Below are 52,431 nucleotides of genomic sequence, written 5' to 3' on the forward strand. Positions count from 1 at the left end.
GAGAGCTGCGCTCCGGCCGCGCCGAGCTCGCGCTCTTCCGTGGTGTTCGTGTTGCTCATGGACTCAGATCCCCACAGTGAAGCCGTTTGACCAGACCTGCATCTCCTGCATGAGGGAGTCCCAGACGCCCGTCAGCAGGAGGATTCCGGTCGCGATCATCATGCCGCCGCCGATGCGCATGACCCATGCGTAGTGCCGCTTGACCCAGCCGAACGCGCCGAGGGCCTTGCGGAAGGCGATCGCTGCCAGGACGAACGGGACACCGAGTCCCAGACAGTACGCGACGGTCAGTATCGCCCCGCGTCCGGCGGTGGCCTGCTGGGCGGAGAGCGACAGGACGGAGGCGAGCGTCGGGCCGATGCAGGGCGTCCAGCCGATTCCGAACAGGGCGCCCAGCAGCGGCGCACCGGCAAGACCGGCCACCGGACGCTTGTGGAAGCGGAACTCGCGCTGCGTCACGCCCGGCAGGAGCCCCATGAAGAAGATCCCCATAAGGATCATCAGGGCGCCGAGGATCTTGTTGAGCACCCCGGCGTGCACCTGGAGCTCCTGGCCGAAGTAGCCGAAGAGGGCGCCGGTGGAGGCGAAGACGACGGTGAAGCCGAGGACGAAGAGCGAGGCTCCCGCCACCACCCTGCCGCGCCGGGCCTCCGCCAGGTCCGTACCGCTGACCCCGGTGACGTAACTCAGATAGCCGGGCACGAGCGGCAGGACGCAGGGCGAGAAGAAGGAGACGAGACCGCCGAGCAGGGCGATGGGAATGGCCACCAGCAGGGCGCCGCTGAAGACGGTCTCGTTGTACGCGGCGAGAGTGATCACCGGATCACTTCTCCGCGATCAGCGGGTCGATCATCTTGCGCAGGTCCTCCGCGCTGAGCGCCTGCAGGGTGCGGGCGGCGATCTTCCCGTCCCGGTCGATGACCACGGTCGACGGGATGGCCACCGGGTTCAGTGTGCCCTTGGGAAAGCGGAGGATGAGCTTTCCTGTCGGGTCGAAGAAGCTCGGGTAGGTGACGCCGAAGTCCTTCTCGAAGTTCACCGCGGCGGCCTTCTGGGCGTCCCGGGTGTTTATGCCGATGAACTGGACGCCCTGGTCCGCGGTCTCCTCCGACACCTTCGCGAAGTGCTTGGCCTCGGCGCGGCACGGGCCGCACCACGAACCCCAGACGTTCAGTACGACGACCTTGCCCTTGTAGTCGGCGACGTCGAGGCTCTTGTCGTCCAGGGTGGTGCCGTCGAGCTTCGGTGCGGCGGTGCGCTCACCCTTGGCCACGGTCGAGATTCCGCCGCTGCCGGTCACGAAGTTCGTATTGCCGCCGCCACCGGCCTTGTTGCCGTCTCCACTGCACGCGGACAGGGTCAGCGTCGCAGCCGCCGTGGCGGCGGCGAGCAGGATGAAGCGGCGTCGGGGTGCGCGGCCAGGGCTCATGTGAAAAGTTTCGCATGAGGGTTTCGGGGATCTTGCGCACCCCCCTCGGTGCCCGTAAAGCCCCTTGTCAAGGCTGTTTAAAGAAGGCATTCCAGCCGCCCGCGGGTGACTGACCGACGTCAAGCGTACGGAGCTTCGCGAGCACCGCCGGATCCTGAACGTCGAGCCAGTCGACGAACTGCCGGAACGAGACCAGCCGTACGTCCGGCTTACCGGCAATGCGCTTGATCACTTCTTCGACGGCATCCATATAGATTCCGCCGTTCCACTCCTCGAAGTGATTGCCTATGTAAAACGGCGCACGATTCGTCTCGTACGCACGCTGGAAACCGTTCGTATAGGCACCGGCCGCCTGCTTGCGCCAGCCCGGATAGCGGGACGGCATGCCCTTGGTCGAATTCAGCGACTGATTGGCGAGGATGTTGTAGTCCATGGAGAGGACTTCGAAGGAGTGCCCGGGGAACGGCATGCCCTGCAGGGGAAGATCCCATACTCCGTGGCGCTTCTCCGGCCACATCTGTCGGCCGCCGGGCGAGCTGGCGTCGTAACGCCATCCCAGCTTCTTCGCCGTCGGCAGGAGATTGTCCTGACCTAGCAGACAGGGAGTGCGTCCGCCGATCAGTTCCTTTCGGTAGTCGAACGGCAGCGGATCAAGGTTTTCCCAGCCGGTGTTGGTCCGCCACTCGGTGACGAAGGAGACCGCCTGGTTGATCTCGCTGTGCCATTGCGCGGGCGACCAGTTGGCGACCGAACCGGAACCGCCGCAGAAATGGCCGTTGAAGTGGGTGCCGATCTCATGGCCGTCGAGCCATGCCTCACGGACGTACTTCAGCGTGTCCTTCACGTGGTCGTCGGTGAGATAGCCGATGTCGGAGGCACCGCGCGGGTTGTTCGGCGGACGGTACAGCGACTTCTTCGACTCGGGCAGCAGATACAGCCCGGAGAGGAAGAAGGTCATCGCGGCGTCGTGTTCCCTGGCCAGTTCGAGAAAGCGCGGGAAGAGCCCGTTGCCGACCTCGCCCGCCCCGTCCCAGGAAAAGATCACGAACTGCGGCGGTTTCTGCCCGGGTTCGAGAGGGACGGGAGCGGAAGGCTGATTCGGCTGCTTTCCGGTATCCGCGGTCGAACCGTCACCGATCAGCCGGACGTTCTTCTTCGGCGCCCCGGCACCGGGCCCGTTCCCGTCGCCACCCTGACCACCCCTGGAACTCTCCCCGGACCCTGGCCTGTCCTTACCGGAGGAGCCGCAACCGGCAATCCCGATTGCGGCCGCAGCTCCCAGCCCGGCGCCCAGCAGACCCCTTCGCCTGATCTCGCGCATATCGTCCCCATCCCCGTCGTTCAACCCAAGCCCATACAAACCGGCGAAGGCTTAGATGACCGAAGCAACATGGGGGTTCCGTGAACCGGAACAAATATCGCGCCGAGACCAGACTCTTACGGAACCTGCACACCAAAGAGATCAGATCTGCGGACCAAGATCGAGACCGGCGATTGAGGACAAAGCGGCACCCGGACGCACCCGGGCACCGCCTCACCACCCCCACCCACCACTTACGCGCCGAACGCCTTCGACTTCCCCTTCACCGGCTTGGCCCCGGCCAGCAAATGCGCCGGTACAAGATCCCGCGCCGGCTCCGTGTACGCGACCGACACGATCTTGTCGCCCTGGTACGTGAAGCTGGTCAGCGAAGCCAGCGTGCACTGCCGCCGCCGCGGGTCGTGCCACAGCCGGCGCCGCTCCACGAAGCTCCGCACGATCCAGATCGGCAGCTGGTGGCTGACGCACACCGCCTCGTGCCCCCGCGCCGCATCACGCGCCGCGTCCAGGGCACCCATCATCCGTACGACCTGCTCGATGTACGGCTCCCCCCAGGACGGGGTGAACGGGTTGGTCAGGTGCTTCCAGTTCTCCGGCCTGCGCAGCGCCCCGTCACCGACCCCGAAGGTCTTGCCCTCGAAGACGTTGGCCGCCTCGATCAGGCGCTCGTCGGTGGCCAGGTCCAGGCTGTGCGAGGCGGCGACCGGCACGGCCGTCTCCTGGGCCCGCTCCAGCGGGGAGGCGACGACATGCGTGATGTCGCGCTTCTCCAGGTGCTCGGCGACCCGGTCGGCCATCTGCCGGCCCAGCTCGGAGAGGTGGTAGCCGGGGCGTCGCCCGTAGAGCACGCCGTCCGGGTTGTGCACCTCGCCGTGGCGCATGAGGTGCACCACGGTCATGTCGTCACGGCTCGCGTTCTCGCTCATGCGGTCGCCTCCGCCGCGGCCCGCGCCGCGGCCGGCAGGGCCGCCGCGATGCGCTCGACGGCCGCCGTGTCGTGGGCGGTCGAGACGAACCAGGACTCGAAGGCGGACGGCGGCAGGTAGACGCCCTGCTCCAGCATCGAGTGGAAGAAGGCGGTGAAGCGGAAGGCTTCCTGCTTCTTCGCGTCCTCGTAGTTACGGACCGGCTGGTCGGTGAAGAACACCGAGAACATGTTGCTCGCCGCGGACACCGTGTGCGCGACGCCCTCCTTGGTGAACGCCTCGCCCACCAGCCCACGCAGCTCCGCGGAGACCGCGTCGATCTTCGTGTACGCCGCGTCGTCCAGCAGCCGCAGCTGCGCGAGCCCGGCGGCGGTCGCGACCGGGTTCCCGGACAGCGTGCCCGCCTGGTAGACGGGACCGACCGGGGCGAGGTGCGCCATGACGTCGGCGCGCCCGCCGAAGGCCGCGGCCGGGAAGCCGCCACCCATGACCTTGCCGAAGGTCATCAGGTCGGGGCGGACGCCGTCGATGCCGTACCAGCCGGCCTTCGATGTCCGGAAGCCGGTCATGACCTCGTCGGAGATGTACAGCGCGCCGTTCGCCGCGCAGATCTCCTTGAGCCCGGCGTTGAAACCGTCCAGCGGCGGCACGACGCCCATGTTGCCCGGCGACGCCTCGGTGATCACACAGGCAATCTCCCCCGGCTGCGCGGCGAATGCGGCCCGCACGGCCTCCAGGTCGTTGTACGGCAGCACGATCGTGTCGCCGGCCTGGGCGCCCGTGACCCCGGGGGTGTCGGGCAGACCGAGGGTGGCGACACCGGAGCCGGCGGCGGCCAGCAGCGCGTCGACGTGCCCGTGGTAGCACCCGGCGAACTTCACGATCTTCGCGCGGCCGGTGAACCCGCGGGCCAGCCGGATCGCGGACATGGTCGCCTCGGTGCCGGACGACACCAGCCGTACCTGCTCCACCGGCTCGATCCGCGCGACGATCTCCTCGGCGAGCGCGACCTCGCCCTCACCGGGCGTACCGAACGAGGTGCCCTTGGCGACCGCGTCCTGGACGGCCGCGATGACCTCGGGATGGGAATGGCCGAGAATCATCGGCCCCCACGAGCAGACGAGGTCGACATACTCGCGACCGTCGGCATCGGTGAGGTACGGACCGGTACCGGACACCATGAACCTGGGCGTACCGCCCACGGCCCGGAAGGCACGTACGGGAGAGTTCACGCCGCCGGGCGTCACAACGGACGCACGGTCGAACAGCGACTGCGAAACTGGGGCTTCGTATGAATACGCCACTTTGGTCCTGATCTGCGATTCGGGGGTCGGGAGGCCGGGCCGGAAGTCCTGGCCAACGGTGAGCAAGGAGCGCACTCTCCTCGTATCACGAAAGGGCGTCAGCCCCCTCGCGTCTGCGAAACTGGGGCGTCATTAGGGAAAGCTCACACATGCCATGGTGTCAGAGGCACGGACGGTCTTGCGGACAGGTGTTTCACCGCACGCTCGTGGGGGAGGTCACTGACACGATGATCGGGTTGCGCAGCCGGGGCTGTGTCTCCTAAGAAGTAGTCGGGTGGATGAGATATGCATCGCGGTGGCGGAGTGGGCGAAGGGACCGACGACCTGGGGCCCGAGCCTGCCCGACGAGGGCGGCACCGGCGCGAGGCCGAGCGCGTACAGGGCATGCAGGCAGGGAACGCGAGAAGTTCCGGAAGCAGGAGCAGTGGCCGCGTGGGGGTGACCTACAAGTACTTCGGGGCCCCCGACGGGGCCACGGCAGCACGTGTGCCCATTTCGATGCGCCCCGAGGAGCTCGGCGGCGACGAGCTGGGCATGGGCGGCATGTTCACGAAGATCAAGCCGGAGACGGTGGCCGCGATGGTCCTCACCGGCATACAGGGCATACCCCTGCACAAGGTCCCCCCGCTCGAACTGGTCGTTCTGCACCCCGACTACGCAGTGGTCAAGCTCCCCATGACGGTCGTCGACCCCTTGCGCGACGTCGGCGAGGAGTCGGTCGGCGCGGCAGCCTTCATCTGGTCCACGGTCCCGGACCGAGGCGGCCCCCGCGACGCATTCAACGTCTACCAGTTGCTCCACGAGTGGCAGGACTTCTCCTACCGCCTTCACGACGCGGGCCACCAGGCGTACTGCCTGGTCTGGCCGTAGCCGGTCATCGCGACCTCCTCTCCCCCTGTGGCCGGCTCGATGTGGTCGGCTCGACCGACTTGATTCGATGTGTGTCAACATAGATATATGTCGAATGCGAAGGCGTTGCCCCTGCTGGAGTCACCGGTCGCACCCTGCTGCCCGCCCCTTTCGGAGCGCCCGCTGACCGCCGAGGAGTCCGTCCGTACGGCCACGATGTTCAAGGCACTCGGCGACCCGGTACGGCTGCGCCTCTTCTCGCTCGTCGCGTCCCACGAGGGCGGCGAGGCGTGCGTGTGCGACATCTCCGATGTCGGGGTCTCCCAGCCGACCGTCTCCCACCACCTCAAGAAGCTCAAGGACGCGGGCCTGCTCACCTCCGAACGCCGCGGCACCTGGGTCTACTACCGGGTCGAGCCGTCCGTGATCGCCGCCATGGGGCAGTTGCTGGCCCCGCGCGGCTGAAGCCCCCGCAAAAGGGGGGGACCCTCCGCCGCAGAACGTCACTGTCGGACCCTCGCCCTACAGTTCCCGTAGATCACCAGGCACTTCGGGAGGGGACCCCATGACCGGCGCAGTGACCGCTCGGCCCGTCACCACATTCAAGGCTCCCCTGGGCCCGGCAGGGGAGACGGTCGACGCCCCTTCCATACTCCGGTGGCCGACCGGCCGCAGGCTGCTGGTGCAGCGCGGCGACACCGAGGTGGCCGTCGTCGACCTGGACGCCGAAGGCACTCCGCAGACCCGCTTCCCGGCCCCCTGGCCGAGCACCTTCGGCACGTTCACCGTCGCCCCCGACACCGGTCTCGCGGTCTTCGCCGGGCTGCACGCGGTGCGCGCGGTCGAGCCTTCGGGCGTGGTGCGCTGGGAGGTCCGGCACGGCTGCTGGGACGGCAGCTGCCGCATCCTGCACAGCTCGTACGAGGAGTACGCGACGGGAAGCCACGGGCATCTGTACGCGGACAGCGGCTCGGCGATGTTCTCCGCGGACGGCTCGGTCGTCTGGGCGCACATCCGCGGCCCGGTCGCCGCGTCGGGACCGGACCCCGAGGCCGTGGACGAATGGCTGGTCATCGACGCCGCCGACGGCACGGTGCTGGGCCGGGCCGACGCCGACACCGTGGCGGCGGGATCGGACCACATACCGCACCCCGATCCGGCCCTGATGGGACTCAGCGTCGGCGAGGGCCAGGACGGGGCACCGCTCCTCTGGGGCCGGTGGGACGGCCGGGAGCTCTCCGTGGAGCACTTCTGCGAGAGCGAGCGCATCCTGACCTCGGTGAGCCCCTCGGGCAAGCACTTCCTGACGGTGGGCCACGACCAGGACTCGATCGCCCTGCACGAGACCGCCGACGCCACCGTCGTCGCGGAGCTGGACGCCGAGGACACCCTGCCGCGCCATCCGGGCGCCGAGGAGGACGACCCCTACGCGGACCAGGTGATGTGGGACTACGTGTGCGGCCACATCGACGAGGAGTGGGCCGTCGCCGGCACGACGGAGCACGACGAGGAGTACGGCGCCGCCCGCCACTGGCTGCTGCGCACGACGGAGATGGACCCCGCACGGCTCCTCGCGTATCCCACGCCCATAGCCGGTGTGCCCTGGGGACTGGGGGACGGAACCTGGTACACGACGTCGCCGGACGGGGGCGCGTTGCATCTCTGGGCGTTGCACACTCCGCGGCCCTGAGTCCGGCGTACGCCCCCATTCGGCTCTATCCGGCCAGTCATTGGCCGAAGACCCATCTTCAGCTGACCTGCCGAACGTGCCGATGCAAGGGGCATCGACACCGAGGGAGGCCCACCGTGGACGACGTCCTGCTGGCTCTGTCCATCCCCGTGCTGGTCTTCGCGAGCGGCATCTACGCGGCGTGCGACAGCTGGTGGCGGCGCAGTCATCCGGCGCCGCCGTCCCCGTACACCCATCAGGCGGCCCGACTGGCCGAACGCGCGATGCTGACCCGGGCCGAGGACATCGTCGACGGGGTGTACGAGGTCCTCGGCCCCCTCTACGACACCCCCGGGGTACGGATTCCAGCCCCAGTGGCCACAGCCGTCACACCTGGGGCGAACGCCAGCCAGGGTCACGACCGGTCACAGCCAGCGCCTGCTCGAAGGCACTAGCCCCGGCCGGTACGGGGAACGGCTCGCCGAACACCTTGCCCTCCCGGGCCTTCGGGGCCAGCGCGGCAAGACCGGGACCCACCTCGTCCACCACGGCCTCGTCCGGCTCGAAGTCCTGACCGGTCGCCCGCGCCAGATCCCAGGCGTGCACGGTCAGATCGCCCAGCGCCATGAGGCCGACGGTCCTGGCCGGCATCCCCATCCTGCCCGTCACACCGTCCTCGACGCCGGGTGCGTCCCATGCCTTCACCAGGCGCGCCGTCTCCTCCGCGAACCTGCCGCGCCAGTCGCCCGTCACGACATCCGGGGTCACACCGAAGTCCGTCGGCTCCCTGGCCGCCAGCGCCTGGAAGTTGACGATCACTTGAAAGAGATGGTTGACCAGGCCCCGGACGTCGTACTCGCTGCACGGCGTGGGATCTCCGAGCCGCTCGTCGTCGATGCCCGCCACCACGGGAAGGGCCTGGGCGCGGGCGGCTGCCAGCAATTCACTGATCTTCTGCATGCCTCAGACCGTGCACCCGGCGGCCGTCGGTGTCTTGAATAAACGCGCCACGGACCTGGAGCGCTCATAGGATCGTTCGCATGGCCGGACCTCGACACGACACCCGGGGCATCGTCGACGCCCCCGACCTGTTCACGCACGTACGCTTCCGCCGCCGCGAGCCGGCCCCCGCCCTGCGGCCGTACCTGGAGCACTACTGGCTGATCGACTGGGACCTGCCCCAGCCGTACGTGTCGCATGTGGTGCCGCACCCCTCGGTGAACCTCGTCTTCCAGCGGTTCGAGAGCGGCAACGAGAGGGAACAGGCCGGTTTCGCGGAGATCTCCGGCATCGGCCTCGACCTCTTCGCCCAGAAACTGGAAGGGCGGGGGCGCGTCTGCGGCGTACAGTTCCGGCCCGGCGGATTCCGCCCGTTCGCCCCGGACCGGCCGGTCTCGGAGTGGACGGGCCGACGGATTCCCGCAGATCAGGTGCTGTCCGCGCGACCGTCCCCGGCGGCCGTACTGGACCCGGCGGACGAGGACGCCCGGGTCGCCGCACTCGACCGGTACCTGTTGTCGCTGGGGCCCCGTCCCGATCCGCAGGCCGACCGGGCCATGGCCGTGGCCGAACGCGCGCGTAAGGACCGTTCGTTGCGCCGGGTCGGACAGCTGGCCCGCACCGAGGGCCTGTCCGCGCGCTCGCTGCAACGGCTCTTCTCCACGTACGTGGGCGTCGGCCCCAAGTGGGTCATCCTCCGCTACCGCATCCACGAAGCCCTGGAGCGGGCCGAGTCGGACCCGGAGACCGACTGGGCGGCGCTGGCCGCGGACCTCGGCTACAGCGACCAGGCGCATCTGGTCAGGGACTTCACCGCGACGGTGGGCGTACCGCCGACGGCCTTCGCCCCGCGCTGACCGGAGCGGCCGCCCGCTGCCCCGCCCCGTTGTCAGTGCCCGGCTCTACAGTTTTCGGTATGGAAAGCGCCGCGTCATCACCGTCCTCGCCGGACCGGCCCACCGCCCCCGTTCGCATCGTGCCCTGGGCCGAAGGCGACCTGGAACTGCTCCGCCGGGCCAACGCACCCGAGCTGATGGATCACCTCGGCGGACCCGAGAGCGAGGAGCAGCTGACAGCCCGCCACGGCCGGTATGTGGCACTGAGCGCCGACCGGACGGGCAGGGGCCGGATGTTCCGGATCGTCCTGGCCGCCGACGGCGAGGACGTCGGGACGATCGGCTTCTGGGAGCGCACCTGGCAGGGCCAGGAGGTGTACGAGACGGGCTGGGCCGTCCTCGCGGGCTTCCAGGGTCTCGGCATCGCGACAGCGGCGACGGCGGCGGTCGCCGCGCAGGCGCGGGCCGCGCACAAGCACCGCTATCTGCACGCCTATCCGTCCGTGGAGAACGGCGCGTCGAACGCGGTGTGCCGCAAGGCCGGCTTCACATTGCAGGGCACCTGCGAGCTCGAGTACCCGCCGGGCAACCCCCTGCTGACGAACGACTGGCGGCTGGACCTGGGCTCCACGGGCGGGTAGGCCTTGCGCGATCCCCGGATCTAATGGATGAATAAGCTTGAACCATTAGCTGACTCACCGAGGGACGGACCCACCGATGTTGCTGGCACACATCAGCGATCTGCATCTCGACGGAACCGACCGGGCGACGGACCGGGCCACCCGAGTGGTGACCTACCTCAACTCCCTGACCCGGCAGCCGGACGCGGTCCTGGTGACCGGCGACATCGCGGACCACGGCGCCCCCGAGGAGTACGCCGAGGCGGCCAGGCTGCTCGCCGCGCTCACCGCCCCGGCATTCCCCTGCCCCGGCAACCACGACGACCGCGCCACCTACCGCAAGGTCCTGCTGGGCGACGACCACCCCGAAGGGGCGGGCACCGCCACCGGCCCCATCAACCGACTGCACCACGTGACCGGTTACGCGCTCCTGCTCTGCGACTCGACGATCCCCGGCGAGGACGCGGGACGGTTCGACGAGGAGACCCTCGACTGGCTGGCCCGCACCCTGGACGACCTGGGTGACACCCCCGCCCTCCCGGCCTTCCACCACCCGCCGGCCACGGTCCATCACCCGTACCTGGACTCCACGAACCTGACCAACGCGGCACGCTTCGCCGAACTGCTCGGCGAGCGCCCCGTCGACAACGTCCCGGCGATCCTCACCGGGCACGCACACACGTCCATGGCGGCCACCTTCGCCGGGCGGCCCCTGCTCGTGGCACCGGGAGTGATCTCGACTCTGCGACTGCCGTGGGAGAGCGGCGAGGGACTGGTCGACCGCGTCGCACCGCCCGGGGTCGCCTTCCATGTCCTGGACGAGGGCGTCCGGGGTGCGGGCGGACGCATCACCACGCACTACCGCGTCGTGCCGTAACCGCCCGGCGGGGCGCCCCCGCTCCGCGCGAGCGCTCCGGCGCGGCTCCGGCGCGGCTCCGGAAAAGCCTCGCTGCCACGCCCCGCGCAATGGCATCCTGACGTGGTGAACGGACCGGAGATCGACCTCGAAGTAGCACCTGAGCTGCGGCTCTTCGTTACACACGAACGCCGGGTCGGACGCACCAGCGTCACCACCGACGGCTCGTCGACGCTCGGCCATGTCGTGGAGTCTCTCGGAGTCCCGCTCACCGAGGCCGGACAACTGCTCGTCGACGGCCGCCCCGTACCCGTATCGCACATCCCCAGCGCGGGTGAACTGGTCGAGGTCCGCGCCGTGGAACGCCCTCAGCGCGTTCCCGGCGCCCCGTTGCGCTTCCTGCTCGATGTCCACCTCGGCACGCTCGCCCGGCGCCTGCGGCTGCTGGGCGTCGACGCCGCGTACGAGAGCGAGGACATCGGCGACCCGGCGCTGGCCACGCTCTCGGCCACGGAACAGCGGGTGATGCTCTCCCGGGACCGGGGGCTGCTGCGGCGGCGGGAGATCTGGGCGGGGGCGTACATCTACAGCGACCGCCCGGAGGCCCAGCTCCGCGACGTACTGGGCCGGTTCGCGCCGGTCCTCGCGCCGTGGACGCGGTGCACCGCCTGCAACGGGAAGCTGGCGGACGCAGACAAGGGCTCGGTGAGCGCCCAGCTGGAGCACGGCACGCAACGGTCCTACGACGTGTTCGCCCAGTGCACGGAGTGCGACCGGGTGTACTGGCGGGGAGCCCACCACTCACACCTGGAAACCATCGTCGCGGACGCCGTCCGCGAATTCGGATACGGCCGCTCCGCGGTCAGATAGCGCTGGATCGTCGGCGCGAGCCAGGCCACGACCTCCTCGCGAGGCATGGTGGCAGCGGGTTCGATCCGCAGAAGGTACAGCTCACCGAACCATCAGCCCCGACGTCCCACCACCTCAGAAGACGTACGCATCTCCCGTGGCCGGTGCCAGCACCTCGTGCTCGTTGTTCTGCGGGGCCTGGTCGGGCACACCTCCGCTCCACAGGGTGTCGACCCGGACGACCACTTCGGCAGGCCGTGCTCCGAGCCGCAGATCGAGCGCAGCGCGCCGAATCTCCCCGTCCGCCGGCAACGGGCCCGTCCGGCACAGCACCGTGCTGCTGCCACCCCAGAGGCAGCCCTGCGGCAGCCCCTGACGACCCGCCAGAGGCGTGGAGAACCGCAGCCGCACCGTGGCGTCCACCAGATCCCACGGACCGCTGTTCGCACTCTCCAGCCAGATTCCGAGCCGATCACCCCAGAGGGAGACATGCCCGTGATGGGACACATCCGCCTCCGGCACCACGCCCCGGGCCACGGGCCGGGCCGCGGCCGAGGGCCCCGCCCCCCACAGCACGGTCGCCGCCATCGCCGCCGCGGCGGACACCACCAGCAGAGCTCTACGCGTCGCTACCATGCGGTGAACATACCGATCGCCCACAATCATCCCTATTTGATGACCGGTTCGACGCGCCTCACCCCACCCGCACGGCCCACCCGGGCCCCACGTGAAACGCTCCTCCCATGCTCGTCGCGCGCTCCATCGCCCTCTTCGCCGTCGCCGCACTCTTCGAGATCGGCGGAGCCTGGCTCGTCTGGCAAGGGGTCCGGGGCAGCGACGCGCACGGCGGGCGGGGCTGGATCTGGATCGGCGCGGGTGTCATCGCCCTCGGCCTGTACGGATTCGTGGCGACGCTCCAGCCGGACGGCGAGTTCGGTCGCATCCTCGCGGCGTACGGCGGCGTGTTCGTCGCCGGCTCCATCGCCTGGGGCATGGTCGCCGACGGCTACCGCCCGGACCGCTGGGACGTGATCGGCGCCCTGGTCTGCCTGGCAGGCATGGCCCTGATCATGTACGCCCCCCGCAGCCGCTGAACACCCGCCCCACCGGCCTGCCTATCCTGACTCCCGTACCGATCAGCTGTCCGAGGAGATCGCCATGGCCGCCACCCCTATCGCCGTCATCACCGGCGCGAGCAGCGGCATCGGTGCCGCGACCGCCCGGCAGCTCGCCGCCGCCGGCTACCGCGTCGTGCTCACCGCCCGCCGCAAGGACCGCATCGAGGCGCTCGCCGCAGAGATCACCGAGGCGGGCCACGAAGCGACGGCGTACGCCCTCGACGTCACCGACCGCACCGCGGTCGACGAGTTCGCCACGGCCTTCCGCTCCCTCGCCGTCCTCGTCAACAACGCGGGCGGCGCGCTCGGCGCGGACCCCGTCGCCACCGGCGACCCCGCGGACTGGCGCGAGATGTACGAGACGAACGTCATCGGCACCCTCAACGTGACCCAGGCCCTGCTGCCCGCCCTCACCGCGAGCGGCGACGGCACCATCGTGATCCTCTCCTCCACCGCGGCCCTCTCCTCCTACGAGGGCGGCGGCGGTTACGTGGCCGCCAAGCACGGCGAGCACGTCCTCGCCGAAACCCTCCGCCTGGAGATCGTCGGCACCCCCGTCCGCGTCATCGAGGTCGCGCCCGGCATGGTCAAGACCGAGGAGTTCGCGACCACCCGCTTCCGCGGCGACACGGAGAAGGCCGCCAAGGTGTACGCGGGCGTCGACGCCCCCCTCACCGCATCCGACGTGGCCGACACGATCACCTGGGCCGTCACCCGCCCCAGCCACGTCAACATCGACCTCCTGGTCGTCCGCCCCCGCGCCCAGGCCTCCAACTCCAAGATCCACCGCACCCTCTGACCTCACCGCGGCACACAGCAGTCGCAGCGAGGAGCCCCGGACCGCATACGGCCCGGGGCTCACTTACGTCGCCGCGCGGGGTTCACCCCTTTACGCACACGACCTGCTTCAGCTTTGCGACGACCTCGACCAGGTCCCTCTGCTGCTCGATGACCTGCTCGATCGGCTTGTACGCAGCCGGGATCTCGTCCACGACACCGGAGTCCTTACGGCACTCCACGCCCCGCGTCTGGTCCTCCAGGTCCTGCGTCGAGAAGCGCTTCTTCGCCGCGTTCCGGCTCATCCGCCGACCGGCACCGTGCGAGGCCGAGTTGAACGACTTCTCGCTCCCCAGGCCCTTCACGATGTACGAGCCCGTCCCCATGGACCCCGGGATGATCCCGTACTCCCCCGAACCGGCGCGGATCGCCCCCTTACGGGTGACGAGCAGGTCCATTCCCTCGTACCGCTCCTCCGCCACGTAGTTGTGGTGGCAGCTGATCTCCTGCTCGAAGGCGACCTTGGCCTTCTTGAACTCCTTGCGGACGACGTCCTTCAGGAGCCGCATCATGATCGCGCGGTTGTACTTCGCGTACTCCTGCGCCCAGAACAGGTCGTTCCGGTACGCCGCCATCTGCGGGGTCTCGGAGATGAAGACCGCCAGGTCCCGGTCGATCAGGCCCTGGTTGTGCGGCAGGCTCTGCGCGATACCGATGTGGTGGTCGGCCAGCTCCTTACCGATGTTCCGCGAGCCGGAATGCAGCATGAGCCAAACAACATCGGTCGAATCAATGCAAATCTCGACAAAATGATTCCCCCCGCCTAGCGTTCCCATCTGCTTAGTGGCACGTTCCTGACGGAATTTGACCGTATCGGCGATCCCGTCGAACCGCCCCCAGAAGTCGTCCCAGCCCGCCGTCGGGAAGCCGTGCAGCTTTCCCGGCTCGACCATCTCGTCGCGCATCCCCCGGCCCACCGGAATGGCCTGCTCGATCTTCGACCGCAGCCGCGACAGATCACCCGGCAGATCGTTGGCTGTCAGGGACGTCTTCACCGCCGACATTCCGCAGCCGATGTCCACGCCCACCGCCGCCGGACAGACCGCACCGTGCATGGCGATCACCGAACCGACGGTCGCACCCTTGCCGTAATGAACGTCCGGCATGACGGCGAGACCCTTGATCCACGGCAGCGTGGCAACGTTGCGCAGCTGCTGCATCGCCCCGTCCTCGACCGAGGCCGGATCGGCCCACATGCGAATCGGAACCTGCGCCCCCGGTACCTCTACATACGACATAACCCCTCGATTCCCCCGAAAAGACTGAAAGCGCAAAACTGGCGCCAAGATCGGCAAACTAGTCGGTCGACCGGCATTCACAGCTGCGCGTGCGATACACATTGTGTCCACCGGCCGCTATCGAGCGGCAACCTGTTTTCGTACCGAAGGGAGCCTGGGAGCGTGCGACACATGGCGTATGTACCCGGCGTCGCGCTTCTCGCAGCGCTCGTCGTCGGCTGCAGCGCGGGCTCGGGCGGCGATGCCGACGACGCCGACAGCAAGGTGGACAGCCCGACGGTCTCGGCCGCCCCGCCCGGCAAGTACCGGACCCTGCCCGAACCGTGCCGCGCGGTTCCGCGTTCCACCCTCAAGGACCTCCTGCCGGGCACTGCCGAACTGCCCGAGGAGCAGCAGGAGAAGGTGTACGAGGGCACGGCCGCCGTCACCTACGACACCGACCGCAAGGTCGGCTGCCGCTGGAAGTCCGAGTCCCCGGACATGTCCCGGAACCTCGTCATCGACTTCGAGCGCGTCGTGTCGTACGACCCGGCGGTGAGTGACGACGACCGGGCCGGCGAGGTCTATACGAAGAAGGAGATCGCCGCCGACCTGCCGGCCGCCTCCTCCCCCGGCGGGGAGAAGGAGACGGGCCAGGGCTCGACGTCCGCCACCCCGTCGACCGGCAAGAACACCGGGACGAACACCGGGACGAACACCGGTAAGAACGCCGATACGGAAGGCGCCTCCGACACCCCAGGCACAGCCGACCCCACCGACACCGCCGACACGACGGGCACCCCGGGCACCACCGCCGAGGAGCTGGAACCGCGCATCCTCGACAACCTCGGAGATACGGCATTTCTGGACGATGTCCTCACACGGGCAGGTTCCACCGCACAGCACCGCACCGTGAGCGTGGTATTCCGCACATCGAACGTCATCGTGACCGTTCAGTACACCGAGCAGCCGGCCCTCGTCACCAAGGTCCCCGACAGCAAGGAACTGCAGGAAAAGGCCCGGGCGCTGGCCCGGAACCTGGCCGAGACGCTCAGCGAATAGCCACCGCCCGACGTCCGGCGACCCAACCCGGCCGCCCTCGCGAGGTCCGCGACCGAGGCGGCATCCGGCCGCCGTCCGTCGTACCGTGGCCCTCCGGACCACCCCACTGCCCGACCGAAGACCCGCACGAGACCGCCGTGCCATCCGAGTGAAGGAACCATGCACCGATCAGCTCCGCGACTGTCCCGCATACTCGCCTGCGCCGCCGTCCCGGTGATGCTCGTCGTCGCCGGCTGCTCGTCGGACGACGGCAACAAGAACTCGGACGCCTCCGCCTCGGCGAGCGCGAAGCCGACGGCGCCGACTGTCGAGCCGGCGAAGTTCAGCGAGCTTCCCGACCCGTGCAAGGCGATCGCGAAGAAGACGATCTCGTCCCTGGTCCCCAAGGCCAAGGTCAAGGACGGCACACCGGGCAAGTCCAGCGACGTCTCGGCCCGCGCCGGCTGTTCCTGGAACGGCCTGGACGACAACGGCGTCAAGGGCTCGCAGTACCGCTGGCTCGACATCGGCTTCACCCGCTTCGCCTCGGACCAGTCCCTCGGCAGCGGCGCCAAGCGCGCCACGGAGGACTACACGAAGCAGGTCGCCAAGGCCCAGGCCACCGAGGACGCGAAGAAGCTCAGGACCGCGGCCGTAGACGGCATCGGCGAGCAGGCCACTGCCATCACGTACGACCTCACCAAGACGAGTGAGGACTTCGAGTACGCGACGGTCGTCGCACGTACGGGGAACGTCGTCGTCACCCTCACCTACAACGGCGCGGGCTACGCGGGTGCCAAGGCGCCGTCCGCCTCCGACGTCCTGAAGGGTGCCGAGAAGGCGGCGAAGGAAGCGGTCGCCTCGGTCACCACCGCCGACGCGGCCGCCGACAAGGACTCCGACTCCGCCGGCACCAAGGCGCCCGCCACGGGCAAGACCTCGGCCAAGCCGTCCGCCAAGTCATCCACCAAGTCGTCCACCAAGACCAGGTCCTAGGAACCGGGGCACCGGAAACCGTCGGCACATCGTGACGTAGCCCGGCAGAAGCCCCAACCCCCCTGTCCACAGGCGCTTTTACGAAGCCCGGCTCTCCCTCCGGAGCCGGGCTTCCCCCCTCCCCGCGCAACGCGTGCCCTGCGCATGTGCCAGGCTGTGCCCGCGCCGGACGTCCTGAGTCGGGCGGAGGGCAGCAGCCCAGGACAGAAGTCGGGGAGGGGATCGCGCGTGGCCGCGATGCAGCTGACACGCACGCACCGGATACTCATCGGAATCGTCATCGCCGGTGCGGTGCTCATCGCCGCGATCGGATTCGCGGGCTCGTACGCGGCCGTCCGCGAACTGGCCGTGGAAAAGGGCTTCGGGACGTTCTCGTACGTCTTCCCGATCGGCATCGACGCGGGCATCTGCGTCCTGCTCGCGCTCGACCTGCTGCTGACGTGGATGCGTATCCCGTTCCCGCTGCTGCGTCAGACCGCCTGGCTGCTGACCGCCGCGACGATCGCCTTCAACGGCGCCGCGGCCTGGCCCGACCCCCTGGGCACGGGCATGCACGCGGTGATCCCGATCCTGTTCGTCGTCTCCGTCGAGGCCGCCCGCCACGCCGTGGGCCGGATCGCGGACATCACGGCCGACAAGCACATGGAAGGCGTACGCCTCACCCGCTGGCTGCTCTCCCCGATCCCCACGTTCAAACTGTGGCGCCGGATGAAGCTGTGGGAGCTGCGCAGCTACGAGCAGGTCATCAAGCTCGAACAGGACCGGCTGATCTACCAGGCCCGCCTGCAGGCCCGTTACGGCCGCAACTGGCGCCGCAAGGCCCCGATCGAGTCACTGATGCCGCTGCGCCTGGCGAAGTACGGCGTCCCGCTCGCCGAAACCGCCCCGGCCGGACTCGCGGCGGCGGGCATCGAACCGGCCCTGCTGCCTCCGGTCGGCCCCGTCCAGCCGCAGGCCGAACTGCCGTACACCGCACCTCAGGAGCACCAGAAGCCCCAGCAGGGCCAGGAGCACCAGCAGGGGAACGAGCGGGACTTCGAGCAGGGTTACGAGCAACAGCAGCACGGCACGCCCCACCCCCAGCAGTTGCCGGACGAGCAAGAGCAACACGGGCACGAAAGCCCGTGGTTCGCGGCGCCGCCGGTACCGGAGGGCGCGTACGAGGGTGCGTACAACCCGACGTACGTCGAGGGTCTCGAGCCCACCCCGGTCATGATCCCGTCGGGCCCCGGCGGCCGGACCCGCCCGCTCGGTGACGTGGGCACGATCGGCGCCGTCCCTCACCCCCGCAACGCGGAGTACCGGGCCGAGCAGCAGCCCCAGCCCGAGCCGCTCCCGGCCCCCCTCGCCGAACCCGCCTCCGTCCCCGAATCCGACCCGCAGCAGGAAGCGGACCCGGCGGAGTGGGCCGAGGCGGAGGTCGAGTTCAGCACCATCGCGTACGAGGTGTTCACCGCGTACACCCATCAGCACCAGGACTACCCGAGCGCCGAAGTCCTCGACATACACCTCTCGGACGGCCACAACGTCAGGCACCCGCGCAGCGCGGCCCTGCTCCGCCGTCTGCTGCCCGGGTTCAAGCAGCGCTTCGACAACGAGATGGCCGCGGAACACATCGCCTGAAACGCCGATCGCCGGTCGGGCTGAGTAACAGCCCGACCGGCGAACGAACGACTACTGCGCCTACGCGCCGAGCAGCACGCGCACCCGGTCCGCCCCCACCGCGAGCAGCAGCGTGGGCAGCCGCGGCCCGGTGTCGCGGCTGACCAGCAGCCGGTACAGCAGCGCGAAGAACGACCGCTGGGCCACCTTCAGCTCCGGCGTCGGCTTGGCATCCGCCTCCAGGCCGGCCAGCACCTTCGGTACGCCGTAGACGAGCGTGGTCAGCCCGTCGAGCGACCAGTGCGAGTCCAGCCCTTCCAGGAGCAGCCGCAGCGACTCCCGTCCCTGCTCGTCCAGCGAGCCGAGGAGTTCCTTGTCCGGCTCGTCGCGGACGATGGTGCGTGCCTCGGCCGGGACCTGGCTGGTGATCCAGTTCTCGGCGCGGTCGAGACGCGGCCGCGCCTCGGCCAGCGAGGACAGCGGGTTCTCCGGGTCCAGCTCGCTGAGGATGCGCAGCGTCTGGTCCTCGGCACCGGCCGTGATGTCGGCGACCGAAGCAAGGGTGCGGTACGGCAGCGGGCGCGGGGTGCTGGGCAGCTCACCTGCGGCCGTGCCGATGGCCCGTGCGTAGGCCGCCGCGTCGGCCGGCAGTACGGAGCTGTCGGCGACCTTGCGCGCCAGCGAGTCCCACTCGTCGTACAGCCGCTGGATCTCCTGGTCGAAGGCGATCTTGAACGACTGGTTGGGCCTGCGGCGCGCGTACAGCCAGCGCAGCAGCGGCGCTTCCATGATCTTCAGCGCGTCGGCGGGCGTCGGGACGCCGCCCTTGCTGGAGGACATCTTCGCCATGCCGGAGATGCCGACGAACGCGTACATCGGTCCGATCGGCTGGACGCCGTCGAAGATCTCGCGCACGATCTGGCCGCCGACGACGAACGAGGAGCCGGGCGAGGAGTGGTCCACTCCGCTCGGCTCGAAGATCACGCCTTCGAACGCCCAGCGCATCGGCCAGTCGACCTTCCAGACCAGCTTGCCGCGGTTGAACTCGCTCAGCCGGACGGTCTCGGCGAAGCCGCAGGCCGAGCAGGTGTAGTTCAGCTCGGTGCTGTCGTCGTCGTACGAGGTGACGACGGTGAGGTCCTTCTCGCAGTTGCCGCAGTAGGGCTTGTACGGGAAGTAGCCGGCGGTGCTGCCGCTGCCGTCGTCCTCGTCCGCCGCGCCGGAGCCCTCGGCGGCCTCCAGCTCGGCCTCGTCGACCTTCTTCTGCTGCTGCGGCTTCTTGCCGCCCTTGGCCGCCGCGCCCGGGTCCTTCTTCGTCCGGTAGCGGTCGAGGACCGCGTCGATGTCGCCGCGGTGCTTCATGGCGTGCAGGATCTGCTCGCGGTACGTGCCCGCCAGGTACTGCTCGGTCTGGCTGATCGCGTCGTACTCGACCCCGAGCTCGTCCAGCGCCTCGGTCATGGCGGCCTTGAAGTGCTCGGCCCAGTTCGGGTACGCGGAACCGGCCGGGGCGGGCACCGAGGTCAGCGGCTTGCCGATGTGCTCGGCCCAGGTCTCGTCCACACCGGGGACGCCGGCCGGCACCTTGCGGTAGCGGTCGTAGTCGTCCCAGGAGATCAGATGCCGGACGGTGCGGCCGCGGCGGCGGATCTCGTCGGCGACCAGGTGCGGGGTCATGACCTCGCGGAGGTTGCCCAGGTGGATCGGGCCCGACGGGGAAAGGCCGGAGGCGACGACGACCGGTTTGCCAGGCGCACGACGCTCCGATTCGGCGATGACATCGTCCGCGAAGCGGGAGACCCAGTCGGTCTCGGTGCTGGTCTGACTCTCGGCCACGGTCGGCACGTCCTTCTCTCGTATAGATCCCGTCAGGGGGCACGGCCATTGTCCCAGGTACCCCCCACAGCGCGAAAACGGCTTTACACCACGTGGGATACTTGGGCGATCCCTTGTACTCCTACGGAAACGGCAGCCCGTCCCATGCCTGAGTCAGGCTCGGTCAATTCCCTCGCTTCCACGCTCCAGCAGCAGCTGGCGGACGCCCTGACGGCAGCACTGCCGGATGCCGGCACCGCGGACCCGCTGCTGCGCCGAAGCGACCGGGCCGACTTCCAGGCCAACGGCATCCTGGCGCTCGCCAAGAAGCTCAAGGGCAACCCGCGCGAGCTCGCGTCCCAGGTCACGGCCGCCCTTCCGGCGGGCGACCTGATCAAGGACATCGAGGTCTCGGGCCCCGGCTTCCTCAACATCACGCTGACGGACAAGGCGATCATCGAGACGCTGGCCGCCCGCGCCACGGACGGCGAGGGCCGCCTCGGCGTCCCGCTCGCCGGGAATCCGGGCACGACCGTCATCGACTACGCCCAGCCGAACGTGGCGAAGGAGATGCACGTCGGCCACCTGCGGTCGGCGGTCATCGGCGACGCGATGGTGCAGATCCTGGAGTTCACCGGCGAGAACGTGGTCCGGCGCCACCACATCGGCGACTGGGGCACGCAGTTCGGCATGCTCATCCAGTATCTGATCGAGCACCCGCACGAGCTGGACCACCGGGGTGGCGCCGACGACGGCGAAGCGGCCATGTCGTCGCTGAACCGCCTCTACAAGGCATCGCGGGTGCTCTTCGACTCCGACGAGGAGTTCAAGGCCCGCTCCCGGGACCGGGTCGTGGCACTCCAGGCGGGTGACGCGGAGACGCTCGCGATGTGGCAGCGCTTCGTCGACGAGTCGAAGATCTACTTCTACTCCGTCTTCAACAAGCTCGACATGGACATCCGCGACCCCGACGTCGTCGGCGAGTCCGGCTACAACGACATGCTCGAGGACACCTGCCGGATTCTGGAGGAGACGGGCGTCGCCGTCCGCTCCGAGGGTGCGCTGTGCGTGTTCTTCGACGACGTGAAGGGCCCCGACGGCAACAAGGTCCCGCTGATCGTCAAGAAGACGAACGGCGGCTACGGCTACGCGGCGACCGACCTCTCCGCGATCCGGGACCGGGTGCAGAACCTCAAGGCGAACACCCTGGTGTACGTGGTGGACGCCCGGCAGTCCCTGCACTTCAAGATGGTCTTCGAGACGGCCCGTCGCGCGGGCTGGCTCAACGAGGACGTGAAGGCGCACCAGCTGGCCTTCGGCACGGTGCTCGGCAAGGACGGCAAGCCGTTCAAGACGCGTGAGGGCGAGACGGTCCGGCTGGTGGACCTGCTGGACGAGGCGATCGACCGGGCGACGACGGTGGTGCGCGAGAAGGCCGAGAAGGTGGGCCTCGGCGAAGAGGAGATCGTCGAGAACGGGCGGTACGTCGGTATCGGGGCCGTGAAGTACGCGGACCTGTCGACGTCCGCGGTGCGGGACTACAAGTTCGACCTGGACCAGATGGTGTCGCTGCACGGCGACACGTCGGTGTACCTCCAGTACGCGTACGCGCGTATCCGCTCCATCCTGCGCAAGGCCGGTGACGCGAAGCCGGCCGCGCACCCGGAGCTGGAACTGGCCCCGGCCGAGCGGGCGCTGGGTCTGCACCTGGACCAGTTCGGCGAGGTCCTGTCCGAGGTGGCCGCCGGGTACGAGCCGCACAAGCTGGCCGCGTACCTCTACCAGCTGGCCTCGCACCTCACCACGTTCTACGACCAGTGCCAGGTCCTGAGCGACGAGAATCCGGCGGAGGTCGTCGAGAACCGTCTGTTCCTCGTCGAGCTCACCGCCCGCACTCTCCACCAGGGCATGAAGCTCCTCGGCATCCGGACGCCCGAGCGGCTCTGAGTCACCCGGGAAGCCTCTGAACCACCCGGCACGCAGCAGGGCCCGGCACCGATGGGTGCCGGGCCCTGCTGCTGCGGGATCAGTCCCGGTAGTCCGGCGCGACCCGGTCCAGCAGGCGCAGCATGGCCGCCCATGCCAGGTCGTAGGCCCCGTCGTCCTGGAAGTCCGCGTCCGCCTCGCCCGCGAGCTGGCGTGCGGTGTACTCGCAGGTCTCGGGGGAGGGGACGGTCAGCGGTCCGCCGCCCGCCTGCGCGGTGACCTGGATCTCGCAGGCCTTCTCCAGGTAGTACATGCGCAGGAAGGCCTGGGCCGCGCTCTCGCCCACCGTCAGCAGACCGTGGTTGCGCAGGATCAGCGCCGGGTGGCTGCCGATGTCGTCGACCAGGCGCTTCTGCTCGTCGAGGTTGAGGGCGACGCCCTCGTAGTCGTGGTAGCCGACGCGGTTGTAGAACTCCATCGACATCTGGTTGAGCGGCAGCAGCCCGTCGCGCTGCGCGGCCACGGCGCAGCCGGCCTTGGTGTGGGTGTGCAGGACGCAGTGGGCGTCCTCGCGCGCGGCGTGGATCGCGCTGTGGATCACGAAGCCCGCGGGGTTGACCGGGTACGGGGTGGGCCCGACCGGGTTGCCCGACAGGTCGATCTTGACCAGGTTGGAGGCGGTGATCTCCTCGAAGAGGAGACCGTAAGGGTTGATGAGGAAGTGGTGGTCGGGCCCCGGCAGCCGCATCGAGATGTGCGTGAAGATCAGGTCGGTCATCCGGAAGTGCGCCACGAGCCGGTAGACGGCGGCGAGTTCACGGCGCAGCCGCGCCTCCTCTTCGACCGATGCGTCGGTGGTCGGCAGTTCGATCACGAGGAGGCTCCTTCGAGGGTCGGGTCGACCACGGGGGTGAGGGGGCGCCCGGTGCGGTGCCAGGCGATGACGTTCTCGGCGGGTGCGCACACGTAAGCCCGCTGCGAGGTGTCGGAGAGGTACGCGCTGTGCGGGGACAGCTGGACGCGCGGGTGGCTGCGCAACGGGTCGTCGAGCGGCGGCGGCTCGACCGGGAACACATCCAGGGCCGCACCCCTGAGCCGTCCGCCGTCCAGGGCGACCAACAGGGCTGCGGGGTCGACGAGTTCACCGCGGGCGACGTTCACGAGGTAGCCGCCCGGACGCATCCGGGCAAGCAGCTCCGCGTCGACCATGCCGCGCGTCCGCTCGGTCAGCGGGGTGTGCAGCGAGAGTACGTCGGAGGCGGCGACCAGTTCGTCAAGGCCGAGCCGCTCGACCCCGGGCGGCCACCCCGCCTCGTCGGCGTGCGGGTCGTACGCGGCCACGCGCCCGAATACGGGGGCCGCGATCCGGGCCAGGGCCCGCGCGATACGCCCGAAGCCCAGCAGTCCGAGCGTCAGTTCACTGGCTCTGCGCGGGACTTCGGCGAACTCGGTGCTCCATCCACCACTACGGACGGTGGCGTCGGCCTGGGGCAGCGCACGCACGAGGCTGAGCGCACTGGCGAGCGCGTGCACGGCGACGTCCTCGGTCGCGGCGTGCGGAAGGTTGCTCACCCACAGCCCACGCCGACGCGCCTCCACCGTGTCGATCATGTCGAACCCGGCGGACATCGTGGCCAGCATCCGCAGCCCGGGGAGCCGGTCGAGCAGCGCGGCGTCCACCTGCGCGTAGCCGACGATCAGCGCGACGGCGTCGCGCGCGGCGTCCGCGATCGCCTCCGGGTCACGGCTGCCGACGACCCGCGTGTCGAATCCCGCGTCGGCCAGCAGCCGCACACCGGGACCGATGTCGAGTTCCTCGGGGTCCGTGAACACCACCAGGGGCCGGCTCATCCCATCCTCCTCAGGATTCTCAAGCTCCTCAAAGCGCAACGCAATGATGATTCGTCCGCAACGATCGCCCAGAACCTACGTTTCATCCGGCAAACTTGTCCAGCGATGGTGATGCGATCGCCAGCGGCGCACGTCATCCGGGTCCGACCCCCACATCCCGGTGGTCGAGAATGGGCCCCACCCCGGGCGCACCCGCCCCCGGGCACCCGAACCGATCCGAGGGGAAGCGCCCAGGTGGATCTGGACCACACCGATCTGGCCGTCGTCCGCGAACTGCAGACGGACGGCCGCCTGACGTACGAGACGCTGGCGCAGCGCGTCGGACTCTCCCGCCCCGCCACCCGTGCCCGCGTTCAGCGGCTGCTCGCGGGCGGCGGCGTACGCGTGGTGGCCGTCGTGCATCCCGCGGTACGGGGCCTGACGGCCTCGGCCCACCTGTCGGTCGGCGTACGCGGCCCGGCCGAGCCGGTGGCCCGCACGATCGCCGCCATGCCGCAGGCGCCGTTCGTCACTCTCACCGCGGGCGGCCACGCAATCATGACCGAGCTGCGCACCAAGGGACTGGCCGAGCTGGACCGGGCCATCGAGTCGATCCGCTCGCTGCCGGGTGTCGACGTGGTGGACCCGCTGATCTCCCTGGAGCACCTCAAGGACCCGTACCTGCCGGCGGACAAGCCGGAGGTACCGGAACTGGACGAGACGGACCGGCTGATACTGGACGAGCTGGAGCGCGACGGCCGGCTGCCCTTCGCCGAGCTCGCCGAACGCGTGGGCCTCTCGCCCGGCGCCGCCCGCGCGCGCACGCTGCGCCTCCTGGACGGCGGCGTCGCCAAGGTGCTCGCGCTGGTGCGCCCCGAGCTGCTGGGGCTCGGCTTCCTGTGCGGATTCGCCGTACGCCTGGACGGCGAGCGGGACGCCGTCGCGCGGCACATCGCCGCATGGGACCGGGTCGCGTTCCTCTCCGCCTGCATGGGGCGCGCGGAGCTCGTCGGGACGATCAGCGCGGAGTCCCTCCCGGCGGTGCGCACCACGCTGGAGGAGATGCGGGCCTGCGCGGGGGTACGCGCCGTGGAGAGCTGGGTCCATCTGGAGCTGATCAAGGAACGCTACGACCTCACGGAACCCCTTGAGGCCATGACAGACGATACGTAAGCCAAATCCGACATCACATTCCGAAAAATTTGTGCACTGGAGGTCTAGGCAAGGCATCGTCCGCTGCATATCGTCCATGCGAACGAATCAACCGTCGCGATCCGCTCCGCGTACGGCCCTTTCATGGACGTCCCCAGGTCGAAAGCAGGCCCCCTCATGCACCACCCGCTCGACGACGCCGACCGCACACTCCTGGTGACCGGCGCAGCCGTCGCCGCCCCCGGCACCACCGAACGCGCCGAGGCCCTGGCCGTCCGCGCCGGCCGCGTCGTCCACGTCGGTACGATCGAAGACGCCCGCGCCGCACTCGGTGGCCGGGCCGACGAGGTACTCGAACTCGACGGCGGACTCGTCCACCCCGGATTCGTCGACGCCCACTGCCACCCCGTGATGTACGGGCAGGCGCTCGCCTGGGTCGACTGCCGCCCCGAACAGGTCCCGGACATCGAGACGCTCGTCGCCGTCCTCGCCGACGCGGCCCGCGAACTGCCCGCCGGGGTCCCGGTGCGCGGCTTCGGCTACGAGCACCGCCGCCTCGCCGAGCGCCGCCACCCCACCTGCCACGATCTCGACCGCGTCGCCACCGACCGCGAGGTCTACGTGATGAACGCCTCCGGCCACGGCGGCGTCGTCAACTCCCACACCCTGCGCACCTGCGGTGTCACCGCGGGCACCCCCGACCCCGAGGGCGGCAGCATCGGCCGCTCCCCCTCCGGTGAACCCGACGGCCAGCTCTGGGACGCCGCCTGCGACCTGCTCACCGGCCCCGGCGGAGTGAAGATCGGCAACCACGGCCCGAACTTCCACCTCTCCGAGCCCGACGCCATCATGGCCGACCACCTCCAGCGCGCCCAGGAGGTCTTCCTCGCCGCCGGAGTCACCACCGTCGGCGACGCCCAGGCCTCCCGCCGCGAGATGGAGACGTACCTGCGCGCCCGCGCCGACGGCACCCTGCGCATGCGCGTCTCCGCCTACCTCACCTCCGCGCTCCTGGACACCGCACTCGACCTGGGCGTCGTGAACGGCTTCGGCGACGACCTGTTCCGCGTCCAGGGCGTCAAGTTCTACGCCGACGGCACACTCGGCGGCTGGACCGCGTACTTCCCCGAGGGGTACGCCGCCGACTGCTGCCACCACGGGCAGCTGTACCACTCGGCCGAGGAGTACGCCGAGATCGTCGGCCGCGCCCACCGCGCCGGGCTGCAGACCGCGACCCACGCCCAGTCCCCGTACGCCATCGGCATGGTCCTCGACGCCATCGAGAAGGCCCAGACCGACCGCGAGCGCCCCGACATGCGCCACCGGATCGAGCACTCGGGCCTGCCCACCGACGAACAGATCGCGCGCATGGGCCGGCTCGGCGTCATCCCGGTGATGCAGCCCCAGCACCACCTGCGTACGGGAGACGGCACCCTCACAGCGGTCGGCGACCTCGGCCACCGCTACAACCCGGCAGGCACCTGCCTGGCCGCCGGTGTCCCCGTCGTCTTCAGCTCGGACGCCCCCGTCGCCCCGCCCGCCCCGCTGGAAGCCGTCTCGGCCGCCGCGACCCGGCGTACCGTCCTCGGCACCCTCCTTGGCGACGCCTCGCTGCGGATGCCCGTCGCGGACGGCCTGCGCGCGCACACCGAATCGGCCGCCCGCGCCCTGCACCGCGAACACGCCGTGGGCGCACTCGCCCCCGGCATGCTCGCCGACTTCGCCGTCCTGGACAGCGACCCGCTGACCGCCGACCCTGCCGAACTCGCCTCCATCGGCGTACGCGAAACCTGGATCGGCGGCACCCGCGCCTGGTCCGCCCCCGGCCGCTGACCGCTCACCCCACCGCTCACCCCACCTCCCCCGCCGCCCCTCCCGTCCCCGGAGGCCCCATGTCCAAGCAGGCCACCAAGCAGGCCACCACCAGGAAGAGCCCGTACAGATCCGCCTTCGCGGCCCTGGCCGGCACTTCCATCGAGTGGTACGACTTCTACGCGTTCGCCACAGCCGCGGCGATCGTCTTCAACGACGTGTTCTTCCCGCCGGGCATGTCGCCGTACCTACGGACCCTGTCCGCCTTCGCCACCTTCGCCATCGGCTTCCTGCTGCGCCCGCTCGGCGGCATCATCTTCGGTCACATGGGTGACCGCGTCGGCCGCAAGAAGACCCTGGTCATCACCCTGGTGATGATGGGCGTCGCCTCCTTCGCCATCGGCCTTCTTCCCACGTACGCCCAGGTCGGCGCCCTCGCCCCGATCCTGCTGATCGTGCTGCGCCTGGTCCAGGGCATCGCGATCGGCGGGGAGTGGGGCGGCGCGGTACTGATCGCCGTGGAGAACGCCCCGCCCGGCAAGGCCGCCTTCTTCGGATCGTTCGCCCAGCTCGGCTCGTCCGTCGGCGCCCTGCTCTCCACCGGCGCCTTCAGCCTGATGAGCCTCTTCGGCGACGAGGCGTTCAACGCCTGGGGCTGGCGCGTGCCCTTCCTCGCCTCCGCCGTGCTGGTGATCACCGGTCTCGTCGTCCGGGTCAAGCTGGAGGAGTCCCCGGTCATGGAGGAGGTGCACAAGGAACAGCAGGCGAAGGGCGAGACCAAGCTGCCTGTCGTGGAGGTCTTCCAGAAGGCCTGGCGCACGGTCCTCATCGGAGTCTTCGCCCTGGCCACCGCGACCGGCGGCTACTACGTCGTAACGAGCTTCCTGCTCTCGTACGGCACCGGAGACCTCCACCTGTCGGAGTCGATGCTGCTCAACGGCCTGACCCTGGCGGCGTTCCTGGAACTCCTCGTCACACCGTGGCTGTCCTGGCTCGCGGACAAGGTGGGACCTCACAAGGTCGTGATCGCCGGTCTGGTGGGCGTCGTCGTCCTCTCGATCCCGCAGTTCATGGTGCTGGGCACCGGCAGCGTCGTCCTCATCTGGCTGATGATGCTGGCCATGCGCCTGGTGATGTCGGCGCTGTACGGGCCCATCGCGTCGATCCTCGTAGAGGGCTTCGCCCCGCACGTCCGCTACACCGGCATCTCCCTCTCCTACCAGATCTGCAACATGATCTTCGGCGGCCTCGCACCCCTCGCCGCGGTCTCCCTCGCGGCAGCGGCGGGCGGCCACTACTGGCCCCCGGCGGTCATGCTGATGGTCATCTCGGCAGTCGGCATCGTCTGCACGGCACGCCTCCGCCGACTCGCCGTACAGCCGGTCGCCGCCCAGGACCGGACCCCGGCCCGCGAGGCGGTGCCCACCGCCCCGTAACCCCGTCGGGACCTGCCCGAACTCGCACCACACGACCTTGCCCGGCTCGCGCTCGCCCACCCCCCAACGGTCGGCGAGCGCAGCCACGAGCAGGAGCCCCCGCCCGGACTCCCCGTCCGGCTTCCGCACCCTCGGGCTCACCGTCACCGCTGTCATGGACCTCGATCCGCAGCGCCCGGCCCTCCTCCCGCAACAGCAACCGCACTTGATAGCCACGCCCCGGCGGCACCCCGTGCACAAGCGCATTGGTCGCCAGCTCGCTCACACACAGCAGTACGTCATCCAGCCGCGCCGCCCCGAACCCCCAGTCGACGGCCGCCGCTCGTACGAACTCCCGTGCTGCCGGGACCGATCGGCGCTCCCGCCGGTAGAACCGCTCACGCAGCAGCGAGAGTTGCATCGTCTCGTTCATGGGACGAGAGTCACACTCCGTGACTAACGTGGAGCAGTACGTGCACCCGTACAGATTTCTTGTACGGGTCGCTCGTGCGTGAAGTACGGACGAGGGTGGGGAGTGGGGACCGTATGCACCCCAGGAAACGGCAGCGCAAGAACACGTCGGCGATGAAGCTCGTGGGCAAACTGGTCAGCGTGTTCCGCATCGCGGCCGGCCTGACCCAGGCCCAGCTCGCGGACCGGGTCGGCCTCCAGGTGGAGACGATCGCCTCGATCGAGCAGGGCAGACGGGCACTACTGCCGGACCTGGCACGCCAGTTGGACCGGCTGCTGGAGACGAAGGGGGCGCTGGAGACGGCGGTGGAGAACATGCCGGAGGTCGACCTGATCCCGGCGTGGGCGGAGCAGTACATGGACCTGGAGCGGGAGGCGCTGGCGCTGTCCTGGTACGACAACCAGGTCGTCCCCGGCCTTCTCCAGACGGAGGCGTACGCGCGTGCGGTGTTCCGTAACCGGGTCCCGGTCTTCAGCGAGGAAAAGATCGAGGACCAGACCACAGGACGCCTGGAGCGACAAGAAATCCTGCGACGCAGCGAGCCCCCGACCATCAGCTTCGTGATCTGGGAGCCGGTCGTGAGACTTCAGCTCGTCGACGACGAACAGCACGCGGAGCAACTGCGCCACCTGCGCACGTGCGCCGCACTCCCGGGCATCTGCCTTCAGGTCCTCCCTCTGCACCGCCGAACCCATGCGGGACTCAACGGCCCTTTCATCCTCCTGGAAACACCGGACTATCAGCACGTCGCGTACTCCGAGACTCAACGCGGCAGCCTGCTCGTCTCCGACCGCGATGAGGTCAGCATCCTCTCCCAGAAATATGCGATGCTGCGAGCTCAGGCCCTCAACCCCGAGGACACCGTTGGCCTGTTGGACCAGCTGCTGGGAGAGCAATGAACACCGCACGTGAGTGGTTCAAGTCCAGCTACAGCGGCGACGAGGGCGGCGCCTGCCTCGAAGTCGCCTACGACTGGCACAAGTCGAGTTACAGCGGCAGCGAAGGCGGGGCCTGCGTCGAGATCGCCGCCCACCCCACCGCCATCCACGTCCGGGACTCCAAGAACCCCGACGGCCCCACCCTCACCGTCGCGCCCACCACCTGGTCGGCCTTCGCCGGATTCGCCGCCGACCGGCGACTCGTCTGATGGCCGTCATCCACCGCACCACACTGACGCCCACCAAGCTGGAACTCCTCTCCTCCTGGCTGCCCGCGCAGCCCTGGTACCGAGGCAAGGGACAGCAGCCCGAGCTGGCCAGGACCGGCGGATTCCGGCTGGACGACCCGGAGGGCGAGGTGGGGATCGAGTTCATGGTGGTCACCGACACCTCGGGGGACCAACCGGTCACGTACCAGGTGCCGTTCAGCTATCGCGGCGCACCGATCACGGGCGTCGACAAGGCCCTCATCGGCACGACCGAGCACGGCGTGCTGGGTCGCCGATGGGTGTACGACGGGACGCACGACCCGGTCCTCGTCGCCCAGCTCTTCGCGCTGATCGTCGGCGAGACCGTTCCCCAGATGCAGAGCACGAGCGACGCCCCCGACCCGTCCGTCACCGGCTGGTTCGCAGAGCCCCCCACCACGGCCGCGCTCACGTCCACGACCGACGACCCGGACGGCACGGACATCCTCGTGGAGACAGCGGCGGACGCACGTCGGCTGACCATCCACATCAACCGCGTCCTCCAGCCCGGCCAGGCGGCCTCCACCGGCCGGCCTCTGGGCCACGTCACCGCAGACGCACCACTGCCCGACGGCACCAAGGCCCGCACGGTGTTCGCCCTCGTTCAGCACCCCGCCGCATGAGCTGCGACCGAGCACAACAGCTCATGCGGCGATCGCAGGCGCCAAGTGCCTCACGTACGTGCATGAAGCTCCTCGGCATCCGGACGCCCGAGCGCCTCTGATCACGTGGGCCGGGATGTCGCTGGGGCGCACCCAGCGACAACCCGGCCGCCGTCAGTTGCCCTGCCCCTCCAGCGAATCCGAGATGTCCTCCCACTCGGCCGTATCGGACCGGTACTCGTACACGGGCCGGTCCCTCATGCTGCTCGTATGAAACGGCTTGCCGTTGTCGTCGATGCGCACGGTCCCGCTCCGGCCCCCGCTGGACCATTCCAGCTCCAGGTACCAGGTCACGTCGTGGCCCTCCGTGTGCGCGTTGACGTGGAACACCTCCACGTCGGTGGAGCTCACCCGGTAGGGAAAGTCCTTCGCCGGAACGACCCTGCCGGCGTCCTCACCGGCGACCGGCCGCGAGGCGGGCTGACTGTCGTCCAGGTCGATATCGAACGTCTGCGGCACGATGCCGCCCCCGCAGCCCTCCCCCATCGAGTACGCGGGCCAGTCGGTGGCCGCCGCCTGCGATACCACCCGGACATGAAGCGCGTTCAGAACGACCGCCTCCTGCGAAGCTCCCTGCAAGGTGAGTTCGAGCAGCATGTCTCCCCCGTCCACCCCACCCAGTTGCGCCGCCCAGGCGCGCCTGGCCCTGTCCTGGACCTCGGGCGCCGGCGGCATGCCCTGGGGTTCCCGGTCGAGCAGGAAGTACTGCCCGCAGGGCCAATCCCAGTTGTACGAACTGAGTGTGGCGGTCACCGGCACGCCCTGGGAGCCGGTCCCCTTCTCCGCCTTCCCGTCCTCCCCCTTGGGAGCGGCGGACCTCTTAGCCGTGGCGGAGGGTGTCGCGGAGCCGCTGGTCTTGGACGGCGAGGGTTTCGAAGGACTCGGTGACGGAGAAACGCTGCCGCTCCGGCTCGGCGTGGCCGGTGAGTTCCTGCGGGGCGAGTCCATGCCCTCATCGTGCGTGCGGTCGCCCGTGTAGTTGCTGATCGCCAGCGCGGCGGGCACGGTGAGCGCCACCACCGCGACGGCCGCGAGCAGGACACGCAGCCGCTTGCCGGACGGCCGTCGCGGGGCGGGCGCGGCAGCGGAGGGCCGCGCATCCGGGGTCACATCGTCAGCCGCCGACTCCGGCGCCGGTGTCGGAGCCGGTTCTGATTCCGGTTCCGGCCGGCCCACCGGCTCCGGCGGCGGTGAGGCCGCGAGCTCCGACGTCACCGCCGCAGGTTCGACCGCCCCGCCGGCCTCCGCCTTCCGAGCGCCTCGCCGCTTCGCCTCGTCGGCCAGAATCCACTGCCGGTGCAACGCCACCAGTTCGTCCGACTGCGCACGGCACACGCGCGCGAAGCGTTCGACCGGCGCATAGTCGTGCGGGACCGCGTCACCGTTGCAGTACCGGTGAATCGTGGAGGTGCTCATGTGCAGCTTCTGGGCGAGCGCTCCGTAACTCAGCCCGGAGCGCTGTTTCAGCCCCCTGAGCAATGCCGCGAAGTCCTGGATCTCCGTGCCCACCCTGATCGTTCCCCTCTCCTACCCTCCCGGAACGACGTTCCAGGCAGGTGATGTCACCGCAGGTCAGAGGCCATATTTCCGTTCCAGCGTCCCGTACCGACCGGCAACCGTTGCCACCGGCTTCGAGGGCCGGACACGATGTTGGAACACACCGCAGCAGCACCCCTGCAAGGGCAAGCAGCGCGACTCGTGCATCCACCACTTGCCCGTCCCCGGGAGCCGCCGTGCGTACTCGTCCTCAACTCAGCCTGACCGATGCAGTAGCCGCAGGAGTTCTGATCGCCTCTGTCGCGACCGTCATCGCACTCCTGTGGCACCTCTGACCACACGTCATTGTCCAGTACACCCGTCAGCTCCCGGTGCGCCAAAGCGGCGCCCCACACTCCACGACACCTTCCGAACGGAAAAGACACCTCATGCGTAACCTTCACCTCCGCCGCGCCGCCCGCACCTCTGCCCTCGGGGCCGTCGCACTGATCGCATCCCTGTCGCTGACGGCCTGCCAGGGCGACGACGAAGCGGCGTCCGGCAGCAGCGCCTCCGCTCCGGCCGGCCCGTCCTCCCAGACCCCGGCGGAGAGCTCCGGCGCCTCCGGCGACAAGAGCACGGCGACTCCGGCCACCGACCAGGGCAAGAACTCCGCTGTTCCGAGCACCGGTTCGGGTTCGGACTCCGGTTCCGACTCCGGCGGCGGCACGTCCACGGCCAAGCCGCAGGACGTCGACGACGATGCGGCCGTACTGGCATGCACCGGAGCGAACACCAAGCTGACGATGACCGAGGTACAGCGGCCGGTCAACCACATGCTGCTCACGATGACCAACACCGGCTCGAAGGCATGCAACGCCTACTACCACCCCTACCTGCGGTTCGGCGACGCCCAGTCCGTTCCGAAGACGTTCGACGACAGCAAGCCGCAGGCGGTGGCGACCATCAACCCGGGCGAGTCCGTCTACACCGGCGTCATGACCTCGGCTGCCGACGGCAGCGGCACGAACGGATACTCCACCAAGGACCTGAGCGTCGGCTTCCAGAACCGAGACGGCAACTCCGACGGCACCGGCTCAGCGATCACGGTGCCGCTCGCCAAGAGCGTGTTCGTGGACAGCAGCCTGAGCGTCACTTACTGGCAGACGAGCATGGACGATGCGCTCACCTACTGAGCCCCGCCTGCGGGACCGGCGCCGAAGTCGAACTCGTTGGCGCGGTCGTCGCCGCTCGTCGCGGCCGAGTGCACAAAGTCGAACGTCCCCTCGCGGCCGTCGACCGCACCCTCGAAAAACTCCATCGCCACGGACGCGACGGCGACAAGGGCCTGTTCTGCTTCCCGGCCCAACTGGCCCACCTCGGGGATCACCCCGACGCCACCGTCCGGACGGCCCTGTTCGAGGCAGTGGCCGGCTGGTCGGCCCCCGGCGTCGAACGGACTCAGCCGAACTCGCACCACACGAACTTCCCGGGCATCCGCTCCCCCACACCCCACCGGTCCGCCAGCGCGTCAACGATCACCAGCCCCCGCCCCGACTCCCCATCGGGCTCACGCACCCCGGGCTCACCGTCGCCGCTGTCGTGGACCTCGACCCGCAGCACCCGCCCACTGGGCCACGTCACCGCAGACGCACCACTGCCCGACGGCACCAAGGCGCGCACGGTGTTCGCCGTCGTTCACGCACACCCATAGCGCCCGAGGCACGCTCGTTCATCGCCCTGATCAACTCGCCGACGGGCGGACAAACCCCACGGCTTACGCTCCCGGGTATGACCAAGTTCTTCGCCACTGTGTGCCTGCCGCCGACCGCGCCTCGGAAGGTTCCACAGGCGATAGCTGCCACCATGGCGCCCTACGACGCCAACCTCACCGAGGAATCGAATCCGGTCGGCCACTGGGACTGGTGGGCCATCCACTCCAGCGCGGGCAACGCCTACCTCGTGTTGCCTCAGCACGACGGCGACCGCAGGCTCGTTACGGCCTCAACCGTGCCGCGCAGGAAGGCCAAGCTCGATGCCCTCGGGCCGCTGGAATGCTACGGCGGGCCTCGGGGTCTGCTCGACTTCGACGCTATGCGGACACGAGCGGCCCGCACGCATGACGCACTGCTCGCCGCTTGGACCGAGTTGACCGCGATACACCCGCCGGCCCACCCGCTCACCGACTTCCTCGCCCGCCACGAGGCCGATCCTGAAAGGTACTCCCGGGCAGACGCCAGGAAGGAGCATCTCGCCCAGCCGCTGGTGCAGGACGTTGCCCAGCGGGCCGTCGCGGGAGACCCGCACTTCGACACGTCGTTCCTGCTCAACGACCCGATCGCATACTTCGCGCAGGAGCACGAGGAATCCCGGCTGGGGTCGGTCCGGTGCGCCGTGCCCGGCTTCGCCCTGGTCACCCTTGATGGCTCGTGGATGGACGCGGACACGGACGGCCACTGGGAGCAAGCCAACCGCTATCTCGACAGCCTCGACGCCGAGGCCGTCGTCCTCGATCTGCTCTGTCACTCCTGAGTCGTCAGACCGGGCCGGCCCATAGAGGTCGGCCCGGTGGCTGCGCGTCGGGAGGCCATGATCGCCCGGACAGGCTCTAGCGCCGCCCCAACCGCTGCGCGACCTCCGTCGCCCAGTACGTCAGGATCATCTGCGCACCCGCACGCCGGATCCCCGTAAGGCTCTCCAGAATCGCAGCGTCCCGGTCGATCCAGCCCCGCTCGGCCGCGGCCTCGATCATCGAGTACTCACCACTGATCTGGTACGCGGCGACCGGCACGTCCACCGATTCCGCGACCTTCGCCAGGATGTCGAGGTACGGCCCGGCCGGCTTCACCATGACCATGTCGGCGCCCTCTTCGAGGTCGAGCGCCAGCTCGCGCAGGGACTCGCGGGTGTTCGCCGGGTCCTGCTGGTACGTCTTGCGGTCGCCCTTCAGCGAGGAACCGACCGCCTCACGGAACGGCCCGTAGAAGGCGGACGAGTACTTCGCGGTGTAGGCGAGGATCGACACGTCCTCGTACCCGGTCTGGTCCAGCGCGTCACGGATGACACCGACCTGGCCGTCCATCATGCCGCTGGGGCCCACCACATGGGCGCCCGCGTCGGCCTGGACCTGGGCCATCTCCGCGTACCGCTCCAGCGTCGCGTCGTTGTCGACCCGGCCGTCCTCGGTCAGCACACCGCAGTGGCCGTGATCGGTGTACTCGTCCAGACAGAGGTCGGACATGACGACGAGCTCGTCACCGACCTCTTCCCGTACCGCACGCAGACCGACCTGGAGGATGCCGTCCGGGTCGGTGCCCGCCGTGCCCGTCGCGTCCTTCTTCTCGTCCAGCGGGACGCCGAAGAGCATGATTCCCGAGACCCCGGCCGACACCGCGTCGACGGCGGCCTTCCGCAGGGTGTCCAGGGTGTGCTGCTGCACGCCGGGCATGGAGGAGATGGCGACCGGCACGTCGATGCCCTCGCGTACGAACGCGGGGAGGATCAGATTCGCCGGGTGGAGCCGGGTCTCGGCGACCATGCGTCGCATCACGGGCGTCGTCCGCAGCCGCCGGGGGCGGGAGCCGGGGAAGTTTCCGTACACAGTCATCCTTCGACGATAGACCCGTACACATCAGCGTCTTACCGACACCCGTGCCGGAAAAACCGGACGAACCCGCAAACAGCATGAGGCCCGGCCACCTAAGCGAACCGGGCCCCACGCGTAACAACTACAACCCGACCGGTCAGGTCGTCGTACGACGCCTCCGCGCGCCCGGACGCCGCTCGCTCGGCCGGGTCACCGGGTCACCGGCCTCCTTGGCCGCGTCCCGGCGCTGCGCGCCGAACGCCGCCAGCGCCTCGGCCAGCTTGTGCACCGACGGCTCGGGGGACAGCACGTCCACCCGCAGGCCGTGCTCCTCGGCGGTCTTCGCCGTGGCCGGGCCGATACACGCGATCACCGTCACGTTGTGCGGCTTGCCCGCGATACCGACGAGGTTGCGCACGGTCGAGGACGAGGTGAAGAGCACCGCGTCGAAACCGCCGCCCTTGATGGCCTCACGCGTGTCGGCGGGCGGCGGCGAGGCGCGGACCGTGCGGTACGCGGTGACGTCGTCGACCTCCCAGCCCAGCTCGATGAGCCCGGCCACCAGGGTCTCGGTGGCGATGTCGGCGCGCGGCAGGAAGACACGGTCGATCGGGTCGAAGACCGGGTCGTACGGCGGCCAGTCCTCCAGCAGTCCGGCGGCGGACTGCTCGCCGGACGGCACCAGGTCCGGCTTCACACCGAAGTCGATCAGCGCGGCGGCCGTCTGCTCACCGACGGCCGCGACCTTGATCCCGGCGAAGGCACGGGCGTCGAGCCCGTACTCCTCGAACTTCTCCCGGACGGCCTTCACCGCGTTGACCGAAGTGAAGGCGATCCACTCGTAGCGTCCCGTGACCAGGCCCTTGACCGCGCGCTCCATCTGCTGGGGCGTACGCGGCGGCTCGACGGCGATCGTCGGGACCTCGTGCGGCACGGCGCCGTAGGAACGCAGCTGGTCGGAGAGCGAAGCCGCCTGCTCCTTCGTACGCGGCACGAGCACCTTCCAGCCGAACATCGGCTTGGACTCGAACCACGCGAGCTGTTCGCGCTGGGCGGCGGAGCTGCGCTCACCGACCACGGCTATGACGGGTTGGTGCCCGTCCGGCGACGGGAGCACCTTCGTCTGCTTGAACAGCTGGGCGATCGTCCCGAGCGTCGCCGTCCAGGTGCGCTGGCGGGTCGTCGTACCGGCGATCGTGACGGTCAGCGGGGTGTCGGGCTTACGGCCCGCCGAGACCAGCTCACCGGCGGCCGCGGCCACCGAGTCGAGCGTCGTGGACACGACGGCCGTGGCATCGCTCGCGCCGACCTCGGCCCAGCAGCGGTCCGAAGCGGTACGCGCGTCGACGAAACGGACGTCGGCGCCCTGCGCGTCGCGCAGCGGCACACCGGCGTACGCGGGCACGCCCACGACGTTGGCGACGCCGGGCACGACCTCGAAGGGCACGCCCGCGGCGGCGCAGGCGAGCATCTCCGCGCCCGCGTTGCCGTCGAGGCCGGGGTCACCCGAAATGGCTCGGACGACCCGCCTTCCGCCCTTCGCGGCCTCCATGACAAGATTGGCCGCATCCCTGAGAACGGGTACTCCGACGGTTGTTGACGAGACGTCAACAACCGTCAGCTCAGGCGTGCTTACGCCTGCCCGCGCATGGCAGCGGACGACGTCGAGAACATGCGGTTCCGCGACAAGAACGTCCGCGCTCGCGAGCGCCTCGACGGCGCGCAGAGTCAGCAGTCCCGGGTCGCCGGGACCGGCGCCGAGGAAGGTGACGTGCCCTGCGGGCAGGACAGGAAAATCGGATGCGGCGGGGCCGGTGGGGCTCAAAGTGCTCGCTCCCCCATAAGACCGGCCGCACCCTTGGCAAGCATCTCGACCGCGAGCTCGCGACCGAGGGCCGCCGCGTCGTCGTGCGACGTGGGGACGGGACCGGTGGTGGACAGCTGTACCAGCGAGGAACCGTCGGTAGTACCGACGACCCCGCGCAGGCGCAGCTCGTTGACGGACTGCCCGTCGACCAGGAGGTCGGCCAACGCACCCACAGGTGCGGAGCAGCCGGCCTCCAGGGCGGCGAGCAGGGCACGCTCGGCGGTCACGGCGGCCCGGGTGTACGGGTCGTCGAGCTCGGCGAGCGCGGCGGCGAGGTCTGTGCTGGTTGCAGCACATTCGATCGCCAGTGCTCCCTGACCGGGAGCGGGCAGAACGGTGTCGACCGGCAGGAAGTCGGTCACCTCACCGCTCCGGCCGAGGCGGCTGAGCCCTGCGGCGGCGAGTACCACCGCGTCGAGCTCCCCGCTTCGTACAAATCCGATACGCGTATCGACGTTGCCCCGGATCGGCACGGTCTCGATGTCGAGGCCGTGGGACCGGGCGTACGCGTTGAGCTGCGCCATGCGGCGCGGCGAACCGGTGCCGATGCGGGCACCGGACGGCAGCTGCTCGAAGGTCAGCCCGTCCCGCGCCACCAGCACGTCACGCGGGTCCTCGCGCTCCGGCACAGCGGCCAGGACGAGGCCTTCGGGCTGGGCCGTCGGCAGGTCCTTGAGCGAGTGGACGGCGAAGTCCACCTCGCCGCGCAGGAGCGCTTCGCGCAGCGCGGCGACGAATACGCCGGTCCCGCCGATCTGCGCGAGGTGCTCCTTGGAGGTGTCTCCGTACGTGGTGATCTCGACGAGCTCGACGGCACGCCCGGTCACCTCCCTGACCGCGTCTGCGACCAGGCCGGACTGCGCCATGGCGAGCTTGCTGCGGCGGGTTCCCAGCCGGAGCGGCGCCGGGGCCGGCGCGCCCAGGGATGAGTTGTCGGTCATGACCGCCCTCTATTCGGGTCGTTCAGGTCTGCCCGGGAGACGGCGGCGACCGTCTGCGGGTCAAGGTCGAAGAGTTCCCGCAGCGCATCGGCGTACCCGGCGCCGCCGGGCTCACTGGCGAGCTGCTTGACCCGCACGGTGGGCGCGTGCAGGAGCTTGTCGACGACGCGGCGCACGGTCTGTGTGATCTCGGCGCGCTGCTTCTCGTCCAGGTCGGGGAGTCGTCCGTCGAGCCGCGCGATCTCGCCGACCACCACATCGGCGGCCATGGCGCGCAGGGCGACGACGGTCGGGGTGATGTGGGCGGCGCGCTGAGCGGCGCCGAAGGCGGCGACCTCGTCGGCGACGATGGTGCGCACCTGGTCCACATCGGCGGCCATCGGAGCGTCCGCGGACGCCTCGGCGAGCGACTCGATGTCGACGAGGCGCACACCGTCGACGCGCTGGGCCGCGCCGTCGATGTCGCGCGGCATGGCGAGGTCGAGCAGGGCGAGCCGGACGGGGCCGGAGTTCTGGGCGGGCACGGTGGCCCGGCGGACGGTCCGTTCCTGCGCGGCGGAACCGTTCTCCACCCAGGCGGCGTGCTGGTCCAGCTCCGCGGTGGCGGCGAGGGGCGCGGCGGGCGCCTCGGCGGCGGCGTCGAACGTCACTCCGAGCGCGTCGGCGACGGCCTCGGCGGTCAGGACGAGACCGGTCGCACCGGTGCAGGAGACGACGACATCGGCACGTGTCAGTTCGCCGGAGACGGCGGCCATCTCCACGGCACGGGCCGCGGTGCCGCTCTGCCCGAGGATCTCGACGAGCCGGTCGGCGCGGGCCCTGGTCCGGTTGGCGACGACGATCTCGGCGACACCGGTACGGGCCAGGGTGGCGGCGGCGAGCGAGGACATCGAGCCGGCGCCGATCACCAGGGCGCGCTTGCCGCCCGCCCAGCCGGTGACGTCGCCACCGTCGGCGAGCTGCTCGAGACCGAAGGTGACGAGCGACTGCCCGGCCCGGTCGATCCCGGTCTCGCTGTGCGCGCGCTTGCCGACCCGCAGGGCCTGCTGGAAGAGGTCGTTGAGCAGGCGTCCCGCGGTGTGGAGCTCCTGCCCCAGCGCGAGCGCGTCCTTGATCTGGCCGAGGATCTGGCCCTCGCCGACGACCATCGAGTCGAGACCGCAGGCCACCGAGAAGAGGTGGTGGACGGCCCGGTCCTCGTAGTGCACATAGAGATAGGGAGTGAGCTCGTCGAGACCGACCCCGCTGTGCTGCGCGAGCAGCGTGGACAGCTCGGCGACGCCCGCGTGGAACTTGTCCACGTCGGCGTACAGCTCGATGCGGTTGCAGGTGGCCAGCACGGCCGCCTCGGTCGCGGGCTCCGCGGCGAGGGTGTCCTGCAACAGCTTGGCCTGGGTCTCGGCGGCCAGCGAGGCCCGCTCCAGTACGGAGACGGGGGCGCTGCGGTGGCTCAGACCTACGACGAGGAGGCTCATACCGGCATCACGGCGGGCATATCCCCGTCGGGTCCCTTCCGGCTGGCGGGCGTGGCCCGCAGGGGCGGTGCGTCGGCCGGCTCGGTGTTGTTCCCTGCGGCTTCCTCGCCGGCCTTGCGCTGCTCGTGGAAGGCGAGGATCTGGAGCTCGATGGAGAGGTCGACCTTGCGCACGTCGACCCCGTCGGGCACGGAGAGCACCGTCGGGGCGAAGTTCAGGATGGAGGTCACACCCGCGGCGACGAGCCGGTCGCAGACCTGCTGCGCGGCACCGGCCGGCGTGGAGATGACACCGATCGACACACCGTTGTCGCTGATGATCTTTTCCAGCTCATCGCTGTGCTGGACGGCGATCCCGGCGACGGGCGTACCCGCCATGGCGGGGTCGGCGTCGATCAGTGCCGCGACGCGGAAACCACGGGAGGCGAAGCCGCCGTAGTTCGCGAGGGCGGCGCCGAGGTTACCGATGCCGACGATGACGACCGGCCAGTCCTGGGTGAGCCCGAGCTCGCGGGAGATCTGGTAGACGAGATACTCGACGTCGTACCCGACACCACGTGTTCCGTAGGACCCCAGGTAGCTGAAGTCCTTGCGGAGCTTGGCGGAGTTGACCCCCGCCGCGGCGGCGAGTTCCTCGGACGAGACCGTGGGAACCGAGCGCTCGGAGAGCCCCGTCAATGCGCGGAGATACAGCGGAAGTCGGGCGACGGTGGCCTCGGGAATTCCTCGGCTACGGGTCGCCGGTCGGTGAGTTCGGCCAGTTGCCACGGTGCTCCTGCGGGATGAGCGGGGCTGCAGGCGGCCGTATGTCCCAAGACCGCCCCGTCGAATGCAGGCTATGTCTTTGTGAACGCGTGCACAAAGATGGTGTCCGTTTTGTCCGGTCAAAGTGACCGGGGTCACGCGCATTCCTGGCGCGATCCCGGAACCATGGACCGCATCAGCCCGTTGCGGGCGCGAAGGGGGCAAGGCGGTACACACTCCTCACGTCTACGCCCCCGAGACCACTCAAAACGCCCATGATGTTAACCGGGTTTCAGTCAGGCACCCAGCGCCTTGCGCAACCTGCCCGGGTCCACCCGCCAGAACGTGTGCTGTTCGTCATCGACGAGGACCACCGGAATCTGCTCCCAGTACTCCCTGTACAGCGCCTCGTCCTGCGTGATGTCCTTCTCCATCCACGACGCGCCGGTCTCCTCGCAGACCGCGCTCACCACGAGCCTCGCGTCGTCGCAGAGATGGCATCCCGGCTTGCCCACCAGGGTCACCACGCGGTCGGCGGGCTTCTTCTTCGTACGCCGCAACAGTGCACTCATGCCTACATTCTGCGCCCGTCCGCACCCACTCCGCGGGCTCCCGGACTTGCCCGCTCCCGCACACCCGGAATCGCCCGTTTAACAATTCGGCCTCGGAGAGTTCACGCCTTCGCATCCCAGCAGGTCGGGCAGTGACGAACAGACTGGCTATGCTCACGACATGGCCGCTCTTGGATGGCTCACACCCCGTAGGCGCTCCGCGACAGCACGGAGCGTCCTGGCAGGCGAGGCAGCAGCCGAGGCAGCGCGGAAGTCGTCACTTTCCGCCGAACTCGCCGCCGACGAGTCCCTTCTTTCTGCAGAGGCCGAGGAACCCGCGTTCCCGGTGGCCGGGGACGACCGCGCCGCCGCCTTCTTCGACCTCGACAACACCGTGATGCAGGGCGCCGCGATCTTCCACTTCGGCCGCGGCCTGTACAAGCGGAAGTTCTTCCAGCGCCGCGAGCTGACCCGCTTCGCCTGGCAGCAGGCGTGGTTCCGGCTGGCCGGCGTCGAAGACCCGGAACATATGCAGGACGCCCGCGACAGCGCCCTGTCCATCGTCAAGGGCCACCGCGTCTCCGAGCTGATGTCCATCGGCGAGGAGATCTACGACGAGTACATGGCCGACCGCATCTGGCCCGGCACCCGCGCCCTCGCCCAGGCCCACCTGGACGCCGGGCAGAAGGTCTGGCTCGTCACGGCCGCCCCCGTGGAGACCGCCACGATCATCGCCCGCCGCCTCGGCCTGACCGGAGCACTGGGCACGGTCGCCGAATCGGTCGACGGCGTCTATACGGGCCGCCTGGTCGGCGAGCCGCTGCACGGCCCCGCGAAGGCCGAGGCGGTACGCGCCCTGGCGGCCGCCGAGGGCCTGGACCTGGAGCGCTGCGCCGCCTACAGCGATTCGCACAACGACATCCCGATGCTCTCCCTGGTCGGCCACCCGTACGCGATCAACCCGGACAACAAGCTCCGCAAGCACGCCCGCGCCCTGGACTGGCGCCTGCGCGACTACCGCACCGGCCGCAAGGCGGCGAAGGTCGGCATCCCGGCAGCGGCCGGCGTGGGCGCCCTGGCCGGCGGCACCGTCGCGGCGGTCGCACTGCACCGCCGCCGCCGCTGACCCACCCGGCACACGCCCCCTCCTCCGCGCCTCCCCTCCAGTACGGACCGGGGCCTCCCGCGAGTACGGAACCGGGGCCTCCCGCGCCGCCCCGACGGCACCCCGGCAAGCGGCCGAGCCGGCCTCCCGCGGGCCACGCCCGGGGCCGTACGGCCAATCGGTACGCCGACCCGCGCGTCCCCACCCACCGCTCCGGCCAGTCGGATTGCCATCCTCCGACCACAACCCGTCGCACCTACAGGCAGATCTCGAAGGAATTCGATCAACAACCGATCACGATGTGCTACTTGAACAGTCACTTAGAGGTTACGGAAGCGACGTAACCGGTGATTTGAGCAACTGGGTGTAGCGCCGCCTGTACGAAGCGTTATTCTCCTCAGACGCATGACGGAGCCCCTCACCCGCTACGACGAGTGACGGTTTTCGAACTGCACGTGATGGAAGCTCTGCCTCTGGGAGTCCCGTGTACCCACATGTCGGGGTTGACGCCTCGGGCCTGGCTGCGCTGCGCGCAACGGTCATCGACCGCTTGCGCGGCTTCGTCCCCACCGCGTACGCCGTCCCCGCTTTTGCCGCCCCTGCACCCGTCGGCCCCTGCTATGCCCTGGCCGAACGGAGTGCGGCGGTCGGAAGACGCAGCAACCGCGGCGCCACGACCACGTCAACCGTTCGACGGCCGACGGCCGACAGCGACAGCGCTCGCATGATGGATCTTGTCGAGCGCGCACAAGCCGGTGAGGCAGACGCCTTCGGCCGCCTGTACGACCAGTACAGCGACACCGTGTACCGGTACATCTACTACCGCGTAGGAGGGAAGGCGACAGCGGAGGACCTCACCAGCGAGACCTTCCTGCGCGCGCTCCGCCGCATCTCCACCTTCACCTGGCAGGGCCGCGACTTCGGCGCCTGGCTGGTCACAATCGCCCGAAACCTGGTCGCCGACCACTTCAAATCCAGTCGTTTCCGACTGGAAGTGACCACTGGCGAAATGCTCGACGCCAACGAGGTCGAGCGAAGCCCCGAGGACTCCGTCCTGGAGTCCCTCTCCAATGCCGCACTGCTACAGGCCGTGCGCCGACTCAATCCACAACAGCAGGAGTGCGTCACCCTTCGTTTCCTGCAAGGCCTCTCGGTCGCCGAGACGGCCCGGGTGATGGGCAAGAACGAGGGCGCGATCAAGACTCTGCAGTACCGCGCCGTCCGCACACTCGCCCGGCTCCTGCCGGAGGATGCCCGCTAGACCGACCCACGGTGATCGGTTCATTACGCACTGGTCCGATCATCTTTCGTGCGTAACCCAAGTGCCGCGCCGCTCGTTGTGCCGGTTGCAGGCCCCCTGTCGTCACACCATGACCGCTTCCGCTCACTCAATCGAGTGGAAACGCTCAAGGTATGCAACCTTCCGGACGCTCAGGGGAGTCGACCGTCATGACGAGAGGAGGTGCCGCCAGTGATCGCAAACGTTTCGGCACACCGGCGGGCGAACGCCTTCGCCCAGGCCATGGAGGAGCAGTCGCTCCAGGGTGCGGCGGCCGTACAGCCCGAGGAACCGGCCGAACAGGCCGACCACGGACCGCTGTTGGCCCTGGCGAACGGCCTCGGTGAGCTACCGAAGCCGAAGTTGGACCCCGAGGTCAAAATGGTGCAACGAGCACAGCTCGTCGCCGCCATGGAGGCCATGTTCGCCGAAGGCGGCGCGTCCACGGGCCCTACGGTGCCCGAGCAACGGAGCAAGGGAGCCCACCGGGCCTCCCCGCTCCGGAAGCTGCGCCCCCGCTCACGCTGGGCGAAAGGACTCACCGCCGGCGGACTCACCGTAGGTGTGGCCGCGGGTGCCTTCGGCGGAGTGGCCGCTGCCAGTTCGGAAGCCCTGCCGGGTGATTCCCTGTACGGGCTGAAGCGCGGCATGGAAGACATCAACCTCGGTATGGCCAACGGCGACGCCGACCGCGGCGAGGCATACCTCGACCAGGCATCCACCCGGCTCAGCGAGGCACGACGCCTCATGGAGCGGGGCCGCTCGGGCGAGATGGACCATGAATCACTCGGCGAGGTCAGGCGCACGCTCAACCGCATGACCCACGACGCCACGGAGGGCCACCGCCTACTGCACACGGCGTACCAGCGGGACGGCACCATCGGCCCGATCCAGACCCTGGACTCCTTCTCCCGCTCGCACCGCGAGAGCTGGAGCAATCTCCGGGACCGGCTGCCCGTACAGCTGACCGACATCAGCGACAAGGTCAGCTCGGTCTTCGAGGCCATGGACGAGGAAGTCGCCCCCCTCCAGTCGCTGCTCCCCAGCACCCCGGAGCGGAGCGAGGGACCTCGCCGGACCGGCAGCGCCGAGGACACCACCGGCCCGTCCGGCGGTGGCGCACCGGCACCGGCCTCGCCCACCACACCGGAGGGCAGTACGGACCGGAGCACCCAGCCCAAACCGTCCGGCTCCGGCAGCAGCCCGTCCGACGGTCTGCTCGGCGGCGGCACGGACGGCCTGCTCGACGACCTCCCGACGGACGGCGTGACCCCGTCGTCCCCGGACGGCGGGGTCAGCATGCCCCCGTCCCCGGACGTCACCCTCCCGCCGCTGCTCCCCGGCCTGCTCCCGGGTCTGGGCATCGACGGCGAGGACCTGAAGCCGTGAGCACCGCCGGGCTGGGCCCGCCAAAGGCCCAGCCCGGCACGGCCCAGTCCAGCCAAATCAAGCCCGCCCGGCGACCGGTCAGAAGAACACCGACCGCCGCTGCACCAGCAATTTGTACAAGGTGTGCTGAATCTGTTCCCGCACCTGATCCGTCAGGTTGAACATCAGCATCGGGTCCTCCGCCGCCTCCGGCGGATAACCGTCCGTGGGGATCGGCTCCCCGAACTGAATCGTCCACTTCGTCGGCAGCGGCACCGCTCCGAGCGGCCCCAGCCATGGAAACGTCGGCGTGATCGGGAAGTACGGAATCCCCAGCACCCGCGCCAGAGTCTTCGAGTTGCCGATCATCGGATAGATCTCCTCCGCGCCCACGATCGAGCACGGCACGATCGGCACCCCGGCCCGCAGCGCGGTCGACACGAAGCCGCCCCGCCCGAAGCGCTGCAACTTGTACCGCTCGCCGAACGGCTTCCCGATGCCCTTGAAGCCCTCCGGCATCACCCCCACGACCTCGCCGCTCTCCAGCAGCCGCTGGGCGTCCTCGGCGCACGCCAGCGTGTGCCCGGCCTTCCGGGCCAGCTCGTTGACGACGGGCAGCATGAAGACCAGGTCCGCGGCGAGCAGCCGCAGATGCCTGTTGGCCGGATGGTTGTCGTGCACGGCGACCTGAAGCATCAGCCCGTCGAGCGGCAGCGTCCCCGAGTGGTTGGCCACGATGAGCGCCCCGCCGTCGGTCGGGATATTTTCGACGCCCTTCACCTCCACACGGAAGTACTTGTCCGCGAGCGGCCGGAGCATCGACATGAGGACCTGGTCGGTCAGCTCCTTGTCGTAACCGAACTCGTCGACCTCGTAGTCACCGGTGACCCGTCGGCGCAGAAACGCCAGCCCACCGGCGATCCGCCGGTCCCAGCCGCCGCGCCCCGACGCCTCCTGGGCCTCCTGGGCCTCCTGCGGCGCCACCGCTCCCTCTTCGGCCTCCACGGCGCCCACCGGCACCTCCCCGCCCGGCAGGGCGCTCACAGGCGCCGCGCCGGCCACTGCGGACCCGGGGGCCCGGCTGCTGCTGCCCGGCCCCGGCCTGTGCCGCGCCGGACGCTGCGCGCCTCCCGATCGCACACGGTCGTCGTCGAACGGAATGACCTTGGCATCCGCCATCGTCGATGCGCTCCTCTACCTGGCGCCGTGAGTTGAATGTGCCCCGCCCGCGAGGCGCGAATCCGCGAGCCGGTCGACGGCCCTGCCCACCGTCTCGGGCGGCAGCAGCCCCGGACCCCGGCTGCGTGCGAACTCCGCGAAGGTCTCCGCGGTGCTGAACCGCGGGCGGAATCCCAGCGTCTCGCGCATCTGCACGGTGGAGACCACCCGCCCGTGCGTCAGCAGCCGGATCTGTTCCGGCGAGAAGTCGGTCATGCCGATCGTGCGGAGCGCCGAGCCCACCCAGGTGACGGCCGGCAGCAGCAGGGGCACGGTCGGCCGCCCGAGCCGCCGCGAGCACTGCGACAGGAGCAGTACCCCGTCGCCCGCGATGTTGAAGGTGCCGCTGTTCAGCGTCCCGCGCCGCGGTTCGTGCGAGGCGATCCCGAGGACGTCGATGACGTCGTCCTCGTGGACGAACTGAAGCCTCGGGTCGTACCCGAAGACCGTGGGCAGCACGGGCAGCGCCAGATAGTCGGCCAGCGGCGAGTCCGGGTCGGGCCCCAGGATGTTCGCGAACCGCAGGACGCAGACGGCGACATCGGGCCTGCGGCGCGCGAAGCCCCGTACGTATCCCTCGACCTCGACGGCGTCCTTGGCGAAGCCCCCGCTCGGCAGCGACTTGGGCGGGGTGGTCTCGGTGAAGACCGCCGGGTCGCGGGGCGCGGAGCCGTAGACGCTCGTACTGGACTTGATGACGAGCCGTTGGACGGTCGGCGATTTCTGGCAGGCACCGAGCAGCTGCATGGTGCCGATGACGTTGTTCTCCTTGACGGCCGTCCGGCCGCCCGCGCCGAGCGCCTTCCCGGAGACATCCAGATGGACGACCGTGTCGACGGAGTGTTCGGCGAGAACCCTCGCGATGGCCGGCTGCCGGATGTCCGCCATGACGAACTCGGCGTTGCCGAGCTGATGCCCGGGCGAGACGGCGTCGACGGCGATCACCCGGTCGACCTCGGGATCGCGCTGGACGCGCCGCACGAAGCGGCCTCCCAGCTGCCGGGCCACTCCTGTGACGAGCACGACCTTCCCCAAGATCAGCGCCTTCCGTCGGTACGTGAAGCGGGTGCCCTGCGGATCGGAGCACTCCCCTGACCGTCACCGTAGCGGGTGGATGTTGCGCTTTGACGACCCCATGGCGGGCCTTGCCGAAGCCTTGGCCCGAATAGCGCCGCAGCCCCCCCGCCAGAACGGCGGGGGGGCTGCGGTTTCACGAACTGCGTTCGCTTACTTCTTGTTGCGACGCTGAACGCGCGTGCGCTTGAGCAGCTTGCGGTGCTTCTTCTTGGCCATCCGCTTGCGCCGCTTCTTAATGACAGAGCCCACGACTACCCTCGCTCACTTCTTTTTCACTGGTGCGGGGCGTCTGGGCCCACACGACCTACGTCGGCCTAGCCTACCCGCCCCTGGGTGAGGGGCGTAATCCGAGGGCAACGTCAGGCCGACTCCACCCCCACGAAGGACTCGCGGAGATACGCGTGAACCGCTTGCTCCGGGACCCGGAAGGACCTTCCCACCCGGACCGCCGGCAGATGACCGCTGTGCACCAAGCGGTACACGGTCATCTTCGACACCCGCATGACCGAGGCGACTTCCGCCACGGTCAGAAATTTGACCTCGTTGAGAGGTACCTCGCTGCCAGCAGCCATGACCCACCTGTACCTTCCGCACGCGACGCGCACCGGCTTCCCCTCCGGTGACTCTTCGTCGATGTGCGCTCACTCCCCAGATTAGGGGCGGGTGATGCGAGTGGGGAAGAGGAGAGACCATCGGGGCGCCTACTGTGACAGACACGCCCGATTGAGTACATAGCGCGTCAGCGGGCGGTAGTAATCGGAGTGCACGGCATCATCAAGCGGAACGGCGACGGACACCCGCCCCTCGGCCTCTCCCACGAACAGTGCGGGGTCGTCCGTATCAGCCAGCCCGATCGCCTCAATGCCCAGCTGACCTGCACCGCAGACCCATCCGTGGTCCCCGACCACCAACTCCGGCAGCAGCCCGTGACGGTCCGCCGCAGCTTCGAGCGCGGCCCGAACCGGCAGCGGCGAATGGGTATGTGCGCCGGTGACACCACCGGGAGCCCGCACGCCGGGTTCGCGCACCAGCGCGACACGTCGTACGTAGTCGATGCCGTACGTACGTACGCCGAACCGGGTCGTTATGTCGACACATCGCCCCTGCGCGGGGGTGAGTACAGGGCACCCGGCCGCCGACAATGCGTCTGCCAACTCGGCGTAGAACCCGAGCAGCCGGTGCGGATGACCGGTCCCGAACAGCACCGGAGCCCGCCGGCCCGCAGCCCCCGCCAGTCGGTCGGCGAACGCCTCCAGACCGGCCAGGGTGAGCTCCGGATCGATCACATCAGGACCCGAGACACACGCGGGATCGGGCGAGACCCCGCACTTGTCGGCCATGAGCCGCAGCAGATCCCGCTCGCCCCAGGCCCACTCGGCGTCGAGTCCGAGGGTCACCCTGGGGTCCCGTGCCGCGAAGAGCCGATAGCTCTGCAGACTGTTCTCCCGCGTGGTGGCCACGGGCCCGGCCAGCCGGGCCGCCAGCAGATGAGCGCGCAGCGCTCCGATGCTCAACACCCTCCCGATGCTCCCCCACCGGCTCCGGCCATGGCTCCAAAAGCCGGAACAGGCCCCACAGTTGGCGTAACCATTCCGCGCCGCACACCACGTCCGGCCGGAAACAGACATACCGTCAGGCCAGTAGTCCCCGCAGCGGAAACACCGAACGCCGGGTCGCCAGCACCGCTTGGTCGAGCCGGTCCGCCGGATCGTAACCGGCTTCCCACGACTGCCAGGACGGCGTACGGCCGTCCGTCATCCGGGCCGGCCCCAGCTGCCGGGTCCGTGCGTAGACCTCGTCCCGCCAGGACGCCGGAACCATCGACTCCGGGTCCACCGGGGCATGCGCGGCGATGCCCACCAGATGGGTCCAGGACCGCGGCACCACATCGACCACCGCGTACCCGCCACCGCCGAGCGCCACCCACCGCCCGTCCTCCGCGTACTCGTGGGCGAGATCGTGACACGCCTCCATGACGGCCCGCTGCGCGTCCAACGACACCGCCAGATGGGCCAGCGGGTCCTCGAAGTGCGTGTCCGCCCCGTGCTGGGTCACCAGCACCTGCGGCCGGAAGTCCGCCAGCAGCTCGGGCACCACCGCATGGAAGGCCCGCAGCCACCCCGCGTCCCCCGTACCGGCAGGCAGCGCCACATTCACCGCACCGCCCTCACCGGCCCCGGCCCCGGTCTCCTCCGGCCAGCCGGTCTGCGGGAACAGCGTCCGCGGATGCTCGTGCAGGGACACGGTCAGCACCCTCGGGTCCTCCCAGAACGCGGCCTGCACCCCGTCCCCGTGGTGAACGTCCACATCGACGTAGGCGACCCGCTCCGCGCCGAGCTCCAGCAGCCGCGCGATGGCGAGCGCCGGGTCGTTGTAGATGCAGAACCCCGCGGCGCCGCCGGGCATCGCGTGATGCAGACCGCCCGTGAAATTCACGGCGTGGGCGGTCTCGCCGCGCCACACCGCTTCGGCCGCCCCGACGGAGAGTCCGGCGATGAGGGCCGACGCCTCATGCATCCCGGCGAAGGCCGGATCGTCCACGGTCCCCAGGCCGTACGCCTGATCGGCGGCCTTCGGGTCGAGCGAAGCGGCCCGCACGGCCGACACATAGTCCTCGCGGTGCACAAGTCTCAGCGTGGAGTCCCCGGCCGCCTTGGCCCCGCGCACATCCACCGCACCGTCGAGCCCGAACGCCCGCACCAGCCCCATCGTCAGGGCAAGCCTGACCGGGTCCATGGGATGGTTGTCCCCGAAGTCGTATCCCGTTACTGCGTCATCCCACATCAACTGTGCGCGGCCGCTCATGCCCGCCACCGTATCGGGCAGGCTCGGCGCCGAACGACCGGGCGTACACGAGCGTCGCCAGCACCAGCACCATGGGCACGAGCATCGCCCCGCGATAGCTCCAGGCGTCCCCGAGCGCCCCCACGAGCGGCGACCCCACGAGGAACCCCACGTAGTTGAAGACGTTCAGCCGCGCTACGGCCACATCACTGGCCCCCGGGAACATCCGCCCCGCCGCCGCGAACGTCTGCGGCACGATGACGCACAGCCCGAGCCCCAGCAGCGTGAACCCGAGCAGCCCCACCCAGGCCCCGGACGCCACCGCCACCACCGCGAAACCGACAGCCGCCAGCACACTCCCGCACCGCACCACGGTCACCGCCCCGAGCCGCCGCACCCCGATGTCCCCAACGGCCCGCCCCAGCAGCGTCGTCACCATGTAGACGTTGTACGGAAGAGTCGACATCTGCTCCGAGCTGCCCAGCACGTCCTGCAGATACTTGGCACTCCAGTTGGAGACGGTCGAGTCCCCGATGTACGCGAAGCTCATCACCAGACACAGCGGCAACAGCAGCTTGAACGAGACAGCCGCCCGCTTCCCCTCCCCGCCGACCGGCGGGACCGCACCCTCGCTCTTCCCGTCGGTGTACCAGCGGCTCCCCACCAACGCGGCGGGCAGCAGGACGACAACGGCGGGCAGGTAGGACACCAGCAGGGGCAGATCCCAGTGCGCTCCGGCCCACGCCGTCGTCGCCCCGGCGATGCCACCGAGGCTGTACGCGGCATGGAACCCGAGCATGATGCTGCGCCCGTACGCCCGCTGAAGGCTGACGCCCATCATGTTCATGGAGGCGTCCAGCGCCCCCACGGCAAGCCCGAAGGCGCCGAGCGCGACAGCGACGTGCCACAACTCGCCGCCGGCACCGACCGCGAGCAGCGAAAGCAGCACGACGGGCTGCGTCCACCGCAGTACGACCCCGGGCCGCACCCGCGCGACCACCTTCTCGGTGACCACGCTGCCGACCCCCGCGAGGATCGGCACAGCGGCCAGGAAGGCGGGCAGCAGCCCGTCGGATATCCCGTACCGGTCCTGAATCGCGGGGATGCGCGTCACGAGCAGCGCAAAGGCGACTCCCTGCACGAGAAAGCTCAGCACCAAGGAGGCCCTGCCGTGCCGCAACCGCGCGTTTGTCATGGCCGCGAGCGTAGGGCCACCGTCTACCGGTGGGTAGATGGATCAGGCGAGCAATTCAGGGAGCTGCGAGATGTCGGAGCAGTACCCCGTCACGCCGATGAGCCGGTCCGCCGGCATCATCGACGTGAACCCGTACACATCCATCCCGGCGGCGCGGGCGGCCTCGACGCCCAGCGGGCTGTCCTCGATGACGACGCACCGCTCGGGGGCGATGCCCATCCGCTCGGCGGCGTGGAGGAACAGGTCGGGTGACGGCTTGCCCTGGCCCACATCCTCCGAGCTGAAGATCCACTCCTCCTCGAACCACTGGTCGAGGCCCGTCTTCCGGTGCCCGACCCTGATCCGTTCGTGGGTCGCGGACGACGCGACGCAGTACGCCACCCCGTCGGCGACCAGCTTCCCCAGCAGTTCCTGGACCCCGTCCACCGCCACGAGCTCGCGCTCGAAGGCGGCGAAGACCCGTGCGTGGAGCGTCTCGTCGAAGTCCGCGGGAAGCTTCAGCCCCGTCCGCTCCTCGACGAGGTCGTGCACCCGGTGCACGGCGGACCCCATGTAGTCGTGGACGGACTCCTCGTACGAGGTGGGGTGTCCGAGCTCGGTGAGGTAGCCGGCGAGGATGGTGTTAGCGATCGGCTCACTGTCGACGAGCACACCATCGTTGTCGAAGATGACCAGTTCGTAGCGCATGGTTCGAGCCTAGACGCTCAGAACGCAGAAAAGCCCCGTGCCACAAGGGCACGGGGCTTTCCCGGAATAATTGTTCGGCGGCGTCCTACTCTCCCACAGGGTCCCCCCTGCAGTACCATCGGCGCTGAAAGGCTTAGCTTCCGGGTTCGGAATGTAACCGGGCGTTTCCCTAACGCAATGACCACCGAAACACTATGAAATTAACCAACACCGGAAAAAACACGGCCGTTCGTTATTTCAGAACTAACACAGTGGACGCGAGCAACTGAGGACAAGCCCTCGGCCTATTAGTACCAGTCAGCTCCACCCGTTACCGGGCTTCCACATCTGGCCTATCAAC

Annotated in this window: 53 protein-coding genes, 2 rRNA genes and 3 pseudogenes (1 of these 58 only partly in view); 25 read left to right on the forward strand and 33 right to left on the reverse strand. The window is 69.5% G+C overall.

Annotated elements, in window-relative coordinates:
• The 6 genes from ACFT7S_RS18970 to hemL all read right to left on the reverse strand — a co-directional run.
• Positions 1 to 59, reverse strand: the beginning of a protein-coding gene (locus ACFT7S_RS18970) for a cytochrome c biogenesis protein ResB (RefSeq protein WP_382733087.1). It extends 1,660 nt beyond the left edge of the window; the window shows 59 of its 1,719 coding nt (coding positions 1-59); its start codon is at positions 57 to 59; the stop codon falls past the left edge of the window.
• Between the two features lie 4 nt (positions 60 to 63).
• A complete protein-coding gene (locus ACFT7S_RS18975) occupies positions 64 to 819 on the reverse strand; it encodes a cytochrome c biogenesis CcdA family protein (protein WP_382733090.1) in 756 nt (251 codons plus the stop codon).
• A gap of 4 nt (positions 820 to 823) precedes the next feature.
• The gene (locus ACFT7S_RS18980; protein ID WP_382733092.1) at positions 824 to 1,429 is read right to left on the reverse strand and encodes a TlpA family protein disulfide reductase; all 606 of its coding nucleotides are present in this window, start codon (positions 1,427 to 1,429) and stop codon (positions 824 to 826) included.
• A 67-nt stretch (positions 1,430 to 1,496) separates the two neighbouring features.
• Positions 1,497 to 2,750, reverse strand: coding sequence for a hypothetical protein (locus ACFT7S_RS18985; protein ID WP_382733095.1), 1,254 nt, complete (start codon positions 2,748 to 2,750; stop codon positions 1,497 to 1,499).
• Positions 2,751 to 2,983: 233 nt separating this feature from the next.
• Positions 2,984 to 3,676 carry a histidine phosphatase family protein gene (locus tag ACFT7S_RS18990; protein ID WP_382733098.1) on the reverse strand — a complete coding sequence of 231 codons (693 nt, stop codon included), beginning with the start codon at positions 3,674 to 3,676 and terminating at the stop codon, positions 2,984 to 2,986.
• Positions 3,673 to 4,980 carry a glutamate-1-semialdehyde 2,1-aminomutase gene (gene hemL, locus ACFT7S_RS18995; protein ID WP_382733248.1) on the reverse strand — a complete coding sequence of 436 codons (1,308 nt, stop codon included), beginning with the start codon at positions 4,978 to 4,980 and terminating at the stop codon, positions 3,673 to 3,675. The genes ACFT7S_RS18990 and hemL overlap by 4 nt, the downstream gene beginning before the upstream one ends.
• Positions 4,981 to 5,265: 285 nt before the next feature.
• Between hemL and ACFT7S_RS19000 the strand changes: the two genes are divergently transcribed.
• From ACFT7S_RS19000 to ACFT7S_RS19015, 4 genes are all read left to right on the forward strand, one after another.
• Positions 5,266 to 5,850, forward strand: coding sequence for a hypothetical protein (locus ACFT7S_RS19000; RefSeq protein WP_382733101.1), 585 nt, complete (start codon positions 5,266 to 5,268; stop codon positions 5,848 to 5,850).
• Between the two features lie 87 nt (positions 5,851 to 5,937).
• Complete coding sequence (locus tag ACFT7S_RS19005; protein ID WP_382733104.1) at positions 5,938 to 6,294, forward strand: ArsR/SmtB family transcription factor; 357 nt, start codon at positions 5,938 to 5,940, stop codon at positions 6,292 to 6,294.
• A 100-nt stretch (positions 6,295 to 6,394) separates the two neighbouring features.
• On the forward strand, positions 6,395 to 7,519 hold the full coding sequence (locus ACFT7S_RS19010) for a hypothetical protein (RefSeq protein ID WP_382733107.1): 1,125 nt from the start codon (positions 6,395 to 6,397) through the stop codon (positions 7,517 to 7,519).
• 116 nt (positions 7,520 to 7,635) lie between these two features.
• Entirely contained in the window at positions 7,636 to 7,953 is a 318-nt protein-coding gene (locus ACFT7S_RS19015; RefSeq protein WP_382733110.1) for a hypothetical protein, read from the forward strand.
• Here the strand turns inward: ACFT7S_RS19015 and ACFT7S_RS19020 are convergent.
• Positions 7,886 to 8,458, reverse strand: coding sequence for a TIGR03086 family metal-binding protein (locus tag ACFT7S_RS19020; protein WP_382733113.1), 573 nt, complete (start codon positions 8,456 to 8,458; stop codon positions 7,886 to 7,888). The two genes, ACFT7S_RS19015 and ACFT7S_RS19020, sit on opposite strands and share 68 nt — an antisense overlap.
• 80 nt (positions 8,459 to 8,538) lie before the next feature.
• On the opposite strand from ACFT7S_RS19020, the gene ACFT7S_RS19025 reads away from it, so the two are divergent.
• The 4 genes from ACFT7S_RS19025 (at position 8,539) to ACFT7S_RS19040 (ending at position 11,679) form a co-directional block, all read left to right on the forward strand.
• On the forward strand, positions 8,539 to 9,354 hold the full coding sequence (locus ACFT7S_RS19025) for a DUF6597 domain-containing transcriptional factor (RefSeq protein WP_382733116.1): 816 nt from the start codon (positions 8,539 to 8,541) through the stop codon (positions 9,352 to 9,354).
• Between the two features lie 59 nt (positions 9,355 to 9,413).
• Entirely contained in the window at positions 9,414 to 9,974 is a 561-nt protein-coding gene (locus ACFT7S_RS19030) for a GNAT family N-acetyltransferase (RefSeq protein ID WP_382733119.1), read from the forward strand.
• A 76-nt stretch (positions 9,975 to 10,050) separates the two neighbouring features.
• Positions 10,051 to 10,830, forward strand: coding sequence for a metallophosphoesterase (locus ACFT7S_RS19035; protein ID WP_382733122.1), 780 nt, complete (start codon positions 10,051 to 10,053; stop codon positions 10,828 to 10,830).
• Positions 10,831 to 10,935: 105 nt separating this feature from the next.
• Positions 10,936 to 11,679 (forward strand): Mut7-C RNAse domain-containing protein, encoded by a 744-nt coding sequence (locus tag ACFT7S_RS19040; RefSeq protein ID WP_382733125.1) that lies wholly within the window; start codon positions 10,936 to 10,938, stop codon positions 11,677 to 11,679.
• Here ACFT7S_RS19040 and ACFT7S_RS19045 read toward each other — a convergent pair.
• Together ACFT7S_RS19045 and ACFT7S_RS19050 are read right to left on the reverse strand one after the other, a co-directional pair.
• A pseudogene (locus ACFT7S_RS19045) lies at positions 11,658 to 11,756 on the reverse strand (TetR/AcrR family transcriptional regulator); the annotation flags it as partial. The gene ACFT7S_RS19040 and the pseudogene ACFT7S_RS19045 overlap by 22 nt on opposite strands.
• A 37-nt stretch (positions 11,757 to 11,793) precedes the next feature.
• Entirely contained in the window at positions 11,794 to 12,294 is a 501-nt protein-coding gene (locus ACFT7S_RS19050; RefSeq protein WP_382733127.1) for a hypothetical protein, read from the reverse strand.
• Between the two features lie 107 nt (positions 12,295 to 12,401).
• Between ACFT7S_RS19050 and ACFT7S_RS19055 the strand changes: the two genes are divergently transcribed.
• Both ACFT7S_RS19055 and ACFT7S_RS19060 read left to right on the forward strand, forming a co-directional pair.
• The gene (locus tag ACFT7S_RS19055; RefSeq protein ID WP_382733129.1) at positions 12,402 to 12,752 is read left to right on the forward strand and encodes a YnfA family protein; all 351 of its coding nucleotides are present in this window, start codon (positions 12,402 to 12,404) and stop codon (positions 12,750 to 12,752) included.
• Between the two features lie 64 nt (positions 12,753 to 12,816).
• Positions 12,817 to 13,575, forward strand: coding sequence for an SDR family NAD(P)-dependent oxidoreductase (locus tag ACFT7S_RS19060; protein WP_382733132.1), 759 nt, complete (start codon positions 12,817 to 12,819; stop codon positions 13,573 to 13,575).
• An 82-nt stretch (positions 13,576 to 13,657) separates the two neighbouring features.
• Here ACFT7S_RS19060 and ACFT7S_RS19065 read toward each other — a convergent pair whose 3' ends face one another.
• Positions 13,658 to 14,851 (reverse strand): RtcB family protein, encoded by a 1,194-nt coding sequence (locus tag ACFT7S_RS19065; RefSeq protein WP_382733134.1) that lies wholly within the window; start codon positions 14,849 to 14,851, stop codon positions 13,658 to 13,660.
• 171 nt (positions 14,852 to 15,022) lie between these two features.
• Between ACFT7S_RS19065 and ACFT7S_RS19070 the strand changes: the two genes are divergently transcribed.
• The 3 genes from ACFT7S_RS19070 (at position 15,023) to ACFT7S_RS19080 (ending at position 18,490) form a co-directional block, all read left to right on the forward strand.
• Positions 15,023 to 15,892: a DUF3558 domain-containing protein gene (locus tag ACFT7S_RS19070; RefSeq protein WP_382733137.1), complete on the forward strand. Its 870-nt coding sequence runs from the start codon at positions 15,023 to 15,025 to the stop codon at positions 15,890 to 15,892.
• 159 nt (positions 15,893 to 16,051) lie between these two features.
• A complete protein-coding gene (locus tag ACFT7S_RS19075) occupies positions 16,052 to 16,867 on the forward strand; it encodes a DUF3558 domain-containing protein (protein ID WP_382733140.1) in 816 nt (271 codons plus the stop codon).
• A 228-nt stretch (positions 16,868 to 17,095) separates the two neighbouring features.
• A complete protein-coding gene (locus ACFT7S_RS19080; protein WP_382733142.1) occupies positions 17,096 to 18,490 on the forward strand; it encodes a DUF2637 domain-containing protein in 1,395 nt (464 codons plus the stop codon).
• Positions 18,491 to 18,550: 60 nt separating this feature from the next.
• Here ACFT7S_RS19080 and lysS read toward each other — a convergent pair whose 3' ends face one another.
• On the reverse strand, positions 18,551 to 20,314 hold the full coding sequence (lysS, locus tag ACFT7S_RS19085) for a lysine--tRNA ligase (protein ID WP_382733145.1): 1,764 nt from the start codon (positions 20,312 to 20,314) through the stop codon (positions 18,551 to 18,553).
• A 135-nt stretch (positions 20,315 to 20,449) separates the two neighbouring features.
• Between lysS and argS the strand changes: the two genes are divergently transcribed.
• The gene (gene argS / locus ACFT7S_RS19090) at positions 20,450 to 22,231 is read left to right on the forward strand and encodes an arginine--tRNA ligase (RefSeq protein ID WP_382733148.1); all 1,782 of its coding nucleotides are present in this window, start codon (positions 20,450 to 20,452) and stop codon (positions 22,229 to 22,231) included.
• A 79-nt stretch (positions 22,232 to 22,310) separates the two neighbouring features.
• On the opposite strand, the gene ACFT7S_RS19095 is transcribed toward argS, so the two are convergent.
• The gene (locus ACFT7S_RS19095; protein ID WP_382733151.1) at positions 22,311 to 23,084 is read right to left on the reverse strand and encodes a class II aldolase/adducin family protein; all 774 of its coding nucleotides are present in this window, start codon (positions 23,082 to 23,084) and stop codon (positions 22,311 to 22,313) included.
• Positions 23,081 to 24,061, reverse strand: coding sequence for a C-terminal binding protein (locus ACFT7S_RS19100; RefSeq protein ID WP_382733154.1), 981 nt, complete (start codon positions 24,059 to 24,061; stop codon positions 23,081 to 23,083). Before ACFT7S_RS19100 ends, ACFT7S_RS19095 begins: the two co-directional genes overlap by 4 nt.
• A 234-nt stretch (positions 24,062 to 24,295) precedes the next feature.
• On the opposite strand from ACFT7S_RS19100, the gene ACFT7S_RS19105 reads away from it, so the two are divergent.
• The 3 genes from ACFT7S_RS19105 (at position 24,296) to ACFT7S_RS19115 (ending at position 28,440) form a co-directional block, all read left to right on the forward strand.
• Positions 24,296 to 25,213 (forward strand): Lrp/AsnC family transcriptional regulator, encoded by a 918-nt coding sequence (locus tag ACFT7S_RS19105; RefSeq protein WP_382733156.1) that lies wholly within the window; start codon positions 24,296 to 24,298, stop codon positions 25,211 to 25,213.
• A 156-nt stretch (positions 25,214 to 25,369) separates the two neighbouring features.
• Positions 25,370 to 27,025, forward strand: coding sequence for an amidohydrolase (locus ACFT7S_RS19110; protein WP_382733159.1), 1,656 nt, complete (start codon positions 25,370 to 25,372; stop codon positions 27,023 to 27,025).
• 59 nt (positions 27,026 to 27,084) lie between these two features.
• Positions 27,085 to 28,440 carry an MFS transporter gene (locus ACFT7S_RS19115; RefSeq protein ID WP_382733162.1) on the forward strand — a complete coding sequence of 452 codons (1,356 nt, stop codon included), beginning with the start codon at positions 27,085 to 27,087 and terminating at the stop codon, positions 28,438 to 28,440.
• Between the two features lie 15 nt (positions 28,441 to 28,455).
• On the opposite strand, the pseudogene ACFT7S_RS19120 reads toward ACFT7S_RS19115, so the two are convergent.
• Positions 28,456 to 28,852, reverse strand: a pseudogene (locus tag ACFT7S_RS19120) (ATP-binding protein); the annotation flags it as partial.
• A 152-nt stretch (positions 28,853 to 29,004) separates the two neighbouring features.
• Here ACFT7S_RS19120 and ACFT7S_RS19125 point away from each other — a divergent pair.
• Genes ACFT7S_RS19125 through ACFT7S_RS19135 form a run of 3 tightly spaced genes read left to right on the forward strand, consistent with a single transcriptional unit; the run spans position 29,005 to position 30,700 of the window.
• Positions 29,005 to 29,790, forward strand: coding sequence for a Scr1 family TA system antitoxin-like transcriptional regulator (locus ACFT7S_RS19125; RefSeq protein ID WP_382733251.1), 786 nt, complete (start codon positions 29,005 to 29,007; stop codon positions 29,788 to 29,790).
• Positions 29,787 to 30,038 (forward strand): DUF397 domain-containing protein, encoded by a 252-nt coding sequence (locus ACFT7S_RS19130; RefSeq protein ID WP_382733165.1) that lies wholly within the window; start codon positions 29,787 to 29,789, stop codon positions 30,036 to 30,038. The genes ACFT7S_RS19125 and ACFT7S_RS19130 overlap by 4 nt, the downstream gene beginning before the upstream one ends.
• Positions 30,038 to 30,700: a 1,4-alpha-glucan branching protein gene (locus ACFT7S_RS19135; protein WP_382733168.1), complete on the forward strand. Its 663-nt coding sequence runs from the start codon at positions 30,038 to 30,040 to the stop codon at positions 30,698 to 30,700. Before ACFT7S_RS19130 ends, ACFT7S_RS19135 begins: the two co-directional genes overlap by 1 nt.
• Before the next feature lie 153 nt (positions 30,701 to 30,853).
• On the opposite strand, the gene ACFT7S_RS19140 is transcribed toward ACFT7S_RS19135, so the two are convergent.
• On the reverse strand, positions 30,854 to 32,248 hold the full coding sequence (locus ACFT7S_RS19140; RefSeq protein ID WP_382733171.1) for a helix-turn-helix domain-containing protein: 1,395 nt from the start codon (positions 32,246 to 32,248) through the stop codon (positions 30,854 to 30,856).
• Positions 32,249 to 32,664: 416 nt separating this feature from the next.
• On the opposite strand from ACFT7S_RS19140, the gene ACFT7S_RS19145 reads away from it, so the two are divergent.
• Positions 32,665 to 33,411 (forward strand): DUF4232 domain-containing protein, encoded by a 747-nt coding sequence (locus tag ACFT7S_RS19145; RefSeq protein WP_382733174.1) that lies wholly within the window; start codon positions 32,665 to 32,667, stop codon positions 33,409 to 33,411.
• On the opposite strand, the gene ACFT7S_RS19150 is transcribed toward ACFT7S_RS19145, so the two are convergent.
• Positions 33,405 to 33,605, reverse strand: a complete 201-nt coding sequence (locus ACFT7S_RS19150) for a DUF3224 domain-containing protein (protein WP_382733177.1) — start codon at positions 33,603 to 33,605, stop codon at positions 33,405 to 33,407. The genes ACFT7S_RS19145 and ACFT7S_RS19150 overlap by 7 nt on opposite strands.
• Before the next feature lie 71 nt (positions 33,606 to 33,676).
• Positions 33,677 to 33,835, reverse strand: a pseudogene (locus ACFT7S_RS19155) (ATP-binding protein); the annotation flags it as partial.
• 171 nt (positions 33,836 to 34,006) lie between these two features.
• Here ACFT7S_RS19155 and ACFT7S_RS19160 point away from each other — a divergent pair.
• The gene (locus ACFT7S_RS19160) at positions 34,007 to 34,747 is read left to right on the forward strand and encodes a hypothetical protein (protein ID WP_382733180.1); all 741 of its coding nucleotides are present in this window, start codon (positions 34,007 to 34,009) and stop codon (positions 34,745 to 34,747) included.
• A 76-nt stretch (positions 34,748 to 34,823) separates the two neighbouring features.
• On the opposite strand, the gene hemB is transcribed toward ACFT7S_RS19160, so the two are convergent.
• The 6 genes from hemB to ACFT7S_RS19190 form a co-directional block, all read right to left on the reverse strand.
• Positions 34,824 to 35,822 (reverse strand): porphobilinogen synthase, encoded by a 999-nt coding sequence (gene hemB / locus ACFT7S_RS19165; RefSeq protein ID WP_382733183.1) that lies wholly within the window; start codon positions 35,820 to 35,822, stop codon positions 34,824 to 34,826.
• Between the two features lie 136 nt (positions 35,823 to 35,958).
• Positions 35,959 to 37,626: a uroporphyrinogen-III synthase gene (locus ACFT7S_RS19170; protein WP_382733185.1), complete on the reverse strand. Its 1,668-nt coding sequence runs from the start codon at positions 37,624 to 37,626 to the stop codon at positions 35,959 to 35,961.
• Positions 37,623 to 38,609, reverse strand: coding sequence for a hydroxymethylbilane synthase (gene hemC, locus ACFT7S_RS19175; protein WP_382733188.1), 987 nt, complete (start codon positions 38,607 to 38,609; stop codon positions 37,623 to 37,625). The genes ACFT7S_RS19170 and hemC overlap by 4 nt, the downstream gene beginning before the upstream one ends.
• A complete protein-coding gene (locus tag ACFT7S_RS19180; RefSeq protein WP_382733191.1) occupies positions 38,606 to 40,084 on the reverse strand; it encodes a glutamyl-tRNA reductase in 1,479 nt (492 codons plus the stop codon). Before ACFT7S_RS19180 ends, hemC begins: the two co-directional genes overlap by 4 nt.
• Positions 40,081 to 40,851 carry a redox-sensing transcriptional repressor Rex gene (locus ACFT7S_RS19185; protein ID WP_382733194.1) on the reverse strand — a complete coding sequence of 257 codons (771 nt, stop codon included), beginning with the start codon at positions 40,849 to 40,851 and terminating at the stop codon, positions 40,081 to 40,083. The genes ACFT7S_RS19180 and ACFT7S_RS19185 overlap by 4 nt, the downstream gene beginning before the upstream one ends.
• 272 nt (positions 40,852 to 41,123) lie before the next feature.
• On the reverse strand, positions 41,124 to 41,399 hold the full coding sequence (locus tag ACFT7S_RS19190) for a glutaredoxin family protein (protein WP_382733196.1): 276 nt from the start codon (positions 41,397 to 41,399) through the stop codon (positions 41,124 to 41,126).
• 160 nt (positions 41,400 to 41,559) lie between these two features.
• On the opposite strand from ACFT7S_RS19190, the gene ACFT7S_RS19195 reads away from it, so the two are divergent.
• The 3 genes from ACFT7S_RS19195 (at position 41,560) to ACFT7S_RS19205 (ending at position 45,151) form a co-directional block, all read left to right on the forward strand.
• The gene (locus ACFT7S_RS19195; RefSeq protein ID WP_382733199.1) at positions 41,560 to 42,504 is read left to right on the forward strand and encodes an HAD family hydrolase; all 945 of its coding nucleotides are present in this window, start codon (positions 41,560 to 41,562) and stop codon (positions 42,502 to 42,504) included.
• A 463-nt stretch (positions 42,505 to 42,967) separates the two neighbouring features.
• On the forward strand, positions 42,968 to 43,744 hold the full coding sequence (locus ACFT7S_RS19200) for an ECF subfamily RNA polymerase sigma factor, BldN family (RefSeq protein ID WP_382733202.1): 777 nt from the start codon (positions 42,968 to 42,970) through the stop codon (positions 43,742 to 43,744).
• A gap of 210 nt (positions 43,745 to 43,954) precedes the next feature.
• The gene (locus ACFT7S_RS19205; protein WP_382733205.1) at positions 43,955 to 45,151 is read left to right on the forward strand and encodes a DUF5667 domain-containing protein; all 1,197 of its coding nucleotides are present in this window, start codon (positions 43,955 to 43,957) and stop codon (positions 45,149 to 45,151) included.
• 78 nt (positions 45,152 to 45,229) lie between these two features.
• Here ACFT7S_RS19205 and ACFT7S_RS19210 read toward each other — a convergent pair whose 3' ends face one another.
• The 10 genes from ACFT7S_RS19210 to ACFT7S_RS19255 all read right to left on the reverse strand — a co-directional run.
• The gene (locus ACFT7S_RS19210) at positions 45,230 to 46,309 is read right to left on the reverse strand and encodes a lysophospholipid acyltransferase family protein (RefSeq protein WP_382733208.1); all 1,080 of its coding nucleotides are present in this window, start codon (positions 46,307 to 46,309) and stop codon (positions 45,230 to 45,232) included.
• A 15-nt stretch (positions 46,310 to 46,324) separates the two neighbouring features.
• Positions 46,325 to 47,383: an NAD-dependent epimerase/dehydratase family protein gene (locus tag ACFT7S_RS19215; RefSeq protein ID WP_382733211.1), complete on the reverse strand. Its 1,059-nt coding sequence runs from the start codon at positions 47,381 to 47,383 to the stop codon at positions 46,325 to 46,327.
• A 192-nt stretch (positions 47,384 to 47,575) separates the two neighbouring features.
• The gene (locus tag ACFT7S_RS19220) at positions 47,576 to 47,674 is read right to left on the reverse strand and encodes a 30S ribosomal protein bS22 (RefSeq protein WP_003948845.1); all 99 of its coding nucleotides are present in this window, start codon (positions 47,672 to 47,674) and stop codon (positions 47,576 to 47,578) included.
• A gap of 110 nt (positions 47,675 to 47,784) precedes the next feature.
• Positions 47,785 to 47,997, reverse strand: a complete 213-nt coding sequence (locus ACFT7S_RS19225; RefSeq protein ID WP_382733214.1) for a helix-turn-helix domain-containing protein — start codon at positions 47,995 to 47,997, stop codon at positions 47,785 to 47,787.
• A gap of 129 nt (positions 47,998 to 48,126) precedes the next feature.
• On the reverse strand, positions 48,127 to 48,942 hold the full coding sequence (locus ACFT7S_RS19230; RefSeq protein WP_382733217.1) for a phosphatase: 816 nt from the start codon (positions 48,940 to 48,942) through the stop codon (positions 48,127 to 48,129).
• A gap of 115 nt (positions 48,943 to 49,057) precedes the next feature.
• Positions 49,058 to 50,230, reverse strand: coding sequence for an acetoin utilization protein AcuC (locus ACFT7S_RS19235; protein ID WP_382733220.1), 1,173 nt, complete (start codon positions 50,228 to 50,230; stop codon positions 49,058 to 49,060).
• Positions 50,199 to 51,404, reverse strand: a complete 1,206-nt coding sequence (locus tag ACFT7S_RS19240) for an MFS transporter (protein ID WP_382733223.1) — start codon at positions 51,402 to 51,404, stop codon at positions 50,199 to 50,201. Before ACFT7S_RS19240 ends, ACFT7S_RS19235 begins: the two co-directional genes overlap by 32 nt.
• Before the next feature lie 42 nt (positions 51,405 to 51,446).
• Complete coding sequence (locus ACFT7S_RS19245; protein ID WP_382733226.1) at positions 51,447 to 52,091, reverse strand: HAD family hydrolase; 645 nt, start codon at positions 52,089 to 52,091, stop codon at positions 51,447 to 51,449.
• 72 nt (positions 52,092 to 52,163) lie between these two features.
• Positions 52,164 to 52,280, reverse strand: a 5S ribosomal RNA gene (rrf, locus tag ACFT7S_RS19250).
• A gap of 78 nt (positions 52,281 to 52,358) precedes the next feature.
• Positions 52,359 to 52,431: ribosomal RNA gene (locus tag ACFT7S_RS19255) — 23S ribosomal RNA — on the reverse strand; the annotation flags it as partial.

Source organism: Streptomyces sp. NPDC057136 (genome assembly GCF_042670885.1).
Classification (GTDB): Bacteria; Actinomycetota; Actinomycetes; order Streptomycetales; family Streptomycetaceae; genus Streptomyces.

Coding starts and splice junctions, on each gene's coding strand:
- ACFT7S_RS19060 (WP_382733132.1), top strand. CDS start 12,817: ATGGCCGCCACCCCTATCGCCGTCATCACCGGCGCGAGCAGCGGCATC.
- ACFT7S_RS19010 (WP_382733107.1), top strand. CDS start 6,395: ATGACCGGCGCAGTGACCGCTCGGCCCGTCACCACATTCAAGGCTCCC.
- ACFT7S_RS19240 (WP_382733223.1), bottom strand. CDS start 51,404: ATGACAAACGCGCGGTTGCGGCACGGCAGGGCCTCCTTGGTGCTGAGC.
- ACFT7S_RS19025 (WP_382733116.1), top strand. CDS start 8,539: ATGGCCGGACCTCGACACGACACCCGGGGCATCGTCGACGCCCCCGAC.
- ACFT7S_RS19195 (WP_382733199.1), top strand. CDS start 41,560: ATGGCCGCTCTTGGATGGCTCACACCCCGTAGGCGCTCCGCGACAGCA.
- ACFT7S_RS19135 (WP_382733168.1), top strand. CDS start 30,038: ATGGCCGTCATCCACCGCACCACACTGACGCCCACCAAGCTGGAACTC.
- ACFT7S_RS19160 (WP_382733180.1), top strand. CDS start 34,007: ATGACCAAGTTCTTCGCCACTGTGTGCCTGCCGCCGACCGCGCCTCGG.
- ACFT7S_RS18985 (WP_382733095.1), bottom strand. CDS start 2,750: ATGCGCGAGATCAGGCGAAGGGGTCTGCTGGGCGCCGGGCTGGGAGCT.
- ACFT7S_RS19180 (WP_382733191.1), bottom strand. CDS start 40,084: ATGAGCCTCCTCGTCGTAGGTCTGAGCCACCGCAGCGCCCCCGTCTCC.
- ACFT7S_RS19110 (WP_382733159.1), top strand. CDS start 25,370: ATGCACCACCCGCTCGACGACGCCGACCGCACACTCCTGGTGACCGGC.
- ACFT7S_RS19055 (WP_382733129.1), top strand. CDS start 12,402: ATGCTCGTCGCGCGCTCCATCGCCCTCTTCGCCGTCGCCGCACTCTTC.
- hemC (WP_382733188.1), bottom strand. CDS start 38,609: ATGACCGACAACTCATCCCTGGGCGCGCCGGCCCCGGCGCCGCTCCGG.
- ACFT7S_RS19125 (WP_382733251.1), top strand. CDS start 29,005: ATGAAGCTCGTGGGCAAACTGGTCAGCGTGTTCCGCATCGCGGCCGGC.
- ACFT7S_RS19115 (WP_382733162.1), top strand. CDS start 27,085: ATGTCCAAGCAGGCCACCAAGCAGGCCACCACCAGGAAGAGCCCGTAC.
- argS (WP_382733148.1), top strand. CDS start 20,450: ATGCCTGAGTCAGGCTCGGTCAATTCCCTCGCTTCCACGCTCCAGCAG.
- ACFT7S_RS19100 (WP_382733154.1), bottom strand. CDS start 24,061: ATGAGCCGGCCCCTGGTGGTGTTCACGGACCCCGAGGAACTCGACATC.
- ACFT7S_RS19210 (WP_382733208.1), bottom strand. CDS start 46,309: ATGGCGGATGCCAAGGTCATTCCGTTCGACGACGACCGTGTGCGATCG.
- ACFT7S_RS19245 (WP_382733226.1), bottom strand. CDS start 52,091: ATGCGCTACGAACTGGTCATCTTCGACAACGATGGTGTGCTCGTCGAC.
- ACFT7S_RS19065 (WP_382733134.1), bottom strand. CDS start 14,851: ATGTCGTATGTAGAGGTACCGGGGGCGCAGGTTCCGATTCGCATGTGG.
- ACFT7S_RS19130 (WP_382733165.1), top strand. CDS start 29,787: ATGAACACCGCACGTGAGTGGTTCAAGTCCAGCTACAGCGGCGACGAG.
- ACFT7S_RS19020 (WP_382733113.1), bottom strand. CDS start 8,458: ATGCAGAAGATCAGTGAATTGCTGGCAGCCGCCCGCGCCCAGGCCCTT.
- ACFT7S_RS19050 (WP_382733127.1), bottom strand. CDS start 12,294: ATGGTAGCGACGCGTAGAGCTCTGCTGGTGGTGTCCGCCGCGGCGGCG.
- ACFT7S_RS18980 (WP_382733092.1), bottom strand. CDS start 1,429: ATGAGCCCTGGCCGCGCACCCCGACGCCGCTTCATCCTGCTCGCCGCC.
- ACFT7S_RS19145 (WP_382733174.1), top strand. CDS start 32,665: ATGCGTAACCTTCACCTCCGCCGCGCCGCCCGCACCTCTGCCCTCGGG.
- ACFT7S_RS18990 (WP_382733098.1), bottom strand. CDS start 3,676: ATGAGCGAGAACGCGAGCCGTGACGACATGACCGTGGTGCACCTCATG.
- ACFT7S_RS19075 (WP_382733140.1), top strand. CDS start 16,052: ATGCACCGATCAGCTCCGCGACTGTCCCGCATACTCGCCTGCGCCGCC.
- ACFT7S_RS19070 (WP_382733137.1), top strand. CDS start 15,023: ATGGCGTATGTACCCGGCGTCGCGCTTCTCGCAGCGCTCGTCGTCGGC.
- ACFT7S_RS19235 (WP_382733220.1), bottom strand. CDS start 50,230: ATGAGCGGCCGCGCACAGTTGATGTGGGATGACGCAGTAACGGGATAC.
- hemB (WP_382733183.1), bottom strand. CDS start 35,822: ATGACTGTGTACGGAAACTTCCCCGGCTCCCGCCCCCGGCGGCTGCGG.
- ACFT7S_RS19000 (WP_382733101.1), top strand. CDS start 5,266: ATGCATCGCGGTGGCGGAGTGGGCGAAGGGACCGACGACCTGGGGCCC.
- ACFT7S_RS19190 (WP_382733196.1), bottom strand. CDS start 41,399: ATGAGTGCACTGTTGCGGCGTACGAAGAAGAAGCCCGCCGACCGCGTG.
- ACFT7S_RS19030 (WP_382733119.1), top strand. CDS start 9,414: ATGGAAAGCGCCGCGTCATCACCGTCCTCGCCGGACCGGCCCACCGCC.
- ACFT7S_RS19035 (WP_382733122.1), top strand. CDS start 10,051: ATGTTGCTGGCACACATCAGCGATCTGCATCTCGACGGAACCGACCGG.
- ACFT7S_RS19005 (WP_382733104.1), top strand. CDS start 5,938: ATGTCGAATGCGAAGGCGTTGCCCCTGCTGGAGTCACCGGTCGCACCC.
- ACFT7S_RS19225 (WP_382733214.1), bottom strand. CDS start 47,997: ATGGCTGCTGGCAGCGAGGTACCTCTCAACGAGGTCAAATTTCTGACC.